Here is a 56020-nt window from a genome sequence, read left to right as displayed (position 1 = left end):
GGCCGGTCGGGACCGGCCACCTCCGGCACCGCGGGTGGCCCGCCCCTCAGCCGGTGGTGAGCAGCACCTTGCCGACATGGTCGTTCGACTCGACCAGGCGGTGTGCCCGCGCGGCGTCGGTCATCGGCAGCCGGCGGTCCACGATCGGCCTGACCGCCCCCGACTCGACCAGCGGCCACACCTGCTCGCGCACGCCGCGCACGATCTCCGCCTTCTCGTCGAGCGGCCGGGACCGCAACGCGGTGGCCGCGACCGTGCCCCGCTTGGCCAGCAGCGCCCCGAGATCCAGCTCGCCCTTGCGGCCACCCTGCATGCCGATCACCACGAGCCGCCCGCCGGTGGCCAGCGCCGCCACGTTCCGGGGCAGGTAGGCGGCGCCCATGATGTCGAGGATGACGTCCGCGCCCCGGCCGCCGGTGACCCGCCGCACCTCCTCGACGAAGTCCTGCTCCCGGTAGTCGATCGTGTGCGCCGCGCCCAGCTCCCGCAGCCGCTCGTGCTTGGCGGCCCGGGCGGTGACCACCACCGTGGCGCCGAGCGCCACCCCGAGCTGGATCGCGAAGGTGCCGATCCCGCTGCCGCCGCCGTGCAGCAGCAGCGTCTCGCCAGCGTCGAGGCGGGCCAGCCGCACCACGTTCGACCAGACCGTGCACGCCACCTCGGGCAGCGCCGCCGCGTCGACGAGGTCCACGCCGGCCGGCACCGGCAGCAACTGCCCGGCCGGCACCGCCACCCGCTCCGCGTACCCGCCGCCGGCCAGCAGCGCGCAGACCTCGCGGCCCACGTCCCAGCCGGTCACACCGGGGCCGATCGCGCTGATCACCCCGGAGCACTCCAAGCCGGGGTACGCGGGCGCGCCCGGCGGGGGAGGGTAATGCCCCTGCCGTTGCAGCAGGTCGGCCCGGTTCACCGCGCTGGCCCGCACGTCGACGACCACCTCGCCCGCACCGGGCTCGGGATCGGGCACCTCGCTCCAGACCAGTGCGTCGGGGCCGCCGGGCTCAGGAATCGTCATCGCGTGCATGTTCCGTGTCTACCCCACCCGACCGTCGGTCCACGCCCGGGCCAGGATCTCGTCCACCGTCCGCGCCGGGGTGAGCGCCGAGCTGTCCAGCCACAGCCCGATCCGGGGCGTCTCCGCCCGGAACCGCGCGTCGAGATCGGCGACCGGCCAGTCCCCGTACCCCTTCTTCTGCCGCGCGGCCTCGCGCGCGGCGACGGCCTCGGGGCTGGGCGCGAGCACCACGACCGCCAACGGCCGGTGCCGGATCCGGCCGACCATCGCCGGCAGCTCCGCGCCCAGGACCACGTCCTGGAGCACCACCGTGAAGCCGTCGGCGGCGTACCGGTCCGCCGCCGACGCGGCGAGGTCGTAGCGCAGCCGCAACTGCCGCCACGCCTGCGCCGACGGCTCGGCGGTCATCTCCACCCGGCCGCTGACCACCATCCGCCGGAAGACGTCGCCGCGCAGGTGCACGGCGCGGGGCAGCCGCCGGGCCAGCGCCTCGGCCACAGTGGACTTGCCGGCGGCCATGATGCCGCTGATCAGCACTACCGAGGGGGTCTCCCACATGCCATCGATCCTGCCAGCGCGGGTGCGGTGCCCGCTCGCCCGGAGCGCGTTCGTGGCAGACTAGGCGGGTCGCGCACCTCACGAGGGCGCGACCCGGGAGGGTTCGCCTAGTGGCCGATGGCGCTGGTCTTGAAAACCGGTAAGGCAGCGATGTCTTCGTGGGTTCGAATCCCACACCCTCCGCGTCCAGAGCAGCGGAAACGCCCCTGACCAGCGCGAACACCGCTCAGGGGGCGTTTCGCGGTTCGCGAATCGCTCTCACTTCGTCCCGTTGAGGGCCGTTCGGTCTCACTGGTGGTGTCGTATCCGTGTCGGCTGTCCAGCGGATGGCGGTGCCCGCCGGGTGTGCCTACCGGCCGTTGTCGGCCTGGGGGTCCTCCAGGCGCCGGGCGATCTGTTCGATGGCGGTGAGGTCGTCCGGCGTGAGCCGGTCGATGAAATGGCGTCGTACCGACTCGACGTGGGCGGGTGCGGCCGTGGTGAGGGCGCCCAGGCCCTCTTCGGTAAGCGCGAGGAGGCAGCCTCGGCCGTCGGCCGGGTCGGGAGTGCGCCGGAGCAGGCCGCGCTCCTCCATGCGGGTGGCGTGCCGGGACAGCCGGCTGCGGGACCAGCCCATCTTGTCGGCCTGCGCGTGCAGGGTGCTGGTGTGGCCGGGCCTTTCCGACAGGGTGCTCAGCACCTCGTAGTCGGGCTCTGAGAGGCCGACCGCCGCCAGGTCACCCGAGGTGCCGGCCTGGACGGTGACCATCACCCGCAGAAACGCGCGCCACGCCCGCTCCTCGTCCGGGTTCAACCAGTGCACCGGCGCTGCCTCAGATCTCGTTGACATGTAAACAACCTACCCCTATATTTCGTTTCCATGTCAACGAAACCGCTCCGCCTCCTCGTCCTGGTCTGCAGCACCCGCCCAGGGGCCCTCGGCCCCGTGATCGGGCAGTGGTTGATCGACGCGATCACGCCCTGCGCCGCCGAGCTTGGCGTCGAGTTGGTGCCGATGGCCCTCGCCGACCTGGATCTGCCGTTCCTCGACGAGGAGGAACATCCGTCGTCGGGCATCTACCGGCAGGAACACACCCGTCGGTGGAGTTCGATCGTGGACGCGGCGGACGGTTTCATCGTGGTGACACCGGAGTACAACTACGGGATGCCGGCGACCCTGAAGAACGCGCTGGACTACCTCGGCCGCGAGTGGGCGTGGAAGCCGATCGGCTTCGTCAGCTACGGCAACACGTCGGCCGGCACGCGGTCGGTCCAGCACGCCAAGCAGGTGGTGACCACGCTGCGACTGGTCCCGTTGGGCGCCACGGTCGCGATCCGCATCGGTGACGCGGTGGACGACGGACGGCTGCGCCCCGACGCCGCCCGCGACGCGGCGGGCCTCGGCCTCCTGGACGAACTGGTCCGGGTCTCCCACGCCCTCCGGCCGATGCGCGAACGGGCAGCAGCCGGGACGGTCGCCGGCCCCGTGCCCGGATCGTATGCGCGGCGGCTGACCCCCGACGACGCGCCCGAGGTCACCGTGCTGCAGCGGTGCTGCTGGGTAGAGGAAGCCGTCGTCAACGACACCCTGGCCATACCTGCCCTGCACGAGTCGCTGGAGCAGGTCCGCGAGTGGCTGGCGGACCAGCACACCACGGGCGTCTGGCTGGACGGTCGGCTCCTGGGCATGGTGCGTACCCGCCGCGCAGGCACCGACTGGCACGTGGGCCGCCTCGCCGTCGTACCGGACCTACGCGGTCACGGGCTCGGCCGGTGGCTCCTGCGCGCCGCCGAAGCCGCCGCCGACCCGGGCATCCGCCGCATCATCCTGTTCACAGGCTCCAATAGCCAGCGGAACATCAACCTTTACCAGAGCGAGGGATACGAGCTCGTGCCATCGACCAGCACGGACGGAACCGCGCTCCTCGCCAAGGACGCTTCCGCCGACCGGTGTGACGCTGCCACGATGCGGGCGGCGCACTGATCTGCCGCGATTCCATCGGCCAGACGACTTGAACGTGCGGCGCTGCTGGCAGCCGGCGCACCGACGCAGTGGACGTGGAAGGCGGCCCTCGTAACGAAACCCGCTCGACCGTGCCAAGCTGCATGACCGGGGCACGACCCGGTCTCGGCGATGGAGGCTCCCATGCTCGACGACATGCCCGTCCTGCGCGCCGCGGTGCAGGCCTACCGGGCGGCGGCGACGGCCGCGGGTGTCGCCTGGCCCGACGGTGGTGAGCGGGCCGGACAGCTTCCGCCCGACGTGCTCTGCCGGGTCTTCGACGTGGACCACATCGCCGACCAGCCGATCTGGCTCGCCTCCCAGGTGCCGCCGCACGAGCCGGTCCTGCCGGCCGGCGCGTACCTGCTGCGGTGGACCGACGCGGACGAGCTGCTCGACTATCTCTCCTTCGCGGTCGCGATCCCCTTCCACTGGCGACACCAGGTGCCCCTGTTCTTCGTCGACCACCTCGTCTTCACGTTCGTGCTCACGGGCGACCGGGAGGGGGAGATCTGGCGCTACCAGATCGACGCCGACGACTGGAATCCCGTGCGCGCCGCCCCCAGCCTGGCCGCGCTGTTCACCGAGTGGACGAAGGGGTTCGCGGCGAACGTGTACGACCGCTCGCCGTACGACGACTGGTTGCACATCGGCCACGACGGGCGCGACCCGTTCGACGTGCTCCAGCGGCAGGCGCTCGATCCCTTCGCCTTCCCGGTGCACGCCTCGTCGTACCCCCATGGGGATCTGGTCCGCGAGCGGCAACGCGAGTGCGGTGTCGATGTGGGCCGGGCCGACGACTTCGAGTCCCAGGAAGCGCTGCTCGAAGCCGTCGACGCGGCGCGGGCGTCCCTCCGCACCTGACCCGGCGCCGTTCGCCCGAGCGCGCCGCGCCGGATCAGCGCGGGCCGCGCCGGGCCGCCGTCCGGGGAGTCTGCGCGGGTGTCAGCAGCGCAGGTGGGTGCCACAGAGCGGCGGTGCGTCGATGCGGCAGACCTTCCAACCGCCGCTGGGGCCCCGCTCCTTCGTCGTGCGGAACTGCCACTTGTGGGCGGTCCCGCCGGTGGAGGTGACGGCCCCCGTCGCCGGGTCGATCTGCGTGAACCGGACGCTCACGAACGCGGAGACGGTGTCGTCCGAGTCGATCGTGTGCCAGTCGGACGTCTCGACCTCGACGCCGAAGGCGGCATGGGGCTCGACCTGTTTGCGCAGGGCCCGAGCCTGCTGGAACAACTCGTCCCGGTTGTCGCCGCACAGGCACCGGTTGATGTCGGCGCTGTCCCCCGTCTCGAAGACGGCCCGGAGGTACGCGTTGGCGACCGCGACCGGCGTCTCCTCGCCCCGCGCCGCCTCGACGGTCTTCATGAACCCCTGCCTGAGCTGCGCCCCGAGGCAGGTCACCCCGATGACGAGGGCGACAGCGAGTGCGGCCCGGGTGCGCCACCGCCGAGCGGTGGACGGCGTCTCGATCACCAGGGGAGACTACTTATCGATCATGGCCGGCGATAGATGTTTTGACGACGTCGGCGAGCGGGCGCCCGGCGAGCGTGTCCCAAGGACCAGGACCGTGCGGCCCGGGGCGCCGCTGGCTGGGGCGGTCGTCGCGACTGCGCTGGCTCGCCGCGTACCGGGGGGCGGGGTCGGCCGGTCGGGCCGGGCGCATCGGATTTCGCGGCCGGGCTGCTCCCCGATGTCGGGTTTCCGTGCCGCGGGCCCTGTTGGCTGGCAGCGGCCGGCGGGCAGGACGCAGAGTTGCGCGGTTGCGAACCGACAGCGGCGTGCCGCGCCGCAGGAGGAGTCTTCCTTTGAACGTCTCGAGTGGGACGACCGTGCCCGCGAACCGACGAACTGCCACGATCGCGCTGGCCTGCGCGGGGGTCTTCGTCGCGTACCTGCCGGTGGTCACCGTCGCGGTGAGCCTGCCGGCGATCCAGCGGGCGCTGGGCGCCTCCACCGCGCAGTTGGCGTGGGTCTCCGACGCCTTCGTGCTGCCGGTGGCCGCGCTGATCCTCACCGCCGGGGTGTTCGCGGACGTGCACGGCCGCAAGAAGGTCTACCAGGTGGGCCTGGCCCTGTGCGCGGTGGGCGCCCTCGTGGCGTTGTCCGCCAACTCCGTGCAGGGGGTCTGGCTCGGGCAGGCGCTCTCCGGCGCGGGAGCCGCCGCGTTGCTGCCGGTGACGCTGGCGTTGATCAGTCAGGCGGTGCCGGACCCGCGCGAACGCGGCAAGTACATCGGGCTCTGGACCACCTGCATGATGGCCGCCATGGCGGGACCACCGCTGATCGCCGGGGTGATCCTCGAACACGTGGGCTGGCGGTGGATCTTCCTGCTGCCGGTGCCGGTGGCCCTGGTGACGATGGTGGTGGCCGCCCGGCTGCTCAGCGAGTCCCGGGTCTCCGCCGGGCGTCGGCTCGACTGGCCGGGGCAGCTCACGGCCGCCGTGGCGATCACCGCGTTGATCTACGGGGTGATCGAGGGTGGCGCCGAGTCGTTCACGCACCCGCGGTCGTACGTGGCCCTGCTGGTGGCCGTGGTGAGCGCCGCCGCCTTCGTGGTGGTGGAGAGCCGCAGCGCCGCACCCATGCTGGACCTGACGCTGTTCCGCAGCCCGGCCTTCACCGCCGCCACCCTCGCCGCCATGATCAGCTTTCTGGGGCTGATCGGCTTCTTCTTCGTCCTGAGCCTGTACTTCGGTGTCGTGCAGCAGTTGACCACCCTCGAATCGGGCGTACGCATGGTGCTGGTCAACCTCGTCTCCATGCTCCTGGGGCTGGCGATGGGCCGCATCATGCGCCGGGTGACGCCCCGGACGTTGATCACCGTGGGCCTGCTCGTCGCGGCGGCCGCGCTGGTCTCCCTGACCACCGTCGGCGTGGACACGTCGTTCCTGTCGGTGGCCTGGCGCCTGGTCCTGCTGGGCCTCGGCCTCGGCCTTGCCTTCCCCAGCATCACGGGCAGCGCCGTCGCCTCGGTGCCCCCGCGGCAGGCGGGCATGGCGGCGGCCGGGAACAACGCCTTCCGGCAGGTCGGCGGCGCGCTCGGGCCCGCCCTCATGGGTGCCCTGCTGACCGTCCAGGGGGTGGGCGCCCTGCCCGCCCGGCTCGCCGACGCCGGCCTGACCGGCGAGCGGGCGCGGGACATCACTGCGGTGGCCGACGCGGGCGGGCTCGGCGCGGTGGCCCAACTGGACCTGGGCCCCGACACCGCCCTGGCCCTGGGCGCGGTGAACGAGGCGTTCCTGGCGGGCCTGCGGCTGTGCCTGTCCGTCTCGGCCGTCCTGCTGGTGCTCGCCGCCGTGGCCACCGCCGTCCTGCTGCGCCGCCGCAACCCGGCCACGTCGGCTTCCGGCCCGGCCACGTCGGCTTCCGGGCCGGGTGGGCCGGCGACGCCGGGTGCGGCCTTGGCGGGTACGGGCGCGGCCGGTTAGACCAGCCCGGGTGGCCGGGCTTTCGCGGCCCGGCCACCCGCCCGGGCGCCTACGATGGGGCCGGCCGGCCCGGGACAACCGCCGGCCGCGCCCGTGCCCGTTCCGCCCCGCGCAGGAGAACCACCGTGGCGCCGCAGACGCTCGACCCGCTCGACCTGAAGCTGCTCCAGGCGTTGGAACTGGACGGGCGCGCGCCGTTCAGCCGGATCGCGCAGGTGCTGGGGGTCTCCGACCAGACCGTCGCCCGGCGGTTCCGCCGGCTGCACACCACCGCCCGGCTCCGGGTGACCGGCGTCACCGACGACAGCCGCCTGGGCCGGGAGAGCTGGATAGTCCGGCTCGGCTGCACCCCGCAGTCGGCCGAGCAACTGGCCGCCGCGCTCGCCAGGCGCCCCGACACCAGGTACGTCGACCTGGCCTCCGGCGGTACGGAGGTGCTCTGCGCGATGCAGCCGCGTACCCGCCGGGAACGCGACGAGTTGCTCCTGGAGCGTCTGCAACGCACCCCGCGCGTCACCTCGGTCAGCGCGCACTGCGTCCTGCACTCCTACTACGGCGGCCCGCTCGGCTGGCTGGGCAAGATCAGGGCGCTCGATCCGGACGAGGAGGCCGCCCTGCGCCCCCCGGCCATCGTCGCGCCCGCCGCGACGGTGGTGCTGGACGACCTCGACGAGGCGCTGCTGGCCGCGTTGCGTCGCAACGGCCGGGCCACCCTCGCCGAACTCCAGGTGGCCAGCGGCCAGTCGGAGACAGTCGTCAGGCGCTGCCTGGAACGGTTGCGCGCCACGGGAGTGCTGTACTTCGCCGTCGAGTACGACCACGAGCCCCTCGGGCACGGCGTCGAGGCGATGTGCTGGCTGACCGTCGCGCCGCACGCGCTCGCGGAGACGGGGCGGGCGGTGGCGGGGCACCCGGAGGTGCGCTTCGCCGGCGCCGTCACCGGCGCGGCCAACGTCGTGCTCTCGCTGCTCTGCCGCACCACCGGCGACCTGTACGCGTACCTGAGCGATCGGATCGGTGCCCTGGCGGGGGTGCGGACCGCGGAGACGGTGCTGACCCTCCGCCGGGTCAAGAGCCTCACCTACGGGCCCGGGTGACGGGCCGGAGCGAGGGCGGTTCAGGGCAGGCGACGGACGAGGACCTGCCCCGGCCAGGGGTCGCGCCCCGGCCGCTCGACGGTGAACGGGTCGGTGGCGGTGAAGCCCTGCCGCTCGTACCACCGGACCAGCGCGCCGTCGTCGCCCGCGTAGCAGTCCACCCGCAGCAGGTCGAGCCCGCGCCCCCGGGCCAGTTCCGCGGCGTGCGCGAGCAGCCGGGCGCCGATCCCCGCGCCGGCGTGGTCGCGGGCGGTGATCAGCAGGTTCACGTACAGCTCGGGTTCCGTGGCGGGTGGCACGTAGTCGGTCGCCGCCCCCACCACAAGCGCGCCGACGGGCCGGTCGTCGAGCGTCGCGAGCCACAGCCCGCCGCCGGTCGTCCACGCCTCGGCCTGCGCGATCCGCCGGGTGTCGGTCGAGGCCGGCGCGGTGCCCCACTGGCCGGTGCGTCCCCGCGCCCCCAGCCAGGCGATGGCGTCGTCGAACAGCCGCAGCACGGCGGCGGCGTCGGCCGGGCCGCCGCGTCGCAGGCCCAGGTTCCGTTGGTCGCTCATGACGGACATGGTGCTACAACGGCCGCCGACCGGCGCGGCGATGCCCGGCCGGTCGGCGGGGACGGCCGGTCGGCGGCGACGCGTACCGCCGTCCCGATCGTGACTCGGGGCGTCGGCGGGGTATGAAGGTGCGGAGAAGAACCGCTCACCGGAAGGATCACCCCGATGTCCCTGGACCGACCGATCGCCCCGGACCCGTACGAGCTGCTGCCGACCGTTGCGTCCTTCACCCTGACCAGTGACGACGTGCGCAACGGCGAGCCGATGGATGCCACGTACGCCCATGGCAGCGTCGGGGGCGACAACGTCTCGCCGCAGCTCGCCTGGTCGGGCTTCCCGGCCGAGACCAGGGGTTTCGTGGTGACCTGTTTCGACCCGGACGCGCCGACCGGCAGCGGCTTCTGGCACTGGGTCCTGGTCAACCTGCCGGCCGGGGTGACGCGGCTGCCGCGTGGCGCGGCCGGGGACGACCTCGGCGGCGCCTTCGCCGTCCGCAACGACTACGGCGACCGGGGGTACGGGGGCGCCGCGCCGCCGGCCGGCGACCGGCCGCACCGCTACGTCTTCGCGGTGCACGCCCTGGACGTGGCGGGCCTGGACGTCGGCCCCGACGTGCCACCCGCCCAGGTCGGCTTCAACCTGGCCTTCCACACCCTGGCGCGGGCCGTGATCCGCCCCACCTACCAGGTCCGGGAGTGACCCGTCAGGAGGGCACGCGGGCGACCGCGAAGACGGACTGGCCGAACGGCGGGAGGACGCGCTGCTCCACCGCCTTGGTGGCGGGGAGCACGAGGGTGTCGTAGACCTTGACCATCGGTCCCTCCTTCGGCATGAGCCGGAAGACCTTGGTCGCCATGAAGTAGCCGATCAGGCCGAGCGCGTTCGCGTAGTGGATCTTCTCCACGGTGAGGCCGGCGTCGGTCATCGCGGCGGCCAGGGTCTTCTTGGTGTAGCGGCGCACGTGCCCGGTGGCGACGTCCGCCGGGCCCATCGCGAACTGGAACGCCGGCACGATGATGATGATGTTGCCGCCCGGCCGGACCAGGTCGCGCATGCTGCTCAGCGCGCCCACGTGGTCCTCGATGTGCTCCAACACGTTGTACGACACGGCGGCGCTGTAGTTGCCGCGCTCCGAGTGCGGCAGCAACATCTGCCGGACCTCGATGCGGGGCTGGTCGGCCAGGCGTTCCTTGAGCGAGACGAGCCGGTCCGGGTCGGCCTCGGTGGCGGTGAAGCGGGGCAGCCGCTCCGCCCACTCCAGCGCGTAGTCGCCGAGCCCGCTGCCGATCTCGATCGGATCGTCACCGAGGTGTGGCAGGGCCAGCTCGACGAACCAGCGACGGTGGTTGACCGCTGTCGCGAGGCCCTCCAGGACCTCGGACTGCACGCGCTGGTCCCCAGTGATTTCTGCCATGCGTCGATTCCTCACGATATGAAACTCGACCCGCGCCTGGACCGACAGAGTGAATCATCCGCGCTGGGGGCAGAAGAATCGGGGCACCGGGGGTGGCCGAATTGCGGTCGGGGGTGGGCACGTGATCGGCGGTCGGCGAACCCGGCACATGGTACGGCAGTACCCCGAAACATGTCACGGCGGTGCCATAGCCTGACTACTCTACGAATCGTTATGACTACTCCTGAACCGGGTGTCCCCGTCGGCGGACCCGGGCGCGGGGCCCCGGAGGGGCGGCCCGACCGGGGCGTACGGCACCCGCGGGGGTGGTGGGCGGACGTCGCTGCGGCGGCGGGTTTCGTCGCGCTGGGCTTCTGGGTGACGGCGCGGCTCTGGCTGCGCCCCTCGCACGGCATCCGGGACAACCGCACGGACCAGTCGCAGTTCGAGTGGATGATGGCGCACGGCGCGCGCGTCCTGACCGATTTTGTTGATCCATTTACCTCGGACCGGATGAACGTGCCGGAGAGCGTCAATCTCATGGCAAATACGTCCGTATTATCCGTATCTCTGCCAATGACGCCGGTCACGCTCCTGCTCGGCACCCGCGCGTCGTTTCTGCTCTTTCTCACCCTCGGCATGATCGCCACCGCCACGGCCTGGTACTTCCTGCTGTCCCGGGTGGTCGTCGGCGCCCGCGCGCCGGCCTGGCTCGGCGCCGCCTTCTGCGCGTACGCCCCGGCGATGGTGTCGCACGCCAACGCGCACCCCAACATCGTCTCGCAGTACGTGGTGCCCCTGATCATCTGGCGCACCCTGCGGCTCGCCGAGCCGGGGCGCTGGCTGCGCAACGGGCTCCTGCTCGCCCTGGTCATCGTCTGGCAGGCCTTCCTCAACCTCGAGGTCCTGCTGATGACCGCCATCGGGCTGGGGGTGGTGGTGGGCGCGCTCGCCCTCGGCCGCCCCGAGTTGCGCCGCCGGGCCCGGCCGTTCCTCGCCGGCCTGGCGGTCGCCGCCGCCGGGTCACTGGTGCTGCTCGCCTACCCGCTGTACGTCCAGTTCTTCGGCCCGGGGGCCTACAACGGGCTGTCCCGGCTGATCCGGGGCTACTCGACGGACCTCGCGTCGTTCGTGGCGTACTCCCGGGAGTCCCTGGCCGGCGACGCCCGCAGCGCGCAGGGGCTGGCGAAGAACCCCACCGAGGAGAACGCCTTCTTCGGCTGGCCGCTGGTGGTGCTCGTGGTCGCCCTGGTCTGGTGGCTGCGCCGGAACGTCGTGGTACGCGGCCTGGCCGCCCTCGCGCTCCTCTTCGGCCTGCTCTCCCTCGGCCGGGAGGTCCAGCTCAACGGCAAGGGGACCGGGATACCGGGCCCGTGGGCGGCACTGGAGAACCTGCCCCTGCTGCACTCGGTGGTGCCGACCCGCTGGGCGCTGGCGATCACCCCGATCGTCGGCGTGCTGCTCGCCTACGGCGCCGACCGGGCCCGGGTGCTGGCCGCCCGGCACCCGGGTGCCCGTCCGCAGATCCGCTTCGCCACCGCCACGGTGCTGGCCATGGCCCTGCTGCCGATCCTGCCGACCCCGCTGCCGACGACCCGGCTGGACCCCGTGCCCGCCTTCGTCACGGCGGGCGCGTGGCGGCCCTACGTGGCTGGCGGACACAGCATCGTGACCCTGCCGCTGCCCGACACCCACTACGCCGACCCGCTGCGCTGGTCGGCGCGGACCGGGCTGGAGATGCCGATCGCCCGCGGCTACTTCCTCGGCCCCGACACCCGCCCGGGCGGGGACCGGATCGCCCTGTTCTCCGCGCCACCCCGCCCGACCAGCGAGTTCTTCGCCGAGATCCGCCGCACCGGCGCGGTGCCCCCGATCACCCCGCAGGCGCGCGTCGACGCCGTGGGGGACCTGCGGTACTGGCGGGCGGGCGCGGTCGTGCTCGGCCCGCACCGGCAGGCCGACGCGCTGCGCCGGGGGATGACCGAGCTGACCGGCATCAGCCCCACGTACACCGGGGGGGTCTGGCTCTGGGACGTCCGCCCGCTCACGGACTGACGCGACCCGGCGTCAGGGCTGGCGGACGCAGCAGCCCTGACAGATCTTGGGCTTGGGCAGGGTGAAGGCGAGGCAGCAGGTGCGCCGCTGCACGGTCGGCTCGCCGTTCGGGCCCTCGACCAGCTCCACCAGGTCGGCGAGGTCGAGCGCGCCGAGCAGCGTCTCGACGGCCTCGACCGACGAGCCGGGCAGGCTGTCGGCGGCCCGCAGGATGCCGTGGGCGATGCCGGAGGCCACCGAACCGAGCAGGGTACGCGTGCCGATCCGGACCTCGGTCTGGATCGCGGCGACCATGGGGGCCAGGTGGGCGTCGAGCAGCGAGGCGCGCAGCACCCGGAGCAGCTCCGCCTCGTCCGCGACGACCCGCACCTCGGGCGACCCGGCGAGCGCCAGCGGGTCGCCGGGCAGCACCGCGACCTCGGTCGAGCGGCGCAGGCCCATGGTCAGCAGCGGGCGTGGGTCCCGGAAGTGGATCAGCACGTCGGCCGGGTCGAGCAGCGGCACCCGCCCGGCACAGGCCCAGCCGAGCACCACGGGCAGCGCCGTCCAGTAGCTGTAGGACTTCCAGGCCAGCGCGGCGCACGCGTGCGGGGTGCCGCCCAGGCGCGAACTCGCCGCGCGCAGGAACTCCGGCAGGCGGGTGCCGTCGATCAGGGTGGTCGCCGGGCTCCAGCCGAACTCGTCGGGCACCAGCAGGCCGGGGGCGAGGCCGGGCACGTCGTCGGTGCCGAACATCGCCCGCAGGGCGGCGGTGACCGGGGCGAGCGGCGCGGCGGCGATCTCCCGCCTCGGCAGCACCGCTGTCATCCGACTCATCCCCCGCCCGGTCTCGTCCTTCGCCTCCGTGAACTAAGGCTAGCCTAACCACACCTTGCCGGCCATGGGAAGCCCCGGAGCGGCCCGATCCGGAGGCGTCGATCACCGCCCGCGTGCGGTGTGCTACCCCCGGTCCGGGGGCGGAAACGCCGCAGCATTGTCGGCAACGGCCGCCCACTGTCAAGACGGGTGTCGGCTAGATGCCATTTCCGTGTGCGCGTCCGTACGTAACGTGAAACTTGATACTCCCGGCCACGAGGAAGCTGATGACGACCTCACCGCTCGAACGAGCCGCCGACTCCTTCGCCGTCGAGGTCGCCCGGCACCGCACCGGACGGGGGCTGTCCAAGAAACAGCTCGCCATCCTGATGGGGTTCGACCCGTCGTACGTCAGCCACGTGGAGGGGCGACGGCACCGCCCCACCGAGGACTTCGCACGCCGCGCCGAGGCCGTGCTGGAAGCCAGCGGCGCGATCTGGCAGCGCTTCCGGGAATACGACGAGCTGCGCCACACCCGGGCCGAGCGGGTCCAGCAGAACCCGCCCGTACCCGGGCAGTGGCTGCCGCCCGGCACCGGCCTGATCGTCGAGCGGGAACTCGCCACCCTCACCCACCTCGACGACGCCTACCACTGCGTCATCCGGCGCGAGCTGTACAACGCCGGCACCGAACCCGTCACCCGCTACCTGGTGCGCATCGCCGTCGACCGCTACCCCAACGACCCCGGGCGGTCCAACCTGCACCACCGCGACCACCCGCTGACCTTCGCCGAGCTGCGGCTGCGCGCCTACCGGGAGGACGGCGACGAACGGGAGGCCATGCACTGGCGGGCCAAACACGACCGGGACGCCTTCAAGGAACTGTGGCTGCTCTTCGAGAACGCCGAGCGGCGCTTCCCCCTCTACCCCGGGGACCGGGCCACCATCGAGTACGCGTACTGCGTCGGACACGACAAGTGGGGCCCCTGGTTCCAGCGGGCCGTCCGGCTGCCCACCCGGCAGATGGCCGTACGCCTGGACCTCCCGGTGGCGTTCGACCCGCAGGTCTGGGGCGCGGAGACCTCGCTCTCGGCGGAGGAGGGCCCGCTACGCACCCCCGTGACCAGACACGAGGAGGCCGACCGGACGCTCTTCGACTGGGCGACCGACGCCCCGCCGCTCAACGCGCGCTACCGGTTGCAGTGGCGGTACCGCAGCCAGCCCGACGCCGAACCCGAGGAGACCGGTCAGGTCCGGCCCAGCGACCGGATGCGCGGCATCGGCATCGTGCAGCGCGGCGCCGACCTGCTGCGCCAGCCCGCACGCCCGTTCGACCTGCCCCGCGAGGAGCAGGAGGCCCGCGACGTTGCCGACCGCCTCGCGGCGACCCTGGTCCGCCTCGACGAACTGCACCCGTTCCGCAAGGGCGTCGGCATCGCCGCCCCGCAGCTCGGCCTCGGCCGGGCGGTGGCGGTGGTCCGGCCCCCCGACCGGTCGGCCGACCCCGTCGTGCTGCTCAACCCCCGGGTGGTCGACGCCTCCCCCGACAGCGACGAACAGTACGAGGGCTGCCTCTCCTTCTTCGACCACCGGGGCCTGGTGCCCCGGCCGCTCCGGCTCGACGTCGAGCACGCCCAGTACGACGGCAGCCGGATCATCACCTCGTTCGAGTTCGGCATGGCCCGGCTCGTCGCCCACGAGATCGACCACCTGGAGGGCCGGCTCTACGTCGACCGGATGTCGCCGGGGGTGCCGCTGGTCCCCGTCGAGGAATACCGCGAGACCGGCCAGCCCTGGCGCTACTGACCCGTGGTGGCGCGCACGCGGGGGGACCGGGGTGCGTGCCCCAGGGGGCGGGGGCACGCACCCCGGTCCGGGGGGAGGAAAGCCTCTAGAGGTTGCCGAAGGTGTCGTAGCGGGTGTGCTCCGGCGGGACGCCGTCCTCGGCGAGGACCCGCAGGGTGGCCCGGACCATGCGGGCGGACCCGGAGACGTAACAGTCGTGCGTCGTCCACGGGCCGTACCGGCTGACCACGTCGGGGACATCCCCCAACTCACCGTCGAAGTCGGGATCCTCGCTGCACGCGGCGGTGACCGACAACCACGGGTGCGCGGCCATCAACTCCCGCAACGCGGCCAGACCGTACAGGTCCGCCGCCGCGCGGGCGCCGTAGAAGACGTGCATCCAGCGCGTCCGGTTGTAGCTCGCCAACTCCTCCGCGAGCGCCTTGATCGGCGCCAGCCCGACGCCACCCGCCACGCAGAGGATGTCCCGCTGCGAGGAGCGGTCCAACGTCATCGACCCCATCGGCGCCGCCACCCGGATCAGGTCCCCGGGCTTCACCCGGCGGATCAGCGCCCCGGAGAGCCAGCCCGCGCCCTGGGGCGTACGGACGTGGAACTCCAGCACGTTGTCGTCGTTCGGGGCGTTCGCCACCGAGTAGGTGCGCCACACCCGGGGAAGATGACGGGGCAACTCCACGCTGACGTACTGGCCGGCCTGCCACGACAGCGGATGCTGCAACGCCCGGCAGGTCAGCACCGCCGTGTCCGCGCCGTACCGCTGGTGGGTCAGCACCTCCGCGTGCCAGAACGGCGGGTTGTCGTCGGCCGCCGCGCCGGCCAGCATCCGCTCCGAGATCGCCGCGTACGCGTCCCGCCACGCCTGGTCGTACTCCAGGCTCCAGGCGCCGCCGGCGATGCTGCGCAGAGCGTCCAGCAGCGCGACGCCCATGGTCTCGTAGTGCGCCGCCTCGACGCGGTACTTCCGGTGGTCGCGACCCAGCGAACGCAGGTACTCGTCGAAGCTCTCCGGGTCGCCCACCACCTGGACGGCGGTGACGATCGCCTCGAGGATCCGGTCGCCCTGCCCGGTCATCTCCGCCGGGAAGAGATTGCGCAGGTCGGGATCGAGGCGGAAGAGCCGGGCGTAGAAGTGGCCGCTCAGCCGCTCCCGGTGCTCCTCGACCAGGGTCCAGCTCTCCTTCAGCAGCCTTGCGAAGTCGTCCACGGGGGCGCTCCTCCTCCTGACGGCGGATCGGGCGTCCATAGAATGTCCACGGAGAGTGTCGGCTGGTCGCACAGAATGTGCGATCCGCTCGTGAGGCTCGCTCAGCCGACCTGTCGGCCCGCAGCCGGCGGCATCCGGCAGAGTGGTGCGGTGACCGTTGAGCTGCAACGCCCGGCGACCCGCCGGATGCTCGGTACCGAGACGCTGCTCGTGCTCGGCCTCTCCCTCGGCCAGTCCGCCGTCTACGCCACGGTGTCGATCGTCGCGAAGCTGACCGCCGACGGGCCGCTGTCGAAGCAGACCGCCGCGCTCAACACCTCGGCGTCACCCCGGCCGTGGCTGGACCTCACGTACCAGCTCCTCGGGATCGTCTTCGCGCTGCTGCCGGTGCTGCTCGCCGTACACCTGCTGGCGCGCGACCCGGGCGACCCGGCGCGGACCCTCGGCCTGGACGCCCGGCGACCCGGCCAGGACGTGGCCCGCGGCGCCGGCCTGGCCGCGCTGATCGGCCTGCCCGGCCTGGCGCTGTTCTGGGTGGCGGCCCAGCTCGGCGTCAACGCCACCCTGGTGCCGGCCGCGCTACCCGAACTCTGGTGGACGGTGCCGGTGCTGATCCTCGCCGCCGTGCAGAACTCGGTGCTGGAGGAGGTGATCGTGGTCGGCTACCTGGTCACCCGGCTGCGCCAACTGCACTGGCGGATCGGCGCGATCGTCGCGACGAGCGCCCTCCTGCGCGGCTCGTACCACCTCTACCAGGGCTTCGGCGCCTTCCTCGGCAACGTGGTGATGGGCGTCGTGTTCAGCCTCTTCTACCTGCGCACCCGCCGGGTCATGCCGCTGATCGTCGCGCACACGCTGCTCGACGTCGTCGCCTTCGTCGGCTACGCCGTGCTGCCGAGGGAATGGTTCGACTGGCTCTGACCCGTCCGCCACCCCCGGCCGGTGGGCCTGGCCAGTGGTCCTGGCCGGGGCGTCACGGCACCAAGATCTGAAGTTGTGGGCCGTCGGCAGAGCCTGGCGGTGCTCAGGCGGGGTCGGGTCCGGCGGCAGCCGGCCGCCGGTAGGCGGCGACCGCGCGGGCGGCGAGCCGCTCCGCCGCCGCCGTACCGCCGGCTGCCGCCGCGAGCGACGCCGCGCCCGGCAGCAGCCGGGACGCCAACCGCAGCGCCACCCAGCCACCTGCCTGCGCGGCCAGCGGCGCGGCCAGCCGCCACGCGGCTTCCGCCGCCCGGGGCCAGCCCGCCGCCTCGGGTTCCGCCACCGACCGGGCCGCCGCCAACGCGGCCCGCGCGTTCTCGGCGTCCGGATGCACACGCGTAAGCACCAGCAGCTCCACCGCCCGATCCGGATGGGTCGGATCCCGGCCGTACGCCGCCGCCAGGTGCAGCACCAGGTTGGCCTGCGCCCACAACCCCACCGCCAGCTCGGCCGCCGGCGCGAAGAGCCCGGCCAGCGCGGCGGTGGCCCCACCCACCCCGGCCTGCCGGACGAACCGTCGGCTCGCCAGCCGCGCCAACCCGTCGGCACCCGCATCCGGGTACGCGTCGCGAAGCCGCCGCGCCCAGTCACGGGCGCGCGGCCCGGCCGCCTCGACGGCAGCCAGCGCCAGCAGCTCCGGCGCGAAAGCGGGATGCTCGAGCATCCGCGCGGCGGCCACCCGCAGAACCGTTTCCGGGGTACGCGCCAGCGCGGCGCCCGCCACGTCGGTGTCGGTGACCATGCCGTGGTCTCGGGGCAGGGACGGCGCCGGAGTCTGGGCCGGGCCCGGGGACGGGGCGGGAGTCTGGGCCGGGTCCGGGGGCGACGCGGGAGTCGCCGGGGCGTCCTCCTTCGCGGGCGTCGCACTGCCGGAGTACACCGTCGCTCCTGCGGATGCGGTCTGCCCGCCGGACGCGGCGGCTCGGGCCGACGCGCTCCTCGCCGCCGGGCCCGCCTTCTTTGCGGCGGCCTTCCGCACGGCCGGCGACCGCCTGGCGTCCGGTGCCTCCGTCCCGGCTGTCCTCCTTACTGCCGGTGCCTTCTTCGCGGCGGGCGGCGTCTTCGCGTCCGGTGCCTTCTTCGCGTCCGGTGCCTCCGTCGCGGCTGATGTCTTCTTCGCGGGCGGTGTCTTCTTCGCAGGCGGCGTCTTCGCCACGGGCGGCGTCTTTTCCGCAGGGGGTGCCTGCTTTGCGGGTGGCGGGTTCAGGCCGGGGACGGCGTTCCTGTCGGAGGCGTTGGATTCGGAGCCGGGCGGGTCGGCGAAGCCGGCGGCGGGCAGCGGCTGGCCGGCAGTCGCGGGCGGTAGCCCGCCGCCGCTGTGTGGCACATCACCCTCGCGGGTTCTCCCGGCCGGAGCGGGGCGCTTCAGCGGCGCGGCGCCCGCCGAGCGGCCGGCCTGGCGGGGCAGCGGCGCATCGGCCGACGGAGGCTGGAAGAGCACGGTGGGTGCCGGCTTCGCCCGCCGCGGGCGCTTCTCGGAATCCTCCGGCCGGGCCGGCTCCGGAGGCGCGGGGGGCGGGCTGAAGGTCGCCTCGGGGGAGCGTCGACGCGCTCCCTGAGCAGGCTCTCGGCGGGTCGGCTCGGGCGGCGGCTGCTCCTGCATATCGATGTAGCGTAGTCCCGATCACGCCCGGACACAGCTTAGGAACGCAAGAGCGGGGCGAATCTTGGCCTGGTCGGAGGCGGCTCGGCCCGGCAGCCGGCGGGCGGAACGGGGAAGCCGCTTTGCTCCCGGTGGGGCAGGCCCTGTATTCTCGGGCGCGGTGGTCTGCAGGGCCACCAGGGAGACTTCGCCTAGTCTGGTCTATGGCGCCGCACTGCTAATGCGGTTGGGGTCTTAAAGCCCCTCCCGGGTTCGAATCCCGGAGTCTCCGCGCGAAAGCCGGGTGTGTAGACTGGCTGAGCACCGGGCGCCCGTAGCTCAACGGATAGAGCATCTGACTACGGATCAGAAGGTTAGGGGTTCGAGTCCCTTCGGGCGCACAAGATCAAAAGAGCCTGACCTGCGGAAACGCGGGTCAGGCTCTTTCGTTGTCTGTCCCTTGTGGACGTGTGGCTGCTCGGTGGCTGCTCGTCCGACGAGCATCCCCTACGTCCCGCCCCGGCCGGCGGGTTCCGGGGGCGTCCGATTCCGTCCGGCGGCAGTTGGCATCCCTTGGGTGCCAATTTCATCGATCTATTTCGATGAAAGAAGGCGGGCGGAGGTCCGTCACTATTGACGAGTTCGATCGATGTTCACGGCGAGGGGTCGCGCTGTCGACGGCGTGGTGCTCTGCCGCATTCCGTCGACGACGCGCAGCAGGGCCGGCGTCCAGGGGTGGAGCGCCGGCCCTGCGCCGTATCCGGCCCCAAACCCTCACCACCCGCGACTACTGATTCGGGCCGCCGGCATAGCCCTTCCCCGCACCACCAGAGACCAGGTCCACGCCGGTACCGCGGTCACCGACTACCGCGACCTGCGGCCGGGGGACCTGCTGTTCATCCCCGGCAGCCGCGGAAGCACCGCCCGCCCCGGCCACGTCGGCATGTACCTCGGCCAAGGACTGATCGTGCAGGCCCCTCACAGCGGCGACGTCGTCAAGATCAGCAAACTGTCCGCATGGGCCGGTCGGCTGGCAGTCGTCCGCCGCATCGTCGCCCAGCCGACCAGCAGTACGCCAAACCGCTACGCGGTTGGCGCCGTGACGACCCGCGCCGCGACCGCATGACGCCATTGACCAGAGCACGAAAGCCGTTGATCAGGTTTAACATGACTATGGATGTCGATGAGATCCTTCGGCGTGGAGCCTTGACAGGCACCGCAGGTAAGGTATCGACTGCAATAAGTGACCCAGCCGGCGAGTGGATCACAACCCAAAGGTTTCGCTGATTCGCCCGAACCACGGCGTGCAGTGACTACGGAAAGGGTCGTTATGCGAAAGATCTCACGGGCTCTGGCTACTGGCGTGTTCGCCTTCATCCTGGTCGGCGTGGGGGCCGGGGTCGCCGTCGCCGGCTCCAACACTGTGCAGGCCTGCACCCTCCGCGCCGATGTGCCGGACTCCGACAACAACGCATGGGTCGGCCGCGAGGGCTGCGGCAACACGATCCCCGGCACCGGATACATCTATGAGGATCGCAACAACTGGCCCGACGACGAGGTGGGCAAGAAGTCCTTTGACGCCGGAACGGCCTTGGTGGACGGGTCCTGCGGCAACGGCACGGGCAACTACTACTCCAAGTTCGTGTCGAGCACCGGGGCGTCGGCCGAGTCGTCGCGGGCCCAGCGCTGCTGATCAGATCGGTCGGGCGAGGACAGAGGTTCATTGAGTGACGGGCACAGTTGAGGTTCAGGACCTCTCGTTCTCATACAGGAGGCGCCGGGTGCTTACCGGTGCCTCCTGCACCGTCGGTCGAGGAGTGACCGCCCTGCTGGGTCCGAATGGGGCGGGAAAGACCACGCTGATCAAGTGCGTCGTCGGATTGGCGCGTCCCGATGAGGGGCGGGTGGTCATCGACGGTCGGGATGTCAGCGACGGCAAGGCGGCACAGGCGTTGATCGGGTACGTGCCGCAGAATCCGTCGCTTCCCGGCTTGGCGAAGGTGCGTGACCTCGTCGCCTACGCGGCCTGGCTCAGCGGCGTGGACGCTGCGCGGACGGACGAGGCGGTCAGGGTGGCGTTGAACAAGATGCAGGCGTGGGACCTTGGATCACGGCGGATTCGCACCCTCAGCGGGGGGCAGCGCCAACGAGTCGCCCTTGCCACCGGCATCGTGCACGATCCGCGGATCGTCATTCTGGACGAGCCCACAGTCGGTCTCGACCCCGGACAGCGACTCAAGGTGCGAGAGGTGATCCGGCAACTGGGAGCCGAGCGGCCGGTGCTGCTGTCCACCCACCTGACCGAGGACGTGGAGCATCTCGCGGATACCGTCGCTGTCCTGGCCGAGGGCAAGATCCGGTACCAGGGCCCGCTCACGGGACTGGCCACAACCCGGCCCAGGGTCGATAGCCGGCCCGGGTCGCCGTTCGAATGCGCCTACGACGACCTGATCATGTCGTTCGGTGGCGCCGAATGAGCCGGTTGCGCCTACTGCTCGGCTGGCCCGGCCCGCTCTGGGTGTTCCCGGCCGCGGCTGCGTTGATGGCAGCCGGTTCGTTCCTAGCGACCAGGAGCATGCTCGCTGCCGACTACGTCACTTGGGCGGCCGTCTCCGCCGCCTGGCATGAGCAGCTGTGGATCCCTGGATCGGTGGCGGCTGCCGCAGCAGCGGCACTGGGCGCGGCCTACTTCCCGAGTTCCTCGCCAGTGGCCTTGCCGCTGCGCCCGAAAGTGGGCGAAGGCCTGTTTCTCACTCACGGGCTTTCCCTGGCGTTCTGGCTCTGCCTGGGGCACGCGGTCGGGCTGGTTCCGATTGAGATCGCTGCGGTGCGCCAGGCTACCGCCGGAGCCTTGGCGCTGCAGGACGTGGTGGTCGGCCTGGCTGGTCTGGTCACGTTGACTCTGATCGGGTTCGGCCTCGGCGCGGCCATCCGGCACTGGGTGATCGCACCTGCGGTCGGGCTGCTCGCTTTCGCGATCATGGGCTTGCCTAATGCGTCGCTGTTCGCACCGATCGGGCTGATCCTGCCCGTGCGGCAGTTCGTCACCACTCCCAGGTTCGAGTTGAGTCTGCCGACCACCATCTTCGCCGTTGTGGCCTCCACCGCGATCTGTCTGCTCGCCGCCTCGCTGGCGTGCTGGGCCAGGTCACACGGGTCAGTCCGCAGCAACGGCCGCCCTTTACTGACGTGGGTCGCCGCAGTGGCAGCTCTGACGGCGATCGCGTTCGCCTGGCGCCCGGAACTGTATGTGGTGGACCGCCCTGTGGCGCAGATGTGCCAGCAGGTGGAGGACACGGAGGTGTGCCTACACGCGGCTAACGCTCCGGCGATGGCTCGCACCGTCAACGTCGTGGGGCGCCTACGTGATGCCGGCCTCGCGCCGGTGCTGCGCCGTGTGACGGACTTCGCGGTTTCTGATCACGACACGCCGCGTCCTGGGGAGGCGTTCGTCAGTCTCGATCCGGGTCCTCTCGATCGCCGTTTTGTCGCCGCCGCCATCCCCGACCAGGTCGCCTTCCTCGTCAGCGAAGCCATGACACTCCGCACCTGCTCGCAGCCGGGCCGGACTGTCGAGGGCCGTGACATCGCGGCTGTGCTGCAAGGACGAGTTCTTCAGCTGGCCGGCTTCGACCAACTGGCGAGCACCGTGGCACCAGCCCAGCCACCGCCAGCAGCGCAGAAGCTGACAACCATGAACGCCGAACAACTCATCGAGTTCGTTCAGACCAACCAACAGCTAGTCCGATCGTGCCTGCTCTCACCCGCCAGCCTTCCGTGATGCGTGGCCGTGTCGCTGGACTCTGGCACACCCGCGGCGGGCCACTCGCCTCGACCGTCATCGTCGTCGCACTGGTCATCGCTGCTGCGTTTCCCGAGCTGAGTCTGTCGGTTAGCGCGGTGTTCGACCTGCCGCCCCGCGGCGTCGGCACCCCGGAGCTCGTTGCCGTCGCGCTAGCCAGCGTCCTCCCGGCGATCACCACTCCACGATTCGACGGGCGAGAACTCATCGCGCACCGGTCCGCGCGGCTCGGACACCTGACCTACTCCACGATCATGCTCGCAGCCCCGCTGGCCGTCCTGCCGGTCTGGTACTGGGTGATCACCACCCGTCACCCCGACACGCAGTTCCCACCCCTGCACGGGCTCATCGGCAACGTGGTTGTCTTCACAAGCATCGGCGCGATTCTCTGCCTCGTACTCGGCCCGCTGGTCGCCACCGTCGCCACGCCATCCCTGTTCGCACTACTCGTGGTTGCTCAGCAAGCCCAACCGGAATCGCTACTCACCGCGAATTTCTCCACGGGCCGATCCTGGCACACCAACTACTGGATCACGACTGCGGCAGCGCTCCTGACCCTCGTCCTCAGTTGGCGCCTACGAGCCGTTCCATTGCCCAACCGTCCGTGACCACGAACTCAGCCTGACGGCTCAGCCCAGCCGCCTCCTCCCCTGCTCAACGCACGCTGCGGCCACCGCCATCCGCGCGCGTGCACACCCGGCTGACGACGACGCCGCCTGACACCCGCAACTGGGCCTGCGACCAGCCGCGCCGTGCTGAGCGCCAATCGCCGTTTCGGTCCCCCTGAGCCATCGACCTGCCTCAATGTAAGTACGGCTCAGTCGACCAGCCTGGCGGTCGGCCAAACCACTACGCCCAGAAAACGACACGATCTTGCGAAAAAGGGAGCGACATTCAGTTTGCGAAGCAGGCCAAACACCCCTGGTCAGAGCGCCGCCCGGCGACAAGATCAAAGAACCTATACCTGGCCAGCGCCACACGCTTGGGCAACGTGTCCCTCTGCGCTGGCCTGGCGCAGCCAGCCCTCCAACTGAGCGGCGGTGAGCAGCGCCGGCGCCTCATCGGCGTCGATCTTTAGGTCGTAGTCGTACGTCAGCAGCGTGTGCTGTTCACACCCGCACCCCACCGTCGTCGGTGTCACCAGGATGCCCGACGTTCGCCGCGTCCGCGGCAACAGGTCCACGACACCCCCACCAGTAAGGAGTGCACGTCATGACGATGCGATCGCCAGACGACATCGCCGCCCGGGTCCGCGTGGTCCTCCGCTGCCCGCTGGGGGCAGCGCAGCGCCAGTCGTGGCGCTGCCGTCCGTCCACACACAACCTCAGGCCGCCCGGTTATCCGGGCGGCCCATCTGTTTCCGGAGGAACCTCGTGAATCGCTTGACCCTGATCGGCGTCACCGCCCCCGAGGGCGCCTACGCCGCTCGGCTACTGCCACTGGAGAGTCACCCGCAGGCGGTGCTGCCGCTGCTGCGCCTCGTCTGGCAGCGCAGCCTCGACGAGAACACCCAGGCTCTGGCCGAGGCGGTGCTACGCCACGACTGGACCTGGCCGCAGCCTGCGGCTGCCCACCCCGACCCGAGCGGCGGGACACAGCCGGCGCCTGACACCAGCCACACCGACGCGCTCGGCAGCGTCCGCCGCGGGCGCACCGACGCGCCGGTCGACGACCGGCTCGAGTGGTTGTACCTGGTCGACGTCGCCACCGACTCGGTGCAGGTCTACGAGGCGACCCGCCGGGGACGATGGCTGCGGCACAGCACCGCCCCGCTCGACACCGACGCCGCCGAGCCGGTGCTGGGTTGCGGCGGCTACACCCTGCACGGGCACCACTGGCAATCCGCGCACCTGTGGCTGCCAGACGCGCGCACCGGCTTGGACGCCGAAATCTGCCTCGCCCGGCACCCCCACAACGCGCCGGTCTGGCGGTTCACCGATGCCACCGCGCAGGCCATCTGCGCCGCCACCACCCCCACCGAGGAGCAGGCCGCACGGCGTGAGCCGTGGCTGCACCGAGTGAGGGTCGAGTTCGACCTGGCGTGGCCCGACCGTCGAGGTCCGCACCGGCTGCGCCGCGACGCCGACGGGCTGCTACTGCTCGACGTCGCCATGCCTGACTGGTCGTGGTGGCTCCTGCCCACCCCGAGCGAAGGAGCGACCCGGTGACCTACCAGCCCGGTGACCGCGTCACCCTCGAACACACCACCGACCCGCACACCCTCCTGCGCCCCGGCGACGAAGGCACCGTGCGCCGCTACGACCCGCAGAGCCAGGTCCTCGACGTGGCCTGGGACAACGGCTCCCGCCTGTCGCTGCTGCTCGCCGAGGGCGACCAGGTCCTGCCCGCCCCGGTGACCACCGACGGTTGGCAGCGGGTCCTGGACGCGTTGCGCGCCGCGGGGGCGACTGCCGGGCGCGACGCCGCCGGCTGGTGGGCGCAGCACAGTCTGGGAGGCCGCGCACGTGGCGACGTCACCGCCATCGCGCGACAGGTCTTGAACGGCGTCGAGGACGTCGACCCGGAGGTCCTCGACGGGCTGCCGACCGCCGACCGGTACCACCTCGCCGAGGACGCCGACCGGTACGCCGAGCACGCCCCGCCCGACGCGCCAACCTGGGACCAGCTGACCGCACGGCAGTGTGACCAGGCGCGGTGGGCGTGGTGCGACGGCTACGACGACGCGGCGAACGCCGAGGTGGCCCGCCAATGCCGCATGCTCCTGCACCCCGACGGCGACGACCGGGACCTCACCCATCTGCGTCCCGACCGGGTGCGCCTGGGCGGGCCGGGGGTGTTCGCCGGCGACTGGGCGTGGCAGCCCAACGCCGACGGGCACATGCGCATCCCGGTCGGGTTCGCCGGAACCCTGGTCGACCGGTGGAACGGGTGGGCGGTGTTCACCTGCACCCGCGACGTCGCCGAGGCGATCGTCGCCGACCAGCAGGCCGTCCGCGACCGCTTCCGCCAGTCCCTGACCGACGCCGGCGTCCCCGAGACGGACCTGGACAGCAGAACGGACCAGTCGGTAGGGCGGATGTTCTTCGACGGCGATGTCATCGTCGCCGACGAGACCCGCGTGCAGGACGACCCGGACGCCATCGAGCGGATCAGCCCGGACACCGACGGCCGGTACATCGTGATGGGCCGGTCGTGGACCTGGATCCCGGTAGATCCCTACGACTGTGACCGCATCGCCGGCACCATCCCCGACGCACCTGTCGATGACAGTGCCGAGCAGGGCCTGCGGGGCAAGGACGTGACCGATGACTGACCAGCTGTCGGAGGAGAACCAGCGGTCGTTGCAGCCGGGCGAGATCGTTGCCGTCGCGCCGGCGCTGGCCGCGGAGATGGGCCGGTACCTGTACGTCGTGGTCGACGGGTTCCTCGACCCCGCGTACACCATCGCCCGCCTCGGCGGCGACGGCTACCAGTGGCCCAACGTCCACCGGAAGGACCTCATCCCCACGGCCCCGCTGTCGATCATCCGCGTCACCGACGCCGACGGCGAGGCCGCCTACACCGCCGGTTAGCGGCAGCCCGCCCCGGCACGGCACCTACCTCGTTCCGCTCCGGCACCCGTTCACACCAGCCCCGACGCTGTCTGCCCGCGTCGGGGCTTCGTCATGCCCAAGATATGGAGAGCAGGCTGATGGCAAGCAGAACCATCGTGGTGGTCACCGACGACTTGGACCACAGCACCGACAACGTACGGACCTACCGCTTCGCGCTGGACGGCGTGGAGTACGAGATCGACCTGTCCCCGAGCAACCAGCAGCGGATGCGCGAGGCACTCGCCCCGTACGTCGCGGCGGGACGCCGCCTGCCGCGCCCCACCGCCCGTCGGCGCGGCCCCGCCACCCGCGCCGGCGGCCTGGCCGACGCCGACGCGCGCAAGGGCAGGGCCACCCCCGAGCAGGGGTTGGCGCTGCCCCGGCACGGCCGCCCTGGCTCGATGCCGCACGAGGCCCGCGCAGCGCACCAGGACGCCCCGCCGCGGACCGGTCGGGGGGCGCGCTGATGGGACACCGTCTCTTCGCGGTCCTCGTCCGCGCCTCTGCGAGCGTGGCGACTGTTGACGCGCACCTGATCAAGCCGATGCGTCCCCTGTTGCGCGCTGGCGTCATCGACGCCTACCGGCTCGGCGGGCAGGTGACCGGAGCGTGGAGCACCGACTACGAGCCCGGCGCCGATCCTCGCAACTGGCACATCTGCAGGCGTGCGGCGGCACCACCCGAGTCCAGGATGTGGAGTGCCCCGCGTGCGCTGACGCCGTAGCGGCCGGCCGTCGGCCCGGCACCCTGCTGCCCTTCAGCTACACCGACTGGCCGCAGTACCCCGGCGACATCGTGGCGCTGCCCAGGCTGCTGCACCCCGGCTGGCGGTTCCCGCCGGGCCGCACACCATCGGCGTGGGTCGACCTGGCCGGCGTGGTGTGGCTCGGCGTCGACGAGGCCATCCTCACCGGCACCGACACCGGCTCTGTCCCACCACGCCTGCAGGCGGTCTTCGCCGACCTGGTGGCCGGACGACGCAACCCCGACCCCACCCTGGCGTCATCACGGCGCAGGCCCACCCCGGTCGACTGGTCCACACCGTGGCGGCATCCAGGCCGCCCACGGCGACGCCACGCCCGGTTCAAGCCGGCCGACTGGTCGGTGGCGGTCGTCGATGCCCACTCCTGACTACCTGCCGCAACGCGGCAGCACCGCCGTGTTCTCCGGGCCCTGGCTGCGCTACGAGCCGGTGCACGGCTCCCACCGCTACTACCAGGGTTACACCGCCACGGTGATCGGCCGGTGGAACGGCACCTTCGAACTCAGCATCGACGCGCAGGCGGTCGCCGCCCTCGCCCGAACCCTCGATGAGATGGCCGAGTACGTGGGCGGGGACTGGCGCACGGTCAACTTCGACGGACGCGTCCTCACCATCGCCCGCCCGCTGTCCCTCGGCGGCGGCGTCCACCTCGTCGAACCCACCGCCGGGCGCTACCGCATCGGTTGGGGACTGTCCTGGCTGCCCGTCGATCCCGGACGCTGCGACCGCGTCGTCGGACACGCCTGACCACCGCCCACCCCTGTGGGGGCCCGCCCAGGCCGAACCCACCTCGTGGCGAACAACCGCAGCACCACGAGTTCCCGGGTACGGCCGCGTGGCCGTACCCGGGTCTCTCTTCTCAAATGCCGGACCGTTCGCCGGTGCCACCGACGGCAGCTGCGCAGGCAACCGCCTGCGTGCCCTCGGGCGGTGCCGAATCACGCCCACCCACGCCCCGGCGCCGCCACCGACGGCTGCCATACCCCTGACACCCTCAAGGAGGCTCGATGCTCTATCCCCGCACCCGGGACAACCTCACCCGTGCGCTCATCGACGTCGAAGCGCTGCACGAGCGACACGGCTGGGACCTGTCACCGGAGCTGATCGGCCTGTTCGACCGGCCGATGTCCGCGCACCCGCACCGCGTCGACGTCGACGCCGACCTGGTCGACCCGAGCGCCTGGCACGACCTCCACCTCGCCGGCGGCGACCCGAACCTCCCACCAGCGGTGATCCTGCACAGCCTGGTCACGAACCTGGCCAGCGCCCCGATGCGTGACGCGCTGCGCTCGTGGCTGCACCAGCACGGGCGACGCTGCATCGGCTTCGCCATGGTCTTCGAAGCGTGGGCCAGCCGGGTCACGTCCGGCTACCACCACGGCGACCTCGCCCAGGCACCCGCGTCCGCCCGACTGGAGACCCGCGTTGTCGCCGCCACCGACATCGACCTACGCCTCTACCGAGTCATGCGGGTCCGCGGAGCCAACACCGCCACCGTCGACACGTGGACGGCTGCGCCACCACGGATCGGCGGTTCCCGGATCGCGACCGGACTGACCCGGCTGGTGCACCTCGCCCGCGACCGGTGACACCCGCGCCCTACCAGCTACCGGACGCCGCGGCCGTGCTGGCCGGTCCTGACCGCAACCACCGTGTCTAGCCGCTGGTGAGAACGGGCTTCATGGCTCGCCGTGCTGATGGCCCTCTCCGGGCAGCCGGCGGTCCGGCTGCACCTTGTATCGACCACGCCGAGCGTCCTGCTGTGACGCTCCCCGGCGGTTCCTGTCTCCGCTGCGCGGACTTTTCGCTTCTGCCCGCGCATCCGGAGACGGGTGCGCGGGCCCATTCCTGACGTCAGGAGGACCCGCATGGATCCCACCACCGCACCTGCCACCCCGCCTCCCGCTGGCGGGAGTAGGCGCCCCGGCTACCTGTACCACAAGGTCGCCGCGCACCTCGCCGCTCACCCGGACCAGATGATGACCGTCGGGGAGATCACGAAAGCGTTGTCCGTGCCCTCGACCGGGGCTGTTTTCGAGGCGCTGAAGAAGATGGCCGCCGCCGGGTACGCCACCCACCTGACCGGCCCGCACCGCTTCCAGATTACCCAGGCCGGTATCGACGCCGCCGGCACGATGCCGCCGCCTGCCCCGCACACACCCCGCCAAGGACGTCGCGGGGCAGGTCGGCGGCAGCCGGTCGCCCGCCCGAACGGTGACCTGTACTTCCCGCGCAAGCTGGCGGGGGCCACCGACGTGGACGTGCTGCGCCGGCTGCGGGAAAAGCGTATCCCGGTGCTGCTCTACGGCCCACCGGGCACCGGCAAGACCGCCCTCGTTGAAGCCGCATTCGGCGACCTGCTGACCGTCGCCGGTACCGGCGACACGGTCGTGGAGGACTTCCTCGGCAACTTCATCCCCCTGCCCGACGGCGGCTTCGAGTTCGTCTACGGACCCCTCGTCGTGGCGATGCGAGAAGGGCGGGCGTTGCTGGTCGACGACGCCACCCTCATCCCGCCGAAGGTCCTCGCCGTGCTCTACCCGGCCATGGACGGCCGCCGCGTCATCACCATCCCCGGCTACCGCAACGGACGCGTCGAGGCCGCCGACGGCTTCTACGTCATCGCCGGCCACAACCCCGGCGTGCACGGCGCGATCCTCACCGAAGCGCTCGCGTCCCGCTTCGACGTGCACATCGAGGTCACCACCGACTGGGACCTCGCCCGCCACCTCGGTGTGCCCCGACCCGCTGTCGAGGCCGCCATCGCACTCAACAAGAACCTGGCGGACGGGCGCGTCAGCTGGGCTCCCCAGCTACGCGAACTGCTCGGTTTCACCCGCGTCGCCAAAACCCTCGGAAACGCCGCGGCGGTGGCGAACCTGGTCGGCCGCGCCCCCGCCGAGGACCGCGAACAGGTCCTCGCTGCCCTCCGACAGCAGTTCGGCGCGGACATCACCCCACTGGCCCTCGGCAAACAGCGCTAACCCCTCAGAGACAAGGAGAACACCTCGATGCCTCATCCCTCCAGCCACCGCAGCGCCGGATCCGGCACCTCAACGGTCGACGCCCCGGACTGGCGTGCGTGGAGCGACGCCTGGACACGCCACATCCCCGTCCTGACCGGCCGCACCGACTTGACCGTCACCGTCGCCCCCGGCGCGGGCGGCGGCGCCCCCGCCTGCTTCTACCCCGACGCCCGCCGCATCGAGGTCGACGCCACCCACATCGGCGCCCCCGACATCACCAATCCGGCACGCGCCGGCCACAAACGCCTCGTGCCGACCGCCTACGGGCTGCTCGTGCACGAAGCCGCCCACGCCAAGCACAGCCTGTGGACAGCCCCTGCTGGCACGCCGCCGGTCGTCGCCGCAGTCGCAGACCTGCTCGAGGAATCCCGCGCCGAGAACCGGCAGCGCGGCAGGCGGCGCGGTGACCGCCGGTGGCTGCGCCACACCGTCACAACCCTGCTCGACCCCGGTGACGCGCCGGTCGACGACGCCTGGCACGCCGCTTACCTCGCCGGCCTGCTCTTGGCCCGCGTGGACGCGCGCATCATCACGGCCAAGGACATCAAGGGCGTCCGGGCCGCCGTCACCGCAGTCCTCGGCCGCAAGACGCTGCGGCAGCTGCGAGACGTGTGGCGCGAGGCGCACACCGTCGACGACACCGACGCCACCGCGATGATCGACCTGGCGTGGCGGTGGTGCCGCATCCTCGGCATCGACCCGCACCAGCGGCCGGAACCGCCGCAGCCGGACCCCGGCGCGTTCGCCGGCCAGCTCGCCCAGGCCTTGGCCGACTACCTCGCGCACGCTACTGGCGTCACACCGGCGGAGTACGCCGCCCAGCAGATCCAGTCCCAGCACGGTGCGCCCGCGTGGTGGACGCGCCGCGATCCCACCGACGCCGAGCGGACCGCGGCCCGCCACCTCGCCGCCCGGTTGCGCCGGGCCCGCACTCATGTGCCCGAGCCCGACAGCCGCCCCAGTCCGATACCGCCCGGGCGGCTGCGCACCCGACACGCCATCACCGCGAAAGCGCAGATCGCCGCCGGCAGCATGCCCACCGCCACACCCTGGCAGCGCCGCACGCAGGTCTCGCCGCCGAAGCCCACCCTGCACCTGGCCGTACTCGTGGACACGTCCTTCTCGATGCACTCCTACGCGGCGCCGATGTCCTCGGCTGGCTGGATACTCGCTCACGCCGCCCGCACCAACCAAGCCATCACCACCATGATCGGCTTCGGTAGCAGCGCGACGGTGCTCGTGCCGCCCCGCCAGCAGCCCACCCATGTCCTGGACATGCCGGCCGTCGGCGGTACCACCGCGTTCGGCGACGCGGTCAAACTCGCCGACCAGTTGCTGCATCTGCGCCAACCCGGACGGCTGCGGATGCTCGCCGTCGTCTCCGACGGCGACCTTCCCGACATCGAACCCGCGCAACGGCTGATCACCACCCTGCACCAGTCCGGGTGCGCGGTGCTGTGGCTACGCCCCGCCGACCTGAGCGGGCACACCTTCGGCCACACCACCACCCTTCTGGTCGCCGACCCAGTCGAGGCGGTCGACGCGATCGCCGTCGCCGCCGTCGCCGCCCTCGAACACGCATGACAGCCCCAACCTCTCGCCGCTGACCTTCTTTCCCGCACGAACCAGGCCGTTGCCCGGCCACCTCGCGCAATCCGCGCATCCCCGGGCACGGCCGAGCGGCCGTGCCCGGGTTCCCCCTGCTCAGAAGGGAACCTCATGGCACGACACCTGCTCACCCATCCGACAGGCGCACCGCGCTCCACCCCGATCGGTCCGCTGGCGCATGGCACGCAACCGCGCATCGCCGTGATCGGCGGGTCCCTCACCGGCTGCACCACCGCCCTGCTGCTGCTCGACGCCGGCTTCACCGATGTCGCCCTCTACGAAGCCGCCACAGGTGTCGCGCCGCGCGAAGGCGGACTGATCGGCCTGGAACACCCCGCCCTGGACGTCCTCGACCGGCTCGGCATCGACCAGAGCGAGATCGTCGCCTACAACTCCGAAACGGTTTGGCAGGTCACCGTCCGCGGCCGTCAGCACATCCACACCGCCCAGCAGGTCTACCCGGGGCGCAACACCACCTGGACACTGCTGCACCACGCGCTCACCAGCCGCCTACCCGACGGCGTGCTGCACACCGGCCGTCGCGTCACCGGCATCGGCACCTCCCACGGGCAACCCCTGCTGGCATTCGCCGATGGCTCCCGGGAGGTCGCGGACCTGGTGGTGTTCGCCGACGGCCGCGCCTCCACCGGCCGTCGCCTGCTCGACCCGTCACGACGGCTGCGCTACGCCGGCTACGTCGCCCACCGCGGTTACGCACCCACCCCCGAGGCGTCCCTGCGCGACTTCCTGCGCCTCGAACCCGGACCCGGCTGCCAGTACAACGTCGCCCCCATCCCCGGCGGGCTGGACTGGACCTTCTACCTCACCTGCACCCCCGTCGACTACACACACCACTTCGGGGCGCCACCCGAGCGGCGGATGTTCGCCCTGCCGCACCACATCGGTCCCGCGGCCCGCGCACACGTCGACGCCCACGCCACCCGGCTGCTGCCGACCCCGCACGTCGCGACCGTGCACACCACCGCCGTCCGGATGGCGGTGCCCGTGATGGACATCGACCCGCCCACCCGCATGGCCTGGCCCATCGGCCACGGCTGGGCGGTCCTGCTCGGCGACGCCCTCGCCCCCGTACGCCCGCACACCGCCCGCGGCGCGAACAACGGCATCGAGCAAGCCGCCGGCCTCGCTGCCGCTCTCACCCAACACCGCCGCTTCGGCGCTGACCTGGCAGCGGCCCTGCGCGGATGGCAGCGCCGCCACCTACCCACCGCCCTCGCCGCCATCCACCAGGGCCCGGCCATCGCCGCCGCCCTCGGTCTCGGCACGCCTACGCCAACACCTCAGCCCACCAGCGCCTCCACCTGACCGAACTGCCACCGGCAGACACGAAGCCCGGGCAACCGAACCGCACCGTCCGGTGACCCGCCTTCCCCGCGAGGAGATCCTGATGACAGCCCGCCTGTACTTCGACCTCACCGACACACTGCGGCTGGCTGAACACGCCGTCGCCGCCGACGAGCACGCCCCGACCTTCACCGAACGCGAGGACGGCACGCTCTGCCCCGGCGCGTTGGAGTGGGTCCACGACCACGGCGTCTACCTCATGTCCAGCGGCCTGCCCCGCCTCGCCGACCCGAACCGGTCCGAGGCGAACCTCATCGTCTACGCCCACGGCTGGAACCCCGACACCGACGGCCCCCGTCACCACCCTGACCTCGGCGACGACTTCGTCGAACACCTGCACCTCACCGAGGCGCCTACGCCGCTGATCGACACCCTGCGCGCCGCGCACGCCGCCGGCTACCGGTGGCTGCACCTCAGCGTGAGCGCCGACACCTACGAGGTGCGCGCCACCCGCACCCGCCGCCACGACTGAGCAGCCCGCCCGACGGCCCCGCCCCCATCCAGGGAGGCGGGGCCGTCTGCTTGTTCACCGATTCGGAGACCACATGTCCACCCCTGAAAATCATGAGCCGCGACCGACGAGCCTTGAGACGGTTCTGCGTGATGCGTGGGACGCCTTCCACCCCGGCCAACCGGCACCGCTGGGATGGCTCACCCACACCACCGTCCGCATCCACGAGCACCTCCGTACCAAACAGAGCGCCCCGCCCGCTGCCAACGACGAGCAGTCCCTGGCGCTGCGCCGGCAGGTGTGGCAGACACTGCGTGACGCCGCCGCCGAGAACGACATCGACCCGGATGCCGCCGACCGGATCCTGCACGCGCTGGACCTGCCCGGACTGCCGCGCCGCTGGCAGGTCCGCCTCACCCTGCCGGTGACGATCGAGGTCACCGCCACCAGCCAGGACGACGCCGTCGAGGCCGCCGAGGACGCCATCGACGCCGCCCTGAGCGGCACGAGCCACGACACCTACCTCGACTGGGACAACACCGCCCGAGACGCCGCCGCCCCCGGCGACATCGACACCACCACCAACACCCCGGCCGACCTGCGATGACACCGCTACCCGCCGACCGCACTTCGTCTGCGCGAAGGAGCTCACCAGTGCCGCTGCACCTTGCCCACAAGTACACCGGCCACCGCATCGGCGACGACGAGATCGCCCAGGCCCGACAGAACGGCGGGAACAAGGCCGCGACCGCCGCCGCCATCGCCGACGCCTGTCACGCTCTCGCCGGCGCCGAGTCCGACCTCGGCCGGTGCGCCGACACCGTCGGTGCGCACCTCGACGAGGTCCGCCGTGCGCTGGCCGCCGGTCCCGGCGACCCGGCACCCACCCTCAACCCGATCGGCGTGCTGCAGGCCCTCGGGCCGCGCCTGGACGCCCTGACCGCCCAACGCGCCACGCACATCACTCACCTGCGCGCCCTGGTCCGCGTCTGGCTGGCCCACCACGCCCCGGATATACCCACCGCGGATCAGACCGAGCGGGCGCGCCACTACGCCGAGGTCATCCTCGCCGCGATCGACAACGACATCAGCGAAGGCATCGTGCCCGTCGGGATCGGCTCATACGTTGACCTGCACCGCTACCTCGACGCCAACGACTACCTGATCGCCGCCGGCGTGCCCTACGACGGCACCCGGGCCAGCATCGATCTGACCGTCGCCGTGCAGGGCCTCGTCGTGGCGCGACTGCGCCACGGCGACCGCCCGTACTGCACCCACGGAGCGTGCGCCTTTCCCGCGCACGACCACACCACCGCCTACGACCCCGACGGCCGCGACCTCAGCCAGGCGAAGCCCATGCGCTGCCGGCACTGCGGCCAGCCCGCCCACTACGACGCCCGCCTCGACGACTACCGCCACGACGACCCCGCCACACCCGACTGCTTCCTCATCCACCGCGACGACTGAACCCAGACACCCCGCCTGCGTGCGGCCAACCGCGGCGGCGCGTCGGGCTGACCCGCCCGCCCGAGCACCCGCCCGCGTATCGCAAGCGCATGGTCCGGGACCGCCCCCGGCAGGGCACCACCGTCGTCGACACGCGATTCCTTCGGCGAAGCGCCAGCTCATGCATCTTCGAGGCCCGCCCGCCAGGCGGCGACTTGATCAATGCGCGAAGTCGAGCGTGACTACCCCCGGCCCCGGCCCCGCCACCGCCTGCGGCGTACCCGACCGCGTCAGCCATGCCGCTGGCCGCAGACGGTGGCGGCCGACATCGCCGATCACCAACCGGAGAGGACAGCAGCGCATGATCACCCAGCACCGCCGCGCGATACCGCGCACGGTCACCGACGTCTTGTTGTGGCTACTCGCCAGCGACGTCGCCACCGCCCACCAACCCCAGCCGCACCAACCTGACCGCTGCGCCAACCTGCGCTGCGCCGACCAGGCATACCCCTGCCCGCCAGCGCGCGACGCCCACCGCGCCCAGCAGGCCGCCATCCGTCCCCAGCCCCGCGCGCGAGGCCGCGCCCGGGTCGCCGCGCCAGCCCCGATCACCGGCTGGTTCCGGCCCTCGCGCACCCAGCCCCGCGCCGCCTGACAGCGACGACTTCCACAGCCGACTATGACCACATCGATGGAGGTGCCGTGAGTTTCCGTAGTGAGTCGACCCTCGCCGGCTACGCCCGCGCAGCGGTCGACCTGCGCGCCCGTATGGCCGACCACACCCGCAGCCGCTTCGCCCAGCAGTACCTCAAGGCGTTCCTCGGACCCGACGCCGACGCGACCAGAGGCGGCCCCGACACCGGGGCGCGCGCCGCCGACGCGTTCAGCCGCGCCGCGCACCAGCCGTGGCAGGACGGCGAACCCTACGTCCTCGCCCCCGCCATGACCGCGATCATCGCCGCAGCGGCCCAAGCCCTCGACCTCACCGGCGACATCGTCGGCAACGACGTCGCCCCCAGCGACGCCGGCGTGCTGTTCCTTCCCGAGCCCATCTACGAACGCGGCGTCCACGGCCAGGTCACCTCGATCGGCGCGATCGCCTGGGCGAAGTTCCACAACACCAGCAACGGACGCACCGGCTGGTGGATCACCGGCTGGGCCGACCGCGACGACCCCCTCGACCCCGCCGCCACCCGCCGCCGCCAACTCACCGAAGCCCCCGAACTCGCCGCCCGGTTCGGCCCCTACGTCCTGCACTCCTCCGCCGAGATCCCCATCGGCACCCCGATCATCGCCCCCGGCGAACCAGCCGAGGCCGTCGACCAAGACTGGGAGACCGCCCCCGACGGGCGCTTCTGCATCGACGAATCATTGCTGCGGATGCGAGCCGTCGCCGCCGTGCTCGACGCGTTCTGGCGCATCCAGGAACAACCCCTCGCCACCGTCACCCGACCACCCCTGGACCGGCCCGCCCGCCGGCGCGCCCTGCGCGCCAACCTCCGCCACGACACCCGCGTGGTCATGCTCCGGCGCACTACACCCGTCACGGAATCCACCGGCGAGGCGAAGTGGCACTACCGGGTGCGGTTCGTCGTGCGCGGCCACTGGCGGCGCCTCACCAACGCCGACGGGCAGCCCTACCGCATCTGGATCCATGCCCACATCAAAGGCCCGGACGGAGCGCCGTTGCTCCTCGGCGAGACCGTCTCCGTCCTCGCCCGATAATCCCGCCCCGCCCCAACGAACCTGTGCCCGCACCGCTAGGAGCGCAGTCGCCAACGACGAGTGCCTGTCACCCTCCGGAGCCGGCGACCATGCGCTCCCTCCGCGTGCCATGTGCGCGGCAAGTGATGACACGGCGGTGCCATGTCATCAGTGGCTGCAAGCTCACGCCTCGAACCCCTATTTAGCTGCCTCTCGCGCGGCAGCAGGCACACTGCGCCCTGAACCGGGAGAACCAGTGAACGACATCGAACACCCCTTCGACACCAGCAACCGCGCCTACCAGCGCTTCCTCACCCTCGCCAGCGACCACTTCGAGATCGTCGGCTGGAACAACGCTGACACGGGACGACCCACCCTGATCACCCTGATCGACATCGGCAGCCGCAACGCGTTCAGCCTCGCCCTGCTCGACACCGCCGAGGACCAGCAGCCCCACGCCCTGCTCGCCGTCACCACCACCAACGCCCTATCCCTGCACGGACCGATCCCCGGCCGGGCCGCCACCGCCCACTACGCGCCCCACCTGGCCATGCACGACGCCGACATCGCCGCCACCACACCAGTCACCCTGCACGACCCCGACGAACCAAACGTCAGCGACGACGAGTGGACCTCCATACCACCGGACATCGCACACGCCGCCCGCACCACCACCCTCGACGCCGACCGCGTCGCGCTGGCCCTGCTGGACCGTGACCGCGCACAACTCGCGGTCGTCGGACCGTTTCCCACCATCGACGCCGCCGACGCCTGGCAGCCCGCCGCCGACGGGTGGCCACCGGCCGACCGGCTCCTGCTCGCCGTCCACGCCCCCGTCACGAGGCAGTGAGCGCGCCTCAACCACCGGCGAGCACGACGCAGCTGGCCCGACCCGCCACCCGGGCACCGCCGGCAGCAGCCGATCCCACCCCAACAAGATCCGAGACCAGGGGCATCGCCATCGGGCGGCGCCCCCTGCCCGTTGAACAAGGCAGACATCATGGAACACGTGCCCAACCCCGGCGACGATCCCGTCGAACCGGACCTCGACGAGTCCCTCAGCGTCGGCGATCCGATCCTGGGGAAGTCGCGGCTGCTGTCGCGGCAGTGCGACACCTGCATCTTCGCCTCCGGCAACCGGATGCACCTCCAGCCAGGGCAGCTCCGCGCCCTCGTCGACCACGCCCGCGAACAAGAGCGCTACATCATCTGTCACGACACCCTGCCGCACTACCTATACCCGCAGGCTAAGCCGGCGATATGCCGCGGATTCGCCGACCGCTACCGCACCCAGGCGCTGGATCTCATCGAGCGGCTCTGGGGCTTCATCGAAGTCGATCCACCCTCTCTGACCGAGCGTCACGACAACGCGGAAAGGAACTGACCGGTGACCGGCATCGAGGACTTCCTACGCCGCCAGAGCGAGATCATCGACCGGGTCGGCTGGGCGGTGACGCTCGTGCACCCCGGCGCGGACGACACCGACGACAACGCCCCGTTCGCCTACACCGTCGGGCTCACCGCCCACGACCATCCCGAGCTGCTGATCGCCGGACTCGATCCCGCCATCTCACAGCAACTGCTCAACGACCTCGCCGCCCGCGTCTACGACCGAGCCGAGCGCTTCACCCACGGTCAACGCATCGGCGACCTGATCGCCGGCTACGACGCGGTCGTCATCGACGGCACTCCTACCGAACAGCTGCACCCGGGCGCCGCGATTGCCCGATACGGCCAGCAGGTTCGTGTGCAGCAGATCGTGTGGCCCGACCCGGAGGGCCGCTTCCCCTGGGACGCCGGCTACGCGTACCCGTCGTCGACGCAGCCGACCATGCGACGTCCCTGACGTTCGCGGCGCCGAAAGGGGCGTGCGGACTCACGGATACTCGATCAGACAGTTGTTGCCTAGCGGCCGTTCGGGGCGCAGCACTGATCGCCCTGCGGGCGCCAACGTGAAGTGGGCGCCCGCGGGGCGACCTTGGGGATTCCGGTGGGCTGGACAGGAAGGCCCTGTGCAGCCCACCGTCGTACCGGGGCTCGTCCTCGCGCTCGCGGTGTGTCACCGGCTGAAGCCGTACGCCCGCCCCGGAGAGCACGAAACCCGGTCCTTTTGTCGTTGGGGTCGCCGCCCGGATCACTGGCCGACCGGGTCGGACAAGGATCAGCGTCGCCGCTTGCCGGTGGGATGGCCGTTGGTGCGTGCGGTGCGGGCCCCTGCTCGTGGCTGCCAGTGGCGGCGCACAGTCCGTTCTGATCTGCCGATCCGTGCAGCGACCTCGCCCGGCTGCAGCGCGGGATCACGGCGTCGCCAGTACGCCACCGCTGCGGCGGTATCGGCCAACCAGGTGTCGCCGTCGGCCGGTGGATCATCTTCCCGGTCACCGCCCTTGGCGCTCTCCGGTGGCGGTGCGCCCAGATCAGCGTCTGCGGCGGGCGTCGCCTGCGGCGCGATCTCGGTGGTCGGCGGCCGACTGCCTGGTGTCGCGGCAGTGGGGCCTGCGTTCTCCGAGAGCGTTCCGGCCGCCTTGCCGGCGGCAGGCGCAGTGACGGCGTCGGGTGGTGTCTGCGTGGCGTCGAGCCCCGGCGGCGGTGTGTCGCCGTTGGCGTCGGCGCTCGGTGGCCTGGTTGCCGCGGCGGGCTGCGGCGTCACGACCGAGGCCTGGGTGCGTGCCGTCGGCGCGGCGGTGTGCTCGGCGCCCGCGAGCGGACGTGGGTCGGCGTGGCTTGCGGCAATCTCTGCCTTGTCTGACTGGCTAACGTGCTCGGAGGCCGGTGGCGGAGTCACAGGGGCGCCAGCTGTGGGTGCTGGGGCCGGGCGGTGTTCGGTGGCTGCTGTGGCTGCTGCTTGCGGCGACGTGACGCGGATGCGGGCGCTGATTTCGACGAGGCTGACGCTGGCGACGATGACAAGTCCGTCAACGGAGATGGGCAGGAGGTAGGCGGCGCCGTAGCCGGTTTCGCCGTAGCGTGCTGCGACACCGACGAGGTGCCAGTAGGACACCCAGGCGGCGATGACGGCGATGACCGCAGCGGCGGTGACGCGAATCGCGCCGAGGTGCCAGCGGTGGTGGGGGACGCGGGAGATCAATTCGACGGTGAGCAGTAGCGCCAGGGGCGGCCAGGCGGCGATGATCTGGCTGATCGGGTTCGGTCGGGCGTGCAGGACGTTCGCGGCCACCGACGCGGCGACGCCCAAGGCGAGAGTTGCCCGTACCGCCCACCGCAGCCTGCGCAGCTGCTTGTCCTCGGCGCTGCCGGCGGCGACTGGTGTTCCCGGACCGCTGGCCGGACGAGCCACGCTGCTCACGCCGACGGCCGGCCGTCGGAGGAGCGTGGGCCGCGCCGCGAGCGCACCTCAGCGATGAGCCGGTCGGCGAGGGTGAGCGTGTCATCAGTGGGCTCGGCGTCGATCTCGCTGAGTCGTTGGGTCAGGGTGCGGCGCAGTACGCGGATGGCGTCAAGGTCATTGAGTGCGGCGTGGGCGCGCGATCGGCCCGCTGGTGGGCGGCGCAGCCGCCGAGCTCGTCGGCCTGCGCTCCGTCCTCTACGGCGTGGCGGTGCTGCTGATCGGCTCCTCGGTCCGGGTCTGTCTGTCACCAATCTGGCGTCTCCGGTCAGCGTCCTGACCCCGGTCGGCCAACGGTCATCCACACAGAAAGGTGATTGAGTGCGCGTCGCAGTCCTCGGCGGATCCGCCTACACCCTCAGGCACGCCAAAGTCCTGGGCGTCGACGTGGTTCTGCTGCACATGGCGGGCCGCTACGAGCCGCACGTCGCGGACTACTGCGAACAGGTCATCGACGTTCCCGACCTCAATGACGCCCGAGCCATCGTCGACATCCTGGCACCGATGCACCGGCGGCGTCCGTTCGCCCGCGTCCTGACCACCAGCGAGGCCGCGGCCACCTCGATCGCACGCGTCACCGCGGCGCTCAACCTGCCGGGCAACAGCGCGGCGGCGGTCGAGACACTCAAGAGCAAGGCGGCAACGCGCGAGGCTCTGGCCCGCGAGGGAATCAGCCCGGTCGCCTACCGGCTGGTGCGCAGCGCGGCTGAGGTCGTCGCGTTCATCGAACACGTCGGTGGCCCGGTCGTCCTGAAGCCGGTGGACGGCACGGCCAGCATGCAGATCCACCTCCTCAAGGACCCCGGTGCCGTCGAAGGTGCCTGGGCGGCACTCGCGGCGTCCGGCCTGCGCGTGGCCATCGCCGAGGAGTTCCTGCAAGGCCCGGTCGGAAGCGTCGAATCGATCTCCCACGACGGCCGCCACCTCGCGGTCGGCGTGACCGAATACAAGGTCGGCTCCAACTTCGTCGAAGTCGGATCGAACATGCCGGCCTACACCGGATCCTGGGACCTAGACGAGGTGCGGCGCATGGCCGTGCTGACCTTGGCCGCGGTCGGCCTGACCGATGGGCCGGCGCACACCGAGTTCGTGATGACCACGAACGGACCTCGGATCCTCGAGTCGCACAACCGCTTCGCCGGTGGCGGCCTGCCCGAGCTGGTGCGCCGCGCATACGGCTTGGACTTCACCCGGATGTTCCTGTCGGTGCCGCTAGGACTGGAGCCGCTGCCGGAGGCGGTGCCACCGGCACGGGGCGCAGCGCTGCGAAGCTTCCTCGCCCGCCCCGGTCGCATCCGCGCGATTCACGGGCTGGACCGCATCGAGGCGCGGGTCGTCAACATCGCCCCGGACCTCAAGGCTGGCATGCCCGGTCTCGAGGACATCATGGGCGACGAGGTCGGGGTCGTGACGCAGCTCAGGCCAGGTCAACCGGTCGCCGAACTCACCTCCGGGCTGCATCGCCTGCCGGCGTACGTGGTCGCCTCCGGAGCGACGAGCAGAGTCGCTGCAGAACGTTGTGAGGCCATTTTAGACGCGGTGAACATCGAGGTCGAAGGGTGTGCCTGACAGCGCCATGACGATCCTGATCCTCAACCGGGGCCCGCTCGCGACGCATCCGTACCGAACTTGGCTGGACGGCTACGACGGCGACCTCGTTCTTCTCGCATCGGCTGAGAAGTTGCAGTTCTACCGGGAACGGCTGCCGGAAAACTACCGCTACGCGGAGGCCGTCACCGGATACGACGCCGACGGACGGCTGGAGCGCCGGGTCTTGGAGCTGGCCCGCACGCATGCGTTCAGCCATGTCATCGCGTGCAACGAGCTCGACCTGGAGCGGGCTGGCACGATACGCGAGGTCCTCGGACTCGACGGTCAGTCGGCGGCGTCGGCGTCGGCCTTTCGGGACAAGGTACTGATGAAGCAGCTGGTGCAGGCGGCCGGCGTCGACGTCGCTCCGTGGGCCGAGGTCCGCACAGCGTCAGATGTGACGACCTACTGGCAGCGCCATGGCGGACCCGTCGTGGTGAAGCCGCGCAACGGTGCGGGCGCGGTGGACGTCACCGTCCTGCGCACTGCGGCCGAGGTGGACGCCTACGTGGCTCGAGTCGGCGGTCGGGGCGCGGAGTTCGTCGCCGGGCTCATGGTCGAATCGTTCGTCAAGGGCACGACGTACCACGTCGACGGCCTCGTGCTAAACGGCACCATGGTGATGTGCTGGCCGACCCGCTACCTCGACGCGCTGTCGACGTTCGCCGAGGTGCCGTCGCTGGCCGCGGTCATGCTGGATCCCGACCACGAGGTCGTCGGGCGTATGCAGGACCTGTGCCGGTCTATCGTAGCGGCACTGCCCTCACCGCAGAACTTCTCGTTCCACGCGGAGGTGTTCCACACGCCGGACGATCGCCTGGTCATGTGCGAGATCGCCTGCCGGACCGGCGGAGCGGTCATCAAGGAAATGGTCGCGACGGCGTTCGGTTTCGACCTGTCCGAGCAGTGGGTCCGCGCCCAAGTCGGCCTCAGCACCATCACTGGCATCTTCACCGCACCGGGTCGCATCGCCGGTAGCTTGCTGGTGATGAAGCGCAAGGGGCGGCTGGTCAAGGCACCGGCGCCCGGCTTCGGGTGGATCACCCGCTACGAACAGACGGTGCCGATCGGTGAGGTGCTGCCGGGCCCGACCTTCGCGTCGGACGTGATGGCGACCGCGATAGTCGCCGGCGACAGCAGCGCCGAATGCGAGTCGTACCTCGCGCAACTGCGACGGTGGAGCCTCGAGGAGATTGAGTTCGAACGGGTCTGACCGTCACCCGCGGTGCTCCAACGTCTCGCCCGGGGGCATCGGTCACTTGCCGCAGGGCCGTTACGCTCGGCTCTGCCGGCGCATGGTCGAAGCCGAGGTCACTGTTGTCGACCCAGCGCACTCATGCCTTCGAGTGGGTAAGCCCAGCTATTCATGATCTTATGCTTGCATATCGGTGAGCTGCCAGGGCGGCGTGCGGAGCCACGATCCGGGCGTTCGCCGACTGCGTACCCGTGACTGGGCGTCGGCCCGGTGATCCGGGCGGCTTTCTGCGACAGGGCGCGAGGCGCTGGGTCGTCCGCGGTCAGCCGTTGAAGTCGGAGACCGTCCTGGCCCGGTCGAACCGGCGCTCCGCCAGATCCTCGTTCGCCAGCACCCAGCCCACCATCGTGCCGTCGCGTCCGAAGCCTTCGCCCGCGAGGTCCGCGTCCACGAACAGGTAGCCCAGGAGGGTCTCCGTCTCGGGTGACTTCAGGCCGTGTTCGCCCCCACCCGTGGCGCGATCGGTGTAGCCGCCGATGGTGCCCATGCAGCCGTCGTCAGCCGTCAGATGCCACTTGATGTCGCGGAAGACCTTCTCGTCGTAGCGACTTTCGCCGATGTCGATCGCGCTGTCCCCGCGTTCGAACGGGAGGTCCCATCCGCGCACGCCGTACAGCGGGAACCGCTCGCACTCCTGGTGGTCCGCGTCCTCCTCCAGTTCGCGCTCGGTGACCGGTGTGCCCGCCGGCACGTAGACGACCTCCGCTTCCGGCGCGATGTAGGGTTCAGAGAAGAACAGCAGGTGCCCGTCGGACGGCAGATCGATGTCGTGCGACCCGGCCGGGATCGCGGAGAGGTCGAGGCTGGCGAGGTACGTCATGCCGTCCGGCCATTCGACTCCCTCGGGCAGGGCCGGCTTACCGCCGAAGTAGCCGACTATCGGGCCGGCGCACTGGGTGTGCAACTCCAGGACGGGACGGGCGAGCTGCAGCCACCATTCGATGGCGTCCTCCGGCACGTCGCGCTTGCGGGCGGCCTCACGAAAATCGTCACGGTAATCCACAGTGGGCATTGTGCACGAGAGGTCCGACGGGCCACGAGGTGCCAGGACGCTCGGCCGGGGCGGCGATGATGCCGGTATATAGGTCGATTTCGGATTCTGCTGTATCCGTCTATGATCGTCGTTACGTTCAGCCTGCGCCAACGTCGACTCTTATCTCTCTGTGATGGTGTGGTTATCGTGAGTAGCCACCTACAGAGGGAGTCGACCACATGCCGTTGTCAGTAGCGGACTTCGCGGCGCTCGGAAACAAGCCGATCACGATCCAGTCGACGTTCTTTCCGAACGTCTATCTCCGTATGGACGGTGCTGGGGTGACGACCTTCACCGGGTCCGGCGGTGGGACGGTCAACTGTCAATTCGGTGCGGGCCCCCTGGAGAAGTTCAGGCTTCACCCGCAGGCGGACGGTTCATTCTCCTTCGAGTCGGTGACCTTTCCGAACGTGTATCTCCGTATGGACGGTGCCGGGTTGCCGGCCGTCACCTCGGGGCCCGGCGGTGGGACGGTCAACTGCCAGTTCGGCACGGAGCCCTACGAGAGGTTCAAGCTCCACGCGCAGGCGGACGGTTCGTTCTCCTTCGAGTCGGCGACGGCCTTTCCGAACGCGTACCTGCGCCTGGTCGGCTCCGGGGTGACGGCCTCCACCGATTCTGGTGGCGGGATCGTCAACTGCCAGTTCAACGCCAACGGCGGCGGCCACGAGAAGTTCCTTCTGAACGTGACCAACTAGCCGCGGGCCGCCTCGGGTGGGGCGGCCGAGCATGCCGGCGATGGCAAGCCCAGCGGATCGCCAGAGCGCTCCGCCGATGCCGGAGCCGGCATGTCGACCGATTGCGACACCCGCCGGGTCCCGGCGTCCTCCGCCACGTCGGCGGCTGACGATCGGGCGGGCGCCGTCCAGGACCGCCGGCGCCCACCCGATCGGGGATGATGGGAGGGCCGGGGCGTCGTGCCGCGCCGGAGCCGACGAAGGGAGGCCGCCGTGACGGATTCCGGTGCCGAGGCGCAGTGGCTGGTGCTGCTCGACGCCGACTGGGCAGACGACACCGGCGGCCAGCCACCCGCCCAGGCGATGGTTGGCGGCTGGCCGCTGCGCCCGGACGGAACGGCCTTGCCCTTCCAGCCCAACCCCGACTACCGGCCCGCCTCGCCCGGGTCGGCGACGGACCTGGTCGACGCGGCGGCGCGGACGGTGGTGGCCGGGCGGGCCGGCGGCGAGACGGTGCTCTGGGCCCTGCGCGACTCGGTCCAGTGGCTCGCCGTCGATCAGGACGGCGTACCGGTCGTCGACGCGGCTCCCGACGGTGTCCCGTGCGTGCTGGTGACGACGAGCGGTGTCCACCGGGACCGCATCGCGGGCCCCGCCTGGCGCGAGGTCACCGGCGCGCAGCTCGCCGGGGCGCTGCCGGCGGGCACCGACGTCCTGATCAACCTCGACGGGCCCGCGGGGATGCGCCTCGCCGGCGACGTGGTCCGCGACGCGCTGGCCGGCCACGCGGCTGACCAGCGGATGTGAGCCGGGCCGGCAGGAGGCCGGCAAGGGTGGACGCGCCCGGGCCGCCGGCGGGCGGCTGGCTCGCTGGAGCGTCTACGGGGGGTCGGCGGCGGCGGTGCCCCGCTCGGCTTCGAACGCGGCGACGGCCCGGTCGGTGAACAGGCCGTGGCGCAGGATCGTGCGCCTGCGGGTGTGCTCTCGCCCGCGCAGCGCCGGGTCGGTCTCGCCGACCGACACCTCGGCCATCAGGACGGCCAGCAGCAGGTCGTCGAGTTCGATACCGGGACGGAGCACCCCGGCCCGTGACCCGGCCCGTGCCAGGGGCCGGAAGGCGTCAGCCGTGCGCGCGGCCAGGTTCGCGAAGAGCGCGGTGTCGGCGCGCGACAGCACGGAGCCGACGGATCGGTTCGACAGTTGCATGTCCAGTACGAACTCGAACAGGTCGAGGACCCCGGCGGGGCGGTCGGCCAGCTCCGCCGCCCGTTTCTCGATGTGCCCGAGGTTGTCCGCGTAGATCGTCGCCGCGAGGGCCTCGCGTGAGGCGAAGTTGCGGTAGAGCGTGGCCCGGCTGACCTGCGCGACCCGGGCGATCTCCTCCAGCGCCACGTCGTGGCCGTGCTCGGCGAAGACGGCGCGTGCCGCGGCGAGCAGCCGGTCCCGGTTGCGGGTGGCGTCGCGCCGCTTCGCGCGACCGTCGGTGTCGGTGGAAGCGTCGTCTCGCACGGAGCGGACTCTACCGGTAATCCGAACAAGGGTGTACGTTTTCAGCTCGGGTTAAACGTACATTGGCGTACGTTTTGTGATCCACGAGGGGGAGCGAACCGCCATGCGAGGACTTGAGGGCAAGCGGATCCTGGTCACCGGCGCCGCGACCGGCATCGGTGCCGCCACCGCGCTCCGGCTGGGGCAGGAGGGCGCCCGGCTGTACCTGGGCGACATCAACGAGGGCGGCGTCGGCGAGGTCGCCGCGAAGATCGAGGCGGCCGGCGGCTCGGCGGGGTCCGCCCGCTTCGACCTCGCCGACGCGGCGACGGTGGAGGCGCTCGTCAGCGGTGCCGTCGCCCACCTGGGCGGCCTCGACGGCGTGGCCAACGTCGCGGCGGACCTCTCCCCGGCGACCCTGGGCAACGACGTCGCGCTCGTCGAGGCCGACGTCGCGATCTGGGAGCAGACGCTGCGGGCGAACCTGATCGGGTACGCGTTGGTCGGCAAGCACGCGATCCCGCACCTCATCGAGGCCGGCGGTGGGGCGATCGTGAACACCACCTCCGGCGCGTCCTGGGTCGGCGAGCCGGTCCGCCCGGCGTACGCGGCATCGAAGGCCGGCATCAACGCGCTGACCCGGCACGTCGCCAGCGCCTACGGCAAGCAGGGCGTACGCGCCAACTGCGTCAGCCCCGGCGCGGTGCTCAGCGAGACCGCGCTCGCCACGATGAGCGACGAGTTCAAGGCCCAGATGATGGCCGGGGTCACCGTTGCCCGTCTCGGTCAGCCCGACGACCTGGCCTCGACGATCTGCTTCCTGCTCAGCGACGACACGAGCTGGGTGAGCGGCCAGGTGTGGAGCGTCAACGGCGGCGGCGGCTTCCGCGACTGACCGCCCGCCGGACGCGCGCGTCCGGTTCGCCGGGCGTAGCGCCGCGTACCGCCGGCGGAGGCGCGTCCGAGGGCTTCGGCGCCCGGTGCGCGTCCGCCGGCGGTGAGTTCGTCGAGACAGACGAACTCACCGCCGGCGGACCTGCTTCGCCGCGCTGGTCGCGCCCGGCGGTGGGCGGCCCGGAAGGGCTACCGGGCCTCGGCGACGTGGATGCCCCGGCCCGGGAACGGCACGGCCGGGTCCCGCTGCCACAGCCGCAGCCTCACACCTTCGCGCTCCGGTCGGTGTCCTTCCCCTTGCCCTGGCCGGACGCCGGATCCGGCCAGCTCCCGGCCGCGTCGGGCAGGTCCTGGTAGGGGTCGGCGACCGGAGTGGTGCGGGCCCGCAGCAGCAGCCGGAGCCAGAACGCGAGCAGCATCAGCGCGGCCGCCACGGCCAGCACCGTCATCGCGAGGGCCACGGTCCGCCCGCCGCCGGAGGCTCCCGGCGCCCTGTTCGCCCCGCTCGCCGGGCCGTTCACGTTCTCGGCGGGGGTCGCCACCGGCTGCTCCTCGGGCAGTACGGCCTGCACCGCCGCGACCGGATCGATCATGCCCTGCCCGTAGCTGGCGCCGGCGGCGTTGTCGGTGGGCTTGCGGGCGGTCGCCTTGACGCGTGCCACCACCTGGTGCGCGCGCAGGTCCGGATGCGCCGAGCGCACCAGCGCCGCCTCGCCGGCCACGTACGCCACCGCGTACTGATCGCCGGTGCCCACGAACCGGCCCGTGCCGGCCAGGCCGAGACTGCTGACGTCGATACCGGGCGCGACCACGTCCACGCCTCCGGGCCGGTACTTGGTGGCCGACTGCCCGTTGGCACCGATGGCGCCGACCCGCAGCAGACCCGCCTCGGGTAGTGCGGCCGACGCGTTGACCGGCGTCCCGTCGCGGGCCGCGCCCGCCACCACGACGACGTCCTTGGCGGTCGCGGCGGTGATCGCCTTCGCCACCAGGGTCTCGTTGAGGTCCACCGAGGAGCCAAGGGCGATGACCGTGGCGCCGGAGGCCACGGCCCGGTCCACGGCACTTGCCTGGTCCTCCGGCCGGGCCGTCGGCTTGTCACTCACCAGCCGGACGGGCAGCACCGTCGCATCCGGCGCGACGCCGACGAGCGTGCTGCCCTTGGCCGGCTGCGCCACGATGATCCCGGCCATCGCGGTGCCGGTGCCGAGACAGTCGATGTTGCCGGGCCCGCCGCCCGCGTCGATGCCGACACCGACGGTCACACGGCCGGCGAGCGGGGCGAGCGCGGCGTCCACACCGGAGTCGATGACCGCGATGAGCTGCCCCTTGCCGCGGCTGCGGCCCCAGGCCCGCTCGGCACCGAGCCGCTTCGCGGCCCAGTCCGACCCGGTGACGCCCTTGCGGGCGGGGGTGGGCCGGCACTGTGCGGCCCCCGGCGCCCGGGGCGGGACGGTCGGCTGCACGGCCGGCTGCCGGGGCGGGACGGCGGGGCTCATCCCCTGCTGCGGCGACCCGGCGGGAGCAGTGGTCCCCTGCTGCGGCGACCCGGCGGGAGGGGTCGACCCCTGCTGCGGTGCCGACGGGCCGTCGCCGCTCGGTGGCGACGACTCCCGGGCGCCGGTGGGCCGGGGCGCGGGCGTCTTCTTGGGCGGCGCGGTGGTGCTGCCCGGTGCGGGCGCCGGAGTCCCGGTGAGCGTGCCGTACTGCACGCCCGCGCCGACGGCGTCCCACGGCAGGACCAGCCGCCAACCCGGCCGCAGCTTGTCCGGGGCGGTCAGGGCGCCGCCGTCGGCCTGCTGCCGGCCGAGGTTGAGGTGGAACACCTCGTCGGCCCGGTCGGCGGTGCCGAGGAAACGCTCGGCGATCCGGGGCAGGGTCTCAGGTGCGCCCTGGTACGAGGTGGTCACCGTGTGGTACTTGACGTACGCTTGGTCGTCGGCCTGGGCCGGGGCGACCGGCAGGGCCGCGGCGACCAGGCCCAGCAGGATCGCGAAGCACCGCCGGGAAGCCGTCTTCACCGCTTTCTCCTTGGTCATCGTCATCGCACCGGGGTCAGGCGCCAGAGGTGGTCGGCGGTGCCGTTGTCCGCGTGCTGGAACAGCCGCATGCCGTCGGTCGTCACCATGTACTGCAGGGCCAGCAGCAGGCCGCTGCCCACGTTCTGGAGGTGGTACTGGCCGTTGCCGGCCGGCTTGAGCCGCCACCGGGTGGCGGGGGTGCTGGTGTCCGGCACCTGCGCGACGAAGGCGTACGGCTTCGTGGAGCCGTCGAGCGGCGAGAGCACCAGGCCGTTGTACGCGCTCTTGATCCGGACGGTGCCGTCACGGTCCCCGACAAGCAGCCAGCGCTGGCCGGCGTCGCCGCTGGCGGACTGCTGGACGAGGATCTCGTTGGCCGCCTTCGAGCCGCCGGGAACCGTCATCGCCTTCTGGCTGTGCCCATTGATGAACTTGTAGGTGGTCGGTGCCGCCCGCGACGGGGTCGGGGTGGGCGAGGGGCGTGCCGGGGCGGGGGTGCGCTCGGGCGTCGGGCTGGGGGTGGCCTTCGGCGTGGGCGAGGGCGAGGGCGACGGGCTGGCGGTCGGGGCCGTCCTGCCCAGCGCGGAGTAGAAGTCGGTCAGCGCGGTCGTCCGGTCGGCGAACTCCACCGCCGCCGGCACCGGTGGCACGCCGCCGGCCGCGCGTACCGCGTCGGGGCCGACCCGGAACGCCGCCAGGGCGTGCCGGTGGCTGGCCCCGCCCATCGGCGTGAACGTCTTGACCAGCGCGCACATCGTCCTGCCGAGCGTCGCGATCGCCGCCTGCGGCTCCCACGGCGAACTGCCCGCCGGGGCGTACGTGCTCCAGAGGTCGGCCCGGAACTGGGCGATGCCCATCCGGCCGTCCGCCGAGCGGAGGTTGGGGTCGAAGGCGGAGGCGGTCATCAGCTGGGCAGCGACCTGGGCCGGGGTGACCTGCTTGCAGATCGACCCGGCCGCGCGTACCGCCGGCAGGTGTTCCGCCGGCACGGCGATCGGTGAGCGGGTCAGCTGCCCGGGCGCGTTCCCCACCGGCGCAACCCCCTGCGTGGCCGGCGCGCGGGTGCCGCCGAAGACCGTCTGGTCGGCGTACCACGGCACGTAGCCGGCGACGCGGCGCACGTATTCCGTCGCGCGGGCCGGAACCCCGCCGGCAGCGCGGACCGCGTCGATCCCGGAGTGGTAGGCGGCGAGGGCGACCCGCCACCGGTCCCCCTCGATCCCGGCGACGCGGGCCTGGCCGACGAGGTCACACATGTGGTGGGCGAGCGCGTGGACGCTGGCGGTCAGGTCCCGGGCCTCCGCCCGTGGCCACGGCGCCCACGTCCCGAAGGCGGCCGCGGGCATCGCCGCGACGCCGCCGGCGGCGGCCGGCTCGAAGCCGGAGTTCGCCATGAGCTGCGCCGCCAGCCGGGGCCCGCTCAGCGCCGGGCAGGACAGCGCGGCGAGTGAGATCGTCTGCGCGGTCGCGGCGTCGACCGGTCGCCCCACCGGCTGCGCCGGGTCGGCGACCGCGATCTGCCGGCCGGCCACCCCCGTCGTCACGCAGATGAGGGCCAGCACCAGCGAGGTCACCACCGCGCCGCGCCGGCTCATCCCCGTCCACCACGCCACAATTTTGCGCACGCTCGGCCTCTTCACGACAGTTCCGTCTCCTCGTCACAGCGGTACGACGCCATCTGGGTGTCCGGGCTGGCGGTTCCACGACGGACGCGACGGCCGCTGCGTTCAGCCGGACCGCCGGGCATTTGTCCCGCCGGTCTCCGGTCGCCGTCGTCGGGGCGACCGGAGGGCCCGGTGCGGGGCTTTCCGCCGTGGCGGCCGCCGCCGGCGGCGGCCGGGCAGCGACCCGGATCCTCAGCTCGGCGCTGCATAATCAAACCCGTCACACGCATGCGACCCCAAGCCGGCCCGCACCAGCCAGAGGAGAACGTGGAACTCACCAGCCAGGACAACGGGGAAGGCTTCGGGGCTGCCGCTCTGCCGGCCACCCGGCCCGGGTTGGCGTTGCCGTGATCGACGTCCTGATCGTCGACGACAACCCCATCGTGCGTGACGCCCTGCGCACCTACCTGGCCGTCGCGGACGACGTCCGGGTGGTCGGCGAGGCGGCGGACGGGCGCACGGGGCTGAACGCGGCGCAGCGCCTGCGTCCGGCCGTGACCCTGCTCGACCACCGCATGCCCGTCGCCGACGGCCTCACCGTGGTCACCCAACTCGCCGAGCACACGGCGGTGCTCGTGCTGACCAGCGACTCCGCCGCGGCGTTGATCGCCGCGATGCTCCGCGGCGGCGCCCGCGGTTACCTGGTGCACGGCGAGTTCGACCCGCCCGAGCTGCTCCGCGCGATCCGGGCCCTTGCGGCGGGGGAGGGCTGGCTCTCGGCGCGCGGTGCCTCGGTCACGATCTCGGTGCTGCGCGACCAGGCGGCCCAGGAACGGGAGAGCGCCGGGCGCGCCCGGCAGGCCCACCTGGAGCGGGAGAGGTTCGGGCTGACGGCCCGCGAGGAGGACGTCATCGAGCTGCTCTGCGCCGGCCACTCGAACGCGGCCATCGCGCGACGCCTCATGCTGACCGAAAAGACGGTCAAAAACCATCTTTACCACATCTTCAGCAAGCTCCAGGCCCGCAACCGCACGGAGGCGGTGCTGCGCTGGTCGGGCAAGCAGTAGCCGGTCGGGCGTTGCGCTGAACGCGCCGCCCCCGTCCGCCGTTGTGTTGACAGTGATCAGAGTCATGGTCGTGCACCCGGACCCGCCCGAGCGGGTGGCGCTCCGGGCTGCGCTGGACAGCGGCAACCGGATACGAGTGGTCGGCCTGGCCGGTGACGGCTGGGAGGCGCTGGCCCTCGCCCGCCGGCTGCGTCCCATCGTGATCCTGATGGACGACCGGGCGCGGGCGCCCGACGACACCGATCTCCTGCGCGCCCTGGCCCGGCGCTCAGAGGTGATCATGCTGACGCACCTGACCGAACGCCACGCCCTGGTCGCGCTCCTGCTCTGCGCACCCGTGCGGGGCTGCCTCGTCCACGGCCACTTCGAGCCACCGGACCTGACGGCGGCCGTGCAGGCCGTCGCGGCCGGGCTGGGTTGGCTCTCGCCGATCGCGGCGGCGGAGGTCGCCTCGGCGCTGCGCGGGCCGGTCGGGGCCACCCGGATCCTGGGCGCCTCGGCGGCGGGAGTCCCGGTGCCGGCCGCCTGAGCGGCGGACACCCCCGGTGTCCGTGGGCCGGCACCGGGGCGGTGCCGTGGCGTCCGGCCGGTCGGTGGTCACGACCGCGCCTCGTCACCGACGAGGACCTCCCGCGCCGCCCGCAACGCGTAGAAGGAACGCGACCGGACCGTCCCCTCGGGGATGCCGATCCGCGCCGCCGCCTCCGCCACCGACGCCCCGTCGTAGTAGAGCCGGACCAGGACCGTGCGGTGCTCCGGGGTCAGCTTGTGCAGGGCGTTGTCCAGCGTGAGGCGGTCGAGCAGCCCGTCGACCGGGTCGTCCGGAGACCGCACCCAGCTCAGGTCGACGCCGTAGACCTCCGCCGGCCGCGCCGCGCGGGCCCGGGCCGCGTCGATCGAGAGGTTCCGGGCCACGGTGAACAGCCACCGGCGGGCCGCGGACGGCTCCGTCGGCAGCTCGTCGAGCCGGCGCCAGGCCCGCAGCATCGTCTCCTGCAGCAGGTCCTCGGCGAGTTCGTACTGACCACGGGTCAGGCGCAGCAGGAAGTAGAAGAGCGGCTGGGCATTGGCCCGAACGACCGCTGCCATCCGGTGCTCGGGTGGGGTCCCCACCTCGGCAGGATCGGCCACACACGCACCCATCGCCTCTGTCCCTCCACGCCCCGGCCGCGGAAACCGGCCACGAGACGGACGGTAGTGACGCCGGGGGCAGGAGCACCTGAGACGAAAGGCTCAGACGGGCCCAGACCAGGACCCAGACGCCGCCGACGCGCCGGTGACGCCGCTCTGGTCCCACCCCGTCCCGCCCGACGCGCGGACGATGACGCTGAGGACACCGGTCGGCCCGAAGAGCCCGTCCGCGGCGATGTTCCACTCGTCCTCCGGCCCGAGCCGCGCGCCGGCTCCGGCGGGACGCCGCGCCAGCGGCTCCAGCACCCGCCGCAGGGCCGCCAACTCCGCCATCACCTGGCTGGCCGTACCGGCGACGGCGGACCCCGACGACGGCGCCGCCTGGCCCGCCACGGCCCGGTCGGCGAGCGCCGCGGCGATGTCGGTGAGCGCGTCGGCGAGCATCCGGACGTAGACGTCGTAGCCGGCCAGCAGGGCCTCGAAGCGGGCCGCGGTCAGCCCCAGCCCGCCGGGTTCAAGGCTGGCCAGGTGACCCCGGAGGCGACCGAGTTGACGCTCCACGTCGGCCGCGGCGGCACCACACCGGTCCGCCGCCGCGGCGTAGTCGCAGGCGCCCGCCGGCGGGGTGGCACCGACCTCCCCGCCGCCGCGCTCCGCTGCCGATCCCATCCGCCCGTCGTCTCCCTCGTCCGGTGGACACCCGCGGTGCGGGCACCGTCCCACCCTCAGGACGTAACGCGGCCGTTCGGCGTTCACCTGAACCGGAAAGCCCGCTGATCCGTCATGGAGCGTGGGCGACGGACCGGCCGCGCGGCGAGGGAGGCAAAGGTGGAGGAGCTGAAGCCCGAAGTCGGCGTGACGGGCGGCAGCGGCGTCACGTCCACGGTCGAGCCACCGCGCCGCTGGCACGGGATCCCGTGGTTTCCGGACCGGCCGCACGTCAACCCGGAACCGATCCGCCTGCACATCCCCTGCGCCTGGTCGCCCGAGCGGGTCGCCGTGGAGGGGCTGCCGAGCCCCGAGCTGTCCCTGGTGGGCTGGCTGGACGGCAGGCAGGCCGCCCGGTCGAGCACCGGCAACCACATGGTGGCCGTGTCGGTCGAGCCGGGTGCGGCGCTGGACCTCACCCGCACGGGCGAGGGACTCCCGGCCGACCTGCGGCACCTGTCCCGCTCGTCCGGCGCGTACCTGCTGCCGGGCGGGTGGCTGGACCGGGTGCGACTGCTCGACGGGTACACGGCCGACGGCGCGGGCAGGTTCCGCCGCTGCGACGTGCCCGCCATCACGCTCACCCTCCGGTGCACCGGCGCCCGTCACGGCACCGACGGCCTTCCCCACGACGTGGTGCGCTGGCCGCGTAAGGCCAGCACGGCCTACGCGGTCGTGGCGGGACCGCCGGACGGGGACCTCCTCGCGATCCACCAGCGCCGCCCGGCGGTACGGCAGGGGCACCGTCTCGTCCGGTTCCGCGTCGAGCCGGGGTACGCGATCGACGTGACGGCCACCGCGGCCCGACTCGCCCCGCTCTCCTCGGTACGCACCCGCCTGGCGGACCTGAGGGCCAGCGGCGTGGAGTTGATGCTGCCCCGCAAGGCGTTCGGGCGGGTGCCGGTGACCCGGGTCTTCGAGGCGTCGGGGCGGGCCTGGCGTCGCTACGACGGAGTGCGTCCCGGCAACGTCGGCGGACCGTGAGCCGACTGTCGTTTCCGTTCCACGACGCCGACGCCCACCCCGGATGTGAGCGGCGCCTGTCATCCCTTCCCGTACCCGCCGGTGATGACGGCGGCGGCCAGCTCGACCCGGGACCGGCACCCGGTGCGCGCGAACAGCCGGGTCAGGCGGTTCTCGACGCTCTTCTCGCTGGTCCGCAGCACGGTGGCGGCCTCCCGGTTGGAGGCGCCCTCGGCGACGAGCGTGGCCAGCAGGCGCTCGTTCTCCACCACTGTCTCGGTGCGCCTCGGCACCGACACGTCGTGGGCCCGCATCAGGTTGCGGACCCAGCAGGCGTGCAGGCCCGCGTCGAGCGCCCCGTACAGCTCGTGTGCCTCGGCGAGCAGCCGGGCGGCGTCACCACCGGCCGCGACGGCCCGCTCCGCGGCCTGGGCCAGCAGGAAGGGCTGGCCGAGGCCGCGCGCGAGCAGGACCGCCTCGGCCGCCGCCCCGTTGTCCCGGTCGGCGGCGGCGCGGGCGAGGAGGTGGTGCACGGCGGTGTACGGCAGGCCGGTCGCCTCGGCGAGTCGCCCGGTCTCGTGAACGCCGCGCCGCGCCTCGGCCACGTCTGCGCGCGCCACGGCCAGCTCGGTGTGCAGCAGCCACAGCTCGGCCGCGCCGGGCACCGTACCGGAGGCGGCCACGGCGGCCAGCCCCGCCGCCACCCGTTGCCCGGCCGCCCGCTCGGCGCCGAGTGCCCGTTCGACCTGCGCCTCGGCCAGGTCGAGTAGCTGCGGCAGGGCGGTACGTCCGGCGCGCGCGCCGGTCAGCAGGGCCCGCGCCCGGGCCGGCCTGCCGCGGCCGAGGTGGACGAGCGCGGCCGCGTGGCACAGCGCGCCGTGTCCCGGTTCGAAGCCGGCCAGGTGCGGCGCCGGCAGGCCGAGCCCGGCCAGGTCGAGCGCCTCGTCCCAGCGGCCGCGCCGCCAGGCCAGCAGCGCCTGGTCCAGCTCGGGCAGGCGGGCGGCTGCGAGCCCCCGGTCCTGGAGCAGCCGCTCGGCGGCGTCGGGAGCACCGAGCATCGCCAGCACCCGCACCCGCGCGGCGACCAGCCGGGGCGGGGCCTCGCCCGGGGCGGGTGGTGGCGCGGGGCGTCCACACAGCGTCGCCACGATCTCCGCCAGCTCTTTGGCGGTCCCGTCGTCGCCGGCGTGGGCGGCGTCGGCCAGCAACCGGTCGGCCTCGGGCAGCCGGCCCACCGTGGCGAGCGCGGCGGCCCGAGCGGCGACCGTCGTGCCCGCGGGCCCGGGCAGGCGGTCGGTGCCGTCCGCGATCCGTTCCACGGCGGCGACGTCGCCGCTGCCGCGCAGCCCGGCCACGTGGATCAGCAGGGCCTCCGGCCAGGCGTCCCGGGGCAGGTCGGCGGCGTACCGGCCGAGCAGCAGCCGCGCGTCGCCGGCCGCGGCCGGGAAGTCTCCGCGCAGGGCCCGCACCCTGGCGCGGGCGAGCAGCACCCGGGCGCGCTCGGCGGGCTCGGCGCTGAGCTCGGCGGCGGCCGACAGCCAGCGTGCCGCTGCCCGCCCGTCGGCCACCGCGGCCGAGGTGCCGGCGGCGACCAGCTCGCGGGCGGCCCGTCCGCTCTCCACGAGGCGCCCGGCCTCCGCCAGGCGGTCGGCGAGGTAGGCCGGGCCGGCGGGTGGGGCGGTGCCCGCCCAGAGGGCGTCGACGGCGGCCCGGGCCAGGCTCCGCCGTTCGAAGGGCCCGAGCTGGGACCGGAGCGCGGGCGCGAGCATCGGCACCGCGAACCGCCAGGACGACTCCCCGGCGCGCCGGCGCAGCCGCAACACGCCTGCCCCGACGAGTTCCGCGAGCCCACCCGCGATCTCCGGTGGGGTCAGGCCGAGTGCCGTCCCGGCCAGCTCCGGCACCGCGCCGCCCAGCGGGTGCAGCACCGCGACGGCTTTCGCCACGGCCCAGGCCGGTGCCGGGAGCGCCCGGATCGGCGCGAGGACGGCGTGTGTCTCCGGCAGGTGCAGCGGGTGGTCGTTGCCGGTGAGGCGGACGCGCTGGTCGACCACCGACAGGGCTCCCGACCGCCGGTAC

At 72.3% G+C, this 56020-nt stretch carries 56 protein-coding genes, 3 tRNA genes and 1 pseudogene (1 of these 60 cut by a window edge); 43 read left to right on the top strand and 17 right to left on the bottom strand.

Translation table 11 applies throughout. The annotated features are described in order from the left end of the window. Positions 1 to 46 precede the first annotated feature (46 nt). Together ACQ452_RS27830 and ACQ452_RS27825 are read right to left on the bottom strand one after the other, a co-directional pair. Complete coding sequence (locus ACQ452_RS27830; protein WP_433388704.1) at positions 47 to 1024, bottom strand: NAD(P)H-quinone oxidoreductase; 978 nt, start codon at positions 1022 to 1024, stop codon at positions 47 to 49. 9 nt (positions 1025 to 1033) lie between these two features. Continuing rightward, complete coding sequence (locus ACQ452_RS27825) at positions 1034 to 1573, bottom strand: AAA family ATPase (RefSeq protein ID WP_433388702.1); 540 nt, start codon at positions 1571 to 1573, stop codon at positions 1034 to 1036. Positions 1574 to 1669: 96 nt separating this feature from the next. On the opposite strand from ACQ452_RS27825, the gene ACQ452_RS27820 reads away from it, so the two are divergent. After that, positions 1670 to 1756, top strand: a tRNA-Ser gene (locus tag ACQ452_RS27820). A 166-nt stretch (positions 1757 to 1922) separates the two neighbouring features. Here ACQ452_RS27820 and ACQ452_RS27815 read toward each other — a convergent pair. Beyond that, the gene (locus ACQ452_RS27815; protein ID WP_433388700.1) at positions 1923 to 2402 is read right to left on the bottom strand and encodes a MarR family winged helix-turn-helix transcriptional regulator; all 480 of its coding nucleotides are present in this window, start codon (positions 2400 to 2402) and stop codon (positions 1923 to 1925) included. 99 nt (positions 2403 to 2501) lie between these two features. On the opposite strand from ACQ452_RS27815, the gene ACQ452_RS27810 reads away from it, so the two are divergent. After that, entirely contained in the window at positions 2502 to 3536 is a 1035-nt protein-coding gene (locus tag ACQ452_RS27810) for a GNAT family N-acetyltransferase (protein WP_433394453.1), read from the top strand. A gap of 162 nt (positions 3537 to 3698) precedes the next feature. Further along, positions 3699 to 4418 (top strand): hypothetical protein, encoded by a 720-nt coding sequence (locus ACQ452_RS27805; protein WP_433388699.1) that lies wholly within the window; start codon positions 3699 to 3701, stop codon positions 4416 to 4418. An 81-nt stretch (positions 4419 to 4499) separates the two neighbouring features. On the opposite strand, the gene ACQ452_RS27800 is transcribed toward ACQ452_RS27805, so the two are convergent. Continuing rightward, entirely contained in the window at positions 4500 to 5027 is a 528-nt protein-coding gene (locus tag ACQ452_RS27800) for a hypothetical protein (RefSeq protein ID WP_433388697.1), read from the bottom strand. Between the two features lie 332 nt (positions 5028 to 5359). Between ACQ452_RS27800 and ACQ452_RS27795 the strand changes: the two genes are divergently transcribed. Both ACQ452_RS27795 and ACQ452_RS27790 read left to right on the top strand, forming a co-directional pair. Beyond that, on the top strand, positions 5360 to 6982 hold the full coding sequence (locus ACQ452_RS27795) for an MFS transporter (RefSeq protein ID WP_433388695.1): 1623 nt from the start codon (positions 5360 to 5362) through the stop codon (positions 6980 to 6982). A gap of 125 nt (positions 6983 to 7107) precedes the next feature. After that, the gene (locus ACQ452_RS27790) at positions 7108 to 8079 is read left to right on the top strand and encodes an Lrp/AsnC family transcriptional regulator (protein WP_433388693.1); all 972 of its coding nucleotides are present in this window, start codon (positions 7108 to 7110) and stop codon (positions 8077 to 8079) included. A 20-nt stretch (positions 8080 to 8099) separates the two neighbouring features. On the opposite strand, the gene ACQ452_RS27785 is transcribed toward ACQ452_RS27790, so the two are convergent. Next, a complete protein-coding gene (locus tag ACQ452_RS27785) occupies positions 8100 to 8633 on the bottom strand; it encodes an N-acetyltransferase family protein (RefSeq protein ID WP_433388691.1) in 534 nt (177 codons plus the stop codon). 165 nt (positions 8634 to 8798) lie between these two features. Here ACQ452_RS27785 and ACQ452_RS27780 point away from each other — a divergent pair, with 165 nt between their 5' ends. After that, positions 8799 to 9332, top strand: a complete 534-nt coding sequence (locus ACQ452_RS27780; RefSeq protein WP_433388689.1) for a YbhB/YbcL family Raf kinase inhibitor-like protein — start codon at positions 8799 to 8801, stop codon at positions 9330 to 9332. Between the two features lie 4 nt (positions 9333 to 9336). On the opposite strand, the gene ACQ452_RS27775 is transcribed toward ACQ452_RS27780, so the two are convergent. Next, entirely contained in the window at positions 9337 to 10047 is a 711-nt protein-coding gene (locus ACQ452_RS27775; protein WP_433388687.1) for a class I SAM-dependent methyltransferase, read from the bottom strand. Between the two features lie 213 nt (positions 10048 to 10260). Here ACQ452_RS27775 and ACQ452_RS27770 point away from each other — a divergent pair, with 213 nt between their 5' ends. Then, positions 10261 to 12081: a hypothetical protein gene (locus tag ACQ452_RS27770; RefSeq protein ID WP_433388686.1), complete on the top strand. Its 1821-nt coding sequence runs from the start codon at positions 10261 to 10263 to the stop codon at positions 12079 to 12081. A gap of 12 nt (positions 12082 to 12093) precedes the next feature. On the opposite strand, the gene ACQ452_RS27765 is transcribed toward ACQ452_RS27770, so the two are convergent. After that, positions 12094 to 12888 (bottom strand): IucA/IucC family C-terminal-domain containing protein, encoded by a 795-nt coding sequence (locus ACQ452_RS27765; RefSeq protein ID WP_433388685.1) that lies wholly within the window; start codon positions 12886 to 12888, stop codon positions 12094 to 12096. Positions 12889 to 13163: 275 nt separating this feature from the next. On the opposite strand from ACQ452_RS27765, the gene ACQ452_RS27760 reads away from it, so the two are divergent. After that, on the top strand, positions 13164 to 14681 hold the full coding sequence (locus ACQ452_RS27760) for a peptide deformylase (protein ID WP_433388683.1): 1518 nt from the start codon (positions 13164 to 13166) through the stop codon (positions 14679 to 14681). Between the two features lie 85 nt (positions 14682 to 14766). Here the strand turns inward: ACQ452_RS27760 and ACQ452_RS27755 are convergent, their stop codons facing one another. Continuing rightward, the gene (locus ACQ452_RS27755; protein ID WP_433388681.1) at positions 14767 to 15885 is read right to left on the bottom strand and encodes a globin domain-containing protein; all 1119 of its coding nucleotides are present in this window, start codon (positions 15883 to 15885) and stop codon (positions 14767 to 14769) included. Between the two features lie 150 nt (positions 15886 to 16035). Here ACQ452_RS27755 and ACQ452_RS27750 point away from each other — a divergent pair, with 150 nt between their 5' ends. Then, positions 16036 to 16806 (top strand): CPBP family intramembrane glutamic endopeptidase, encoded by a 771-nt coding sequence (locus ACQ452_RS27750; RefSeq protein ID WP_433388679.1) that lies wholly within the window; start codon positions 16036 to 16038, stop codon positions 16804 to 16806. Positions 16807 to 16909: 103 nt separating this feature from the next. Here ACQ452_RS27750 and ACQ452_RS27745 read toward each other — a convergent pair whose 3' ends face one another. Beyond that, positions 16910 to 17743: a hypothetical protein gene (locus ACQ452_RS27745; protein WP_433388677.1), complete on the bottom strand. Its 834-nt coding sequence runs from the start codon at positions 17741 to 17743 to the stop codon at positions 16910 to 16912. 903 nt (positions 17744 to 18646) lie between these two features. On the opposite strand from ACQ452_RS27745, the gene ACQ452_RS27740 reads away from it, so the two are divergent. From ACQ452_RS27740 to ACQ452_RS27615, 26 genes and pseudogenes are all read left to right on the top strand, one after another. Beyond that, a tRNA-Ser gene (locus tag ACQ452_RS27740) sits at positions 18647 to 18737 on the top strand. 36 nt (positions 18738 to 18773) lie between these two features. Further along, positions 18774 to 18846 (top strand) — tRNA-Arg (locus ACQ452_RS27735). A 395-nt stretch (positions 18847 to 19241) separates the two neighbouring features. Then, positions 19242 to 19499, top strand: a pseudogene (locus ACQ452_RS27730) (C40 family peptidase); the annotation flags it as partial. Between the two features lie 309 nt (positions 19500 to 19808). Then, positions 19809 to 20138 carry a hypothetical protein gene (locus ACQ452_RS27725; RefSeq protein ID WP_433388676.1) on the top strand — a complete coding sequence of 110 codons (330 nt, stop codon included), beginning with the start codon at positions 19809 to 19811 and terminating at the stop codon, positions 20136 to 20138. A gap of 124 nt (positions 20139 to 20262) precedes the next feature. Continuing rightward, positions 20263 to 20922 (top strand): ABC transporter ATP-binding protein, encoded by a 660-nt coding sequence (locus ACQ452_RS27720; protein ID WP_433388674.1) that lies wholly within the window; start codon positions 20263 to 20265, stop codon positions 20920 to 20922. Positions 20923 to 21020: 98 nt separating this feature from the next. After that, positions 21021 to 22226 (top strand): hypothetical protein, encoded by a 1206-nt coding sequence (locus ACQ452_RS27715; protein WP_433388672.1) that lies wholly within the window; start codon positions 21021 to 21023, stop codon positions 22224 to 22226. Further along, positions 22226 to 22855 carry a hypothetical protein gene (locus ACQ452_RS27710; protein WP_433388671.1) on the top strand — a complete coding sequence of 210 codons (630 nt, stop codon included), beginning with the start codon at positions 22226 to 22228 and terminating at the stop codon, positions 22853 to 22855. The genes ACQ452_RS27715 and ACQ452_RS27710 overlap by 1 nt, the downstream gene beginning before the upstream one ends. A gap of 765 nt (positions 22856 to 23620) precedes the next feature. Beyond that, positions 23621 to 24415, top strand: coding sequence for a hypothetical protein (locus ACQ452_RS27705; RefSeq protein WP_433388669.1), 795 nt, complete (start codon positions 23621 to 23623; stop codon positions 24413 to 24415). Then, positions 24412 to 25521: a DUF4314 domain-containing protein gene (locus tag ACQ452_RS27700; protein WP_433388668.1), complete on the top strand. Its 1110-nt coding sequence runs from the start codon at positions 24412 to 24414 to the stop codon at positions 25519 to 25521. The genes ACQ452_RS27705 and ACQ452_RS27700 overlap by 4 nt, the downstream gene beginning before the upstream one ends. Continuing rightward, a complete protein-coding gene (locus ACQ452_RS27695; RefSeq protein WP_433388666.1) occupies positions 25514 to 25780 on the top strand; it encodes a hypothetical protein in 267 nt (88 codons plus the stop codon). The genes ACQ452_RS27700 and ACQ452_RS27695 overlap by 8 nt, the downstream gene beginning before the upstream one ends. Before the next feature lie 119 nt (positions 25781 to 25899). Further along, entirely contained in the window at positions 25900 to 26268 is a 369-nt protein-coding gene (locus tag ACQ452_RS27690; protein WP_433388664.1) for a histone-like nucleoid-structuring protein Lsr2, read from the top strand. After that, positions 26268 to 26525, top strand: a complete 258-nt coding sequence (locus ACQ452_RS27685; protein WP_433388662.1) for a hypothetical protein — start codon at positions 26268 to 26270, stop codon at positions 26523 to 26525. The genes ACQ452_RS27690 and ACQ452_RS27685 overlap by 1 nt, the downstream gene beginning before the upstream one ends. Continuing rightward, entirely contained in the window at positions 26495 to 26932 is a 438-nt protein-coding gene (locus ACQ452_RS27680) for a hypothetical protein (RefSeq protein ID WP_433388660.1), read from the top strand. Before ACQ452_RS27685 ends, ACQ452_RS27680 begins: the two co-directional genes overlap by 31 nt. Continuing rightward, on the top strand, positions 26919 to 27311 hold the full coding sequence (locus ACQ452_RS27675; protein WP_433388658.1) for a hypothetical protein: 393 nt from the start codon (positions 26919 to 26921) through the stop codon (positions 27309 to 27311). Before ACQ452_RS27680 ends, ACQ452_RS27675 begins: the two co-directional genes overlap by 14 nt. Positions 27312 to 27571: 260 nt before the next feature. Beyond that, positions 27572 to 28153, top strand: coding sequence for a hypothetical protein (locus ACQ452_RS27670; RefSeq protein WP_433388657.1), 582 nt, complete (start codon positions 27572 to 27574; stop codon positions 28151 to 28153). Positions 28154 to 28432: 279 nt separating this feature from the next. Beyond that, positions 28433 to 29548: an AAA family ATPase gene (locus ACQ452_RS27665; RefSeq protein ID WP_433388655.1), complete on the top strand. Its 1116-nt coding sequence runs from the start codon at positions 28433 to 28435 to the stop codon at positions 29546 to 29548. Positions 29549 to 29575: 27 nt separating this feature from the next. Continuing rightward, a complete protein-coding gene (locus ACQ452_RS27660) occupies positions 29576 to 31174 on the top strand; it encodes a VWA domain-containing protein (protein ID WP_433388653.1) in 1599 nt (532 codons plus the stop codon). A 135-nt stretch (positions 31175 to 31309) separates the two neighbouring features. Continuing rightward, positions 31310 to 32524, top strand: coding sequence for a monooxygenase (locus ACQ452_RS27655; protein WP_433388652.1), 1215 nt, complete (start codon positions 31310 to 31312; stop codon positions 32522 to 32524). 82 nt (positions 32525 to 32606) lie between these two features. Beyond that, entirely contained in the window at positions 32607 to 33035 is a 429-nt protein-coding gene (locus tag ACQ452_RS27650) for a DUF3085 domain-containing protein (RefSeq protein ID WP_433388651.1), read from the top strand. Positions 33036 to 33108: 73 nt separating this feature from the next. Beyond that, positions 33109 to 33621 (top strand): hypothetical protein, encoded by a 513-nt coding sequence (locus ACQ452_RS27645; protein WP_433388649.1) that lies wholly within the window; start codon positions 33109 to 33111, stop codon positions 33619 to 33621. A gap of 47 nt (positions 33622 to 33668) precedes the next feature. Then, positions 33669 to 34481 (top strand): hypothetical protein, encoded by an 813-nt coding sequence (locus tag ACQ452_RS27640; RefSeq protein ID WP_433388647.1) that lies wholly within the window; start codon positions 33669 to 33671, stop codon positions 34479 to 34481. 340 nt (positions 34482 to 34821) lie between these two features. After that, positions 34822 to 35115 carry a hypothetical protein gene (locus tag ACQ452_RS27635; protein ID WP_433388645.1) on the top strand — a complete coding sequence of 98 codons (294 nt, stop codon included), beginning with the start codon at positions 34822 to 34824 and terminating at the stop codon, positions 35113 to 35115. Between the two features lie 47 nt (positions 35116 to 35162). Further along, positions 35163 to 36185: a hypothetical protein gene (locus ACQ452_RS27630; protein WP_433388643.1), complete on the top strand. Its 1023-nt coding sequence runs from the start codon at positions 35163 to 35165 to the stop codon at positions 36183 to 36185. Positions 36186 to 36420: 235 nt separating this feature from the next. Further along, the gene (locus ACQ452_RS27625; protein ID WP_433388642.1) at positions 36421 to 37014 is read left to right on the top strand and encodes a hypothetical protein; all 594 of its coding nucleotides are present in this window, start codon (positions 36421 to 36423) and stop codon (positions 37012 to 37014) included. 150 nt (positions 37015 to 37164) lie between these two features. Next, positions 37165 to 37548, top strand: coding sequence for a hypothetical protein (locus ACQ452_RS27620; RefSeq protein ID WP_433388640.1), 384 nt, complete (start codon positions 37165 to 37167; stop codon positions 37546 to 37548). Positions 37549 to 37551: 3 nt separating this feature from the next. Continuing rightward, complete coding sequence (locus ACQ452_RS27615) at positions 37552 to 38010, top strand: DUF4262 domain-containing protein (protein WP_433388638.1); 459 nt, start codon at positions 37552 to 37554, stop codon at positions 38008 to 38010. Between the two features lie 315 nt (positions 38011 to 38325). Here the strand turns inward: ACQ452_RS27615 and ACQ452_RS27610 are convergent, their stop codons facing one another. Next, complete coding sequence (locus tag ACQ452_RS27610; protein WP_433388636.1) at positions 38326 to 39462, bottom strand: DUF2637 domain-containing protein; 1137 nt, start codon at positions 39460 to 39462, stop codon at positions 38326 to 38328. A gap of 369 nt (positions 39463 to 39831) precedes the next feature. Between ACQ452_RS27610 and ACQ452_RS27605 the strand changes: the two genes are divergently transcribed. Continuing rightward, positions 39832 to 41079: an ATP-grasp domain-containing protein gene (locus ACQ452_RS27605; RefSeq protein ID WP_433388635.1), complete on the top strand. Its 1248-nt coding sequence runs from the start codon at positions 39832 to 39834 to the stop codon at positions 41077 to 41079. A 7-nt stretch (positions 41080 to 41086) separates the two neighbouring features. Further along, entirely contained in the window at positions 41087 to 42313 is a 1227-nt protein-coding gene (locus ACQ452_RS27600; RefSeq protein ID WP_433388633.1) for an ATP-grasp domain-containing protein, read from the top strand. Positions 42314 to 42617: 304 nt separating this feature from the next. Here ACQ452_RS27600 and ACQ452_RS27595 read toward each other — a convergent pair whose 3' ends face one another. Further along, the gene (locus ACQ452_RS27595) at positions 42618 to 43358 is read right to left on the bottom strand and encodes a DUF1963 domain-containing protein (protein ID WP_433388631.1); all 741 of its coding nucleotides are present in this window, start codon (positions 43356 to 43358) and stop codon (positions 42618 to 42620) included. Positions 43359 to 43567: 209 nt separating this feature from the next. Here ACQ452_RS27595 and ACQ452_RS27590 point away from each other — a divergent pair, with 209 nt between their 5' ends. Beyond that, positions 43568 to 44086, top strand: a complete 519-nt coding sequence (locus ACQ452_RS27590; protein WP_433388630.1) for a fascin domain-containing protein — start codon at positions 43568 to 43570, stop codon at positions 44084 to 44086. Positions 44087 to 44338: 252 nt separating this feature from the next. Then, a complete protein-coding gene (locus tag ACQ452_RS27585) occupies positions 44339 to 44872 on the top strand; it encodes a type VII secretion system-associated protein (RefSeq protein WP_433388628.1) in 534 nt (177 codons plus the stop codon). A gap of 72 nt (positions 44873 to 44944) precedes the next feature. Here the strand turns inward: ACQ452_RS27585 and ACQ452_RS27580 are convergent, their stop codons facing one another. After that, positions 44945 to 45574 (bottom strand): TetR/AcrR family transcriptional regulator, encoded by a 630-nt coding sequence (locus ACQ452_RS27580; protein ID WP_433388627.1) that lies wholly within the window; start codon positions 45572 to 45574, stop codon positions 44945 to 44947. 103 nt (positions 45575 to 45677) lie between these two features. Here ACQ452_RS27580 and ACQ452_RS27575 point away from each other — a divergent pair, with 103 nt between their 5' ends. Next, complete coding sequence (locus tag ACQ452_RS27575; protein ID WP_433388625.1) at positions 45678 to 46448, top strand: SDR family NAD(P)-dependent oxidoreductase; 771 nt, start codon at positions 45678 to 45680, stop codon at positions 46446 to 46448. Between the two features lie 262 nt (positions 46449 to 46710). On the opposite strand, the gene ACQ452_RS27570 is transcribed toward ACQ452_RS27575, so the two are convergent. Both ACQ452_RS27570 and ACQ452_RS27565 read right to left on the bottom strand, forming a co-directional pair. After that, on the bottom strand, positions 46711 to 48468 hold the full coding sequence (locus ACQ452_RS27570) for a S8 family serine peptidase (RefSeq protein WP_433388623.1): 1758 nt from the start codon (positions 48466 to 48468) through the stop codon (positions 46711 to 46713). A 20-nt stretch (positions 48469 to 48488) separates the two neighbouring features. After that, entirely contained in the window at positions 48489 to 50093 is a 1605-nt protein-coding gene (locus tag ACQ452_RS27565) for an RICIN domain-containing protein (RefSeq protein ID WP_433388622.1), read from the bottom strand. Positions 50094 to 50479: 386 nt separating this feature from the next. On the opposite strand from ACQ452_RS27565, the gene ACQ452_RS27560 reads away from it, so the two are divergent. Both ACQ452_RS27560 and ACQ452_RS27555 read left to right on the top strand, forming a co-directional pair. Beyond that, positions 50480 to 51139 (top strand): response regulator, encoded by a 660-nt coding sequence (locus ACQ452_RS27560; RefSeq protein WP_433388620.1) that lies wholly within the window; start codon positions 50480 to 50482, stop codon positions 51137 to 51139. A gap of 64 nt (positions 51140 to 51203) precedes the next feature. Then, positions 51204 to 51668, top strand: coding sequence for a hypothetical protein (locus ACQ452_RS27555; RefSeq protein ID WP_433388618.1), 465 nt, complete (start codon positions 51204 to 51206; stop codon positions 51666 to 51668). A gap of 68 nt (positions 51669 to 51736) precedes the next feature. Here the strand turns inward: ACQ452_RS27555 and ACQ452_RS27550 are convergent, their stop codons facing one another. Both ACQ452_RS27550 and ACQ452_RS27545 read right to left on the bottom strand, forming a co-directional pair. Next, positions 51737 to 52228: a sigma-70 family RNA polymerase sigma factor gene (locus ACQ452_RS27550; RefSeq protein WP_433388617.1), complete on the bottom strand. Its 492-nt coding sequence runs from the start codon at positions 52226 to 52228 to the stop codon at positions 51737 to 51739. Positions 52229 to 52372: 144 nt separating this feature from the next. After that, entirely contained in the window at positions 52373 to 52939 is a 567-nt protein-coding gene (locus ACQ452_RS27545) for a hypothetical protein (protein ID WP_433388615.1), read from the bottom strand. Between the two features lie 159 nt (positions 52940 to 53098). Here ACQ452_RS27545 and ACQ452_RS27540 point away from each other — a divergent pair, with 159 nt between their 5' ends. Beyond that, a complete protein-coding gene (locus tag ACQ452_RS27540; protein WP_433388613.1) occupies positions 53099 to 53962 on the top strand; it encodes a hypothetical protein in 864 nt (287 codons plus the stop codon). Between the two features lie 59 nt (positions 53963 to 54021). Here ACQ452_RS27540 and ACQ452_RS27535 read toward each other — a convergent pair whose 3' ends face one another. After that, a protein-coding gene (locus ACQ452_RS27535; RefSeq protein WP_433388611.1) for an AAA family ATPase crosses the window boundary here: on the bottom strand, positions 54022 to 56020 show its 3' portion. The gene runs 665 nt beyond the window's last position; only the last 1999 of its 2664 coding nucleotides appear in the window; its start codon lies beyond the right edge, outside the window; its stop codon occupies positions 54022 to 54024.

Source organism: Micromonospora sp. KLBMP9576 (assembly GCF_050941805.1).
Classification (GTDB): Bacteria; Actinomycetota; Actinomycetes; order Mycobacteriales; family Micromonosporaceae; genus Micromonospora.
This window is presented reverse-complemented; position numbering and strand designations above follow the sequence as displayed.

Bases quoted from the DNA above. Each gene is read 5' to 3' on its own strand.
- ACQ452_RS27830 (WP_433388704.1), bottom strand. From the start codon at position 1,024: ATGCACGCGATGACGATTCCTGAGCCCGGCGGCCCCGACGCACTGGTC.
- ACQ452_RS27825 (WP_433388702.1), bottom strand. From the start codon at position 1,573: ATGTGGGAGACCCCCTCGGTAGTGCTGATCAGCGGCATCATGGCCGCC.
- ACQ452_RS27815 (WP_433388700.1), bottom strand. From the start codon at position 2,402: ATGTCAACGAGATCTGAGGCAGCGCCGGTGCACTGGTTGAACCCGGAC.
- ACQ452_RS27805 (WP_433388699.1), top strand. From the start codon at position 3,699: ATGCTCGACGACATGCCCGTCCTGCGCGCCGCGGTGCAGGCCTACCGG.
- ACQ452_RS27785 (WP_433388691.1), bottom strand. From the start codon at position 8,633: ATGAGCGACCAACGGAACCTGGGCCTGCGACGCGGCGGCCCGGCCGAC.
- ACQ452_RS27780 (WP_433388689.1), top strand. From the start codon at position 8,799: ATGTCCCTGGACCGACCGATCGCCCCGGACCCGTACGAGCTGCTGCCG.
- ACQ452_RS27775 (WP_433388687.1), bottom strand. From the start codon at position 10,047: ATGGCAGAAATCACTGGGGACCAGCGCGTGCAGTCCGAGGTCCTGGAG.
- ACQ452_RS27770 (WP_433388686.1), top strand. From the start codon at position 10,261: ATGACTACTCCTGAACCGGGTGTCCCCGTCGGCGGACCCGGGCGCGGG.
- ACQ452_RS27765 (WP_433388685.1), bottom strand. From the start codon at position 12,888: ATGACAGCGGTGCTGCCGAGGCGGGAGATCGCCGCCGCGCCGCTCGCC.
- ACQ452_RS27760 (WP_433388683.1), top strand. From the start codon at position 13,164: ATGACGACCTCACCGCTCGAACGAGCCGCCGACTCCTTCGCCGTCGAG.
- ACQ452_RS27715 (WP_433388672.1), top strand. From the start codon at position 21,021: ATGCTCGCTGCCGACTACGTCACTTGGGCGGCCGTCTCCGCCGCCTGG.
- ACQ452_RS27710 (WP_433388671.1), top strand. From the start codon at position 22,226: ATGCGTGGCCGTGTCGCTGGACTCTGGCACACCCGCGGCGGGCCACTC.
- ACQ452_RS27695 (WP_433388666.1), top strand. From the start codon at position 25,514: ATGACTGACCAGCTGTCGGAGGAGAACCAGCGGTCGTTGCAGCCGGGC.
- ACQ452_RS27690 (WP_433388664.1), top strand. From the start codon at position 25,900: ATGGCAAGCAGAACCATCGTGGTGGTCACCGACGACTTGGACCACAGC.
- ACQ452_RS27685 (WP_433388662.1), top strand. From the start codon at position 26,268: ATGGGACACCGTCTCTTCGCGGTCCTCGTCCGCGCCTCTGCGAGCGTG.
- ACQ452_RS27675 (WP_433388658.1), top strand. From the start codon at position 26,919: ATGCCCACTCCTGACTACCTGCCGCAACGCGGCAGCACCGCCGTGTTC.
- ACQ452_RS27670 (WP_433388657.1), top strand. From the start codon at position 27,572: ATGCTCTATCCCCGCACCCGGGACAACCTCACCCGTGCGCTCATCGAC.
- ACQ452_RS27665 (WP_433388655.1), top strand. From the start codon at position 28,433: ATGGATCCCACCACCGCACCTGCCACCCCGCCTCCCGCTGGCGGGAGT.
- ACQ452_RS27660 (WP_433388653.1), top strand. From the start codon at position 29,576: ATGCCTCATCCCTCCAGCCACCGCAGCGCCGGATCCGGCACCTCAACG.
- ACQ452_RS27655 (WP_433388652.1), top strand. From the start codon at position 31,310: ATGGCACGACACCTGCTCACCCATCCGACAGGCGCACCGCGCTCCACC.
- ACQ452_RS27650 (WP_433388651.1), top strand. From the start codon at position 32,607: ATGACAGCCCGCCTGTACTTCGACCTCACCGACACACTGCGGCTGGCT.
- ACQ452_RS27645 (WP_433388649.1), top strand. From the start codon at position 33,109: ATGTCCACCCCTGAAAATCATGAGCCGCGACCGACGAGCCTTGAGACG.
- ACQ452_RS27635 (WP_433388645.1), top strand. From the start codon at position 34,822: ATGATCACCCAGCACCGCCGCGCGATACCGCGCACGGTCACCGACGTC.
- ACQ452_RS27620 (WP_433388640.1), top strand. From the start codon at position 37,165: ATGGAACACGTGCCCAACCCCGGCGACGATCCCGTCGAACCGGACCTC.
- ACQ452_RS27600 (WP_433388633.1), top strand. From the start codon at position 41,087: ATGACGATCCTGATCCTCAACCGGGGCCCGCTCGCGACGCATCCGTAC.
- ACQ452_RS27590 (WP_433388630.1), top strand. From the start codon at position 43,568: ATGCCGTTGTCAGTAGCGGACTTCGCGGCGCTCGGAAACAAGCCGATC.
- ACQ452_RS27575 (WP_433388625.1), top strand. From the start codon at position 45,678: ATGCGAGGACTTGAGGGCAAGCGGATCCTGGTCACCGGCGCCGCGACC.
- ACQ452_RS27555 (WP_433388618.1), top strand. From the start codon at position 51,204: ATGGTCGTGCACCCGGACCCGCCCGAGCGGGTGGCGCTCCGGGCTGCG.
- ACQ452_RS27550 (WP_433388617.1), bottom strand. From the start codon at position 52,228: ATGGCAGCGGTCGTTCGGGCCAATGCCCAGCCGCTCTTCTACTTCCTG.
- ACQ452_RS27545 (WP_433388615.1), bottom strand. From the start codon at position 52,939: ATGGGATCGGCAGCGGAGCGCGGCGGCGGGGAGGTCGGTGCCACCCCG.